Source organism: Streptomyces sp. NPDC052012 (genome assembly GCF_040689265.1).
In the GTDB taxonomy this organism is placed as follows: domain Bacteria; phylum Actinomycetota; class Actinomycetes; order Streptomycetales; family Streptomycetaceae; genus Streptomyces.
Genome location: NZ_JBFAXA010000013.1, coordinates 142,921 through 187,584, shown reverse-complemented (window position 1 = coordinate 187,584; position 44,664 = coordinate 142,921). Strand labels below are relative to the sequence as shown.

Genomic DNA, 44,664 nt, shown 5'->3' with positions numbered 1-44,664 from the left:
CGTGCACGCCGAGACCTCCGGCGTGTGCCACTTCGCCTACGACGACGAGGAGACCTGCCTCCACGAGGTCCGCTACCTCCTCTCCCTCCTCCCGCAGAACAACCGCGAGAACCCCCCGCGGGTGGAGTGCACCGACCCGGTGGACCGCCGCAGCGAGACGCTCCTGGACCTGGTCCCGGCCGACGGCAACCGGCCGTACGACATGGCCAAGGTGATCGAGGAGCTCGTCGACGACGGCGAGTACCTGGAGGTCCACGAGCGCTGGGCGCGCAACATCATCTGCGCGCTGGCCCGGATGGACGGCCAGGTCGTCGGCATCATCGCCAACCAGCCCCAGGTGCTGGCCGGCGTGCTGGACATCGAGGCGTCCGAGAAGGCCGCCCGCTTCGTCCAGATGTGCGACGCCTTCAACATCCCGATCGTCACCTTCCTGGACGTCCCCGGCTTCCTGCCGGGCGTCGACCAGGAGCACGGCGGCATCATCCGCCACGGAGCCAAGCTCCTCTACGCCTACTGCAACGCCACGGTCCCGCGCATCTCCCTCATCCTGCGCAAGGCCTACGGCGGCGCGTACATCGTCATGGACAGCCAGTCCATCGGCGCGGACCTCACCTACGCCTGGCCGACCAACGAGATCGCGGTGATGGGCGCGGAGGGCGCGGCCAACGTGATCTTCCGCCGGCAGATCGCCGAGGCGGAGGACCCGGACGCGATGCGGGCCCGCATGGTCAAGGAGTACAAGGCCGAGCTGATGCACCCGTACTACGCGGCCGAGCGCGGCCTGGTCGACGACGTGATCGACCCGGCGGAGACCCGCGAGGTGCTCATCCGCTCCCTGGCGATGCTCCAGACCAAGCACGCCGACCTGCCGTCCCGCAAGCACGGCAACCCGCCCCAGTAACTGGGAGAACCCACCATGACCACACCTGACATCCGCGTCGAGAAGGGCCACGCCGAGCCCGAGGAGGTCGCCGCCATCACGGCGATCCTCCTGGCCCGCGCAGCCACCCAGCCGACCCCCGCCCCGACCCACCGGGGCCGCGCCCGCGCAGGCTGGCGCCGCCTGGAACGCGAACCGGGTTTCCGCGCACCGCACAGCTGGCGCTGACCTGAGACCACGAAGTGGCCCCTCCTTCTTTCAAAGGAGGGGCCACTTTCACGTACCCAGGGGCGCGGGGAACTGCGCGACCAGCCACGTACTCACCCGCACCCGGCACTGAACAGACACCCGGCAGACGCGCATCCGGCGGGCGTGACGCGACCCGGCCGCAACGGGGTGCCGCCTGCGCTGGGTCGGTTCAAGCGAGGGCAGCGCAAAAGCGCCCCCCAGGCCACGTGGGCCAGAGGGGCGCAGGCGACGCAGTCGGTCAGCGCAGGCGGGCCATCAGGGCGTGCTCCACGAGAGTGATCAGCGTCGACTTGGCGTCAGCCCTGTGCCGCGCGTCCGTCGTGATGATCGGCGTGTCCGGACCGATCTGAAGCGCCTCCCGGACCTCGTCCGGAGAGTACGGCTGCTGCCCGTCGAACCCGTTCAGCGCGATCACGAACGGCAGCCCGCTGTTCTCGAAGTAGTCGACGGCGGGGAAGCAGTCGGCGAGCCGCCTCGTGTCGACAAGAACCACCGCGCCGATGGCGCCGCGCACCAGGTCGTCCCACATGAACCAGAAGCGGTCCTGACCGGGCGTGCCGAACAGGTACAGGATCAGGTCCTGGTCCAGGGTGATACGGCCGAAGTCCATGGCGACCGTCGTGGTCGTCTTGTCTCCGGTGTGGGTGAGGTCGTCGATGCCCGCCGAAGCAGACGTCATGACGGCCTCCGTGCGCAGCGGGTTGATCTCCGAGACGGCGCCGACGAACGTGGTCTTGCCCACGCCGAAGCCGCCCGCCACCACGATCTTCGCGGAGGTGGTGGAGCGGGAAGGACCGCCGCTAGAGCTTGCGAAGTCCACTGAGCACCCTTTCGAGCAGTGTCACGTCTGGCTGGCCGCCGGCGTTCTCGTCGCCGCCGGGCTGATGGATGGCGACCAGTCCCGCCTCCGCCAAGTCGGCGACGAGGATCCTGGCCACGCCGAGGGGGATGGTCAGCAGCGCCGAGACCTCGGCGACCGACTTGATCTCCCGGCAGAGGTTGCAGATCCGCTGATGCTCGGGCAGTTGCCCCTGCATCTGGTGCGGCTGCGCAGTGGTGTGCACCAGTGCCTCGATGGCGAGCTGGTACCGCGGGCGGGTCCGGCCACCGGTCATGGCGTACGGACGCACCAGGGGGTTGTTCGACGCCCCGGCGGGCGCCGGCTCGGGGTTGCGGCGCTGCGGCTGCACAGGCTGGATGCGCGGCGCGTGCGGCTGGTCGTACGGCGACGGGCCGGGGCCCTGCGGCGCGTACGGCTGCCGGTGGTTCGGTGCGGAGGGGTAGCCGTATCCGCTCTGGGCAGCCTCGTTCTGGCCCTGGCCAGGGCCGTACGGCCAGTTGCCCGAAGACGAACCGCCTGGGGGTGTTGCCACTTTCTCCTCCTCCGACTGTGCCGGGCACCCATCATGTGGCGCCGCGTCCCGAAACCTTACGGCCACGGGACGCCAAAACGCACCGTCCGTCTGTTAGTTGAGAAGGCTCCCTTGGAGCTCCGCTCGAAGATCCGGCGTCAGGACCGTGCCGGCACGGTCCACCAGAAGGGCCATCTCGTACCCAATGAGGCCGATGTCCGCCTCGGGATGTGCGAGAACGGCGAGCGACGAACCGTCGGAAATGGACATGATGAAGAGGAATCCCCGCTCCATCTCCACAACCGTCTGGTTCACGCTGCCACCCTCGAAGATCCGGGAGGCGCCTGCCGTCAGAGACGTCAGACCGGAGGCGACGGCCGCGAGCTGGTCGGCGCGGTCGCGGGGAAAGCCTTCGGACATCGCCAGAAGGAGTCCGTCGGCGGAGACCACCACCGTGTGGGACACCCCCGGGGTGTTGTCCACGAAGTTGGTGATCAACCAGTTCAGGTTCTGTGCCGCCTGGCTCATCGGGCTCACACTAACGCTCCTGGTTGTAGGTGCTGTCAGGACCGAAGCCCTGGCCGTTCGTTTCACTGCCTGCGCTGCGGCCTCGCTGGACGCCGCGGCGCAGGTTGCTCAGCCTGCCCCGGACGTCCTCCGGGGCGCGGGAGACCTGTGGGCCTCCCTGGGGAGTGGTTTCGGCGGAACCCTGAACCAGGTTGGCCTTGGGCACCCGCCGCGGCAGGCCGGAGGAGGTCACCCCGCCCGCCTTGGGCTTGCGGAGCTGCGAGGCCTGCTGCCAGCGCTCGTCGTTCGCCGAACGCCAGTTGCTGTCGCCGTTGCTCTCCGCGGTGGAGGCCGGCGGCTCCTGGTTCACGTGCCGCGCGCCGCCCGAGCCGTTCGTGCCGCTCGCGGTGGACCCGCGGCGCGGAAGCCCGGCGTCGGTCAGCTCGTGGACGGCGGAGTGGGCCGGTCCCGGACGGTCGAAGCCTACGCTGTCCCGCTCACCTGCGTCAGCGGCCTGCGCGGATTCCGCGGCCTGGGCATCGGCAGGGTACTGGGCCGGGTAGCCGTTGCGGTAGTCGTCCTGCTGCGGCCAGTCGTCCTGCTGCCGCCGCTCGGCGAAGGCCGGGAAGGACTCCGTGGCGGGGTTCGCGGGGTTCTCCTGGGCCGGCTCGGCGTAGGAGGGGTCCGGGTAGCCGCCGTTCGACGAGAAGGAGTCGTTCTGCGGCAGGTGGCCGTTCTGGGCGTAGTACCCCTCGTCGTACGACTGCTGCTGCGGCTCCTCGTACGACGGCTGCTGCCCGTTGCCGTACGTCTGCCGGTCGTACCCGCCGGACTGCTGCTCCTGGTATCCGCCGTCGTAGCCCTGGCCGCTGTCGTAGCCCTGGCCGTTGTCGTAGCCCTGCTGGGCGTACTCGTCGGCGTAGCCGGCCTGCTCGGCATCGTCCCGGCGGTTCGGTGCGTCCAGCTCGGGCTGGTTCTGCGCCTGGGCCTCCAGGGCCGCCCGGCGCTCCTCGCGCATCAGGGAGCGGCCGACCGGGTCCAGTTCGCGGATGTCGTCCGGGACCTCGGAGTAGCGGCTGTCGTCGAAGCCGAGCTCAGCGGCGGTGCGCAGGGGCTGGTTGAAGTCCTCGCCCTGGAAGTTCTGCTTCGGGATGATCTGCGAGACGGTGAACTCGTCGCGGTCGATCTGCTGCTCGCCGCCACCACCGTGGGTGATCGCGTCCGGCAGCATGACCAGCGAGGTCGTCCCGGCCTGCTCGCCCGAGGGGCGCAGCTGGACCCGGATGCCGTGCCGGTCGGACAGCCGGCCGACCACGAACAGGCCCATGCGCTGGGAGATCGCGGCGTCCACGGTCGGCGGGTTGGCCAGCTTGTGGTTGATGTCCGCGAAGTCCTCGGCCGTCAGGCCGATGCCCTTGTCGTGGATCTCGATCATGATGCGGCCGTCGGGCAGCCGGGTCGCGGTGACACGGACCTTGGTCTGCGGCGACGAGAAGGTCGTCGCGTTCTCCAGCAGCTCCGCGAGCAGGTGCACGAGGTCGGTGACCGCACGGCCGTGGATCTCGGCCTCAGGGACGCCGGACAGCTCGATGCGCTCGTACTGCTCCACCTCGGAGGAGGCGGCGCGCAGCACGTCGACCAGCGGCACCGGCTGGTCCCAGCGGCGGCCGGGCTCCTCGCCGGCGAGGACCAGGAGGTTCTCGCCGTTGCGGCGCATACGGGTCGCCAGGTGGTCCAGCTTGAAGAGGTTCTCCAGCTGGTCCGGGTCGGCCTCGTTGTTCTCCAGGTCGGTGATCAGGGTCAGCTGGCCCTCGATCAGCGACTGGTTGCGGCGCGACAGGTTGGTGAAGATCGCGTTGATGTTGCCCCGCAGCAGCGCCTGTTCGGCGGCGAGCCGCACGGCCTCGCGGTGGACCTGGTCGAAGGCGCGGGCGACCTCGCCGATCTCGTCCGTGGAGGTGATCGGGATGGGAGCGACCCGGGTGTCGACCCGGCCGGGGTCGGTGTGGGAGAGCTGGTCGACCAGCATCGGCAGACGCTGCTCGGCGATGCCGAAGGCGGCGTTGCGCAGCTGGCGCATGGAGCGGCTCATCTGGCGGGCCACCATGCCGGCCAGGATGAACGCGGCGAGCAGGGCGACGACGACGGCGGCACCGGTGATGTAGGCGTCGCGCTGGGCGTCGTCGGCGATCTGGGCGGCCTCGTTCACCGCGGTGTCGGCGAGGTCGGACTCGATCTGGCGGTAGCCGTCGAACTTGAGGGTGTTCACGGCCCACCAGTTGGCGCGGGTGATGCCCTTGGCGGCGAGTTCGGCGCGGGCGGCGGGGTCGGTCGTGTCGAGCCGGGCCACCTCGCCGATCATCGTCTCGACCTTGGCGGGCGGCGGGACGTAGTCCGGGTTCTTCTGCTTGGCCTCGCGGGCCATGGCCGCACCCTTGGCCTCGATGTCCTGTGCCGTCTGCTCCAGCTTGGTCAGGTCGGCCTCGGTGCCACCGCCCCGGTACTCCTCGATGGCGATGCGCTCGAGGTAGGCGTACGAGGAGAGCGCGACCCGCTGGCTGGCGAGCTGGCTGGGGGTGGGACCGGGCTTGGTCAGCATGTGCATTCCGATGGAACGCTCCAGCGACAGGGCCGCCTTGGTCAGCGAGATCGCGTAGACCGTGCGCCCATAGCTGGTGATGTTTCCGGTGCCCAGACCGAGTTCGTTGGCGAACTCCATGAGGGAGTGGCCTACGTCGACGTAGCCCTCCTCGGTCTCCACGCCCTTGAGTTCGGAGGTGAAGGCGGCGGCCCGCAGCTTGGACAGCTGGGGCTCGGCCTTGCGGAACCGCTCCAGGCGGCGCTTCAGGCCCTCCTTGTCCGGCATGTTCTGCGCGGCCTCGTCGAAGGCGTCGGCGGCCTTGTCGGTCGCGGCGCGGGCCTTGACGACGGTCGGGTCGTCCTCGCCCTTGCCCTCCAGGAGCGGGACGGCGGTGATGTCCCGCTCGACGTAGAGGGCGTCGGCGTACGTGAGGGAGGCCTGCACCAGACGCGCGGTGTTCTCCGCGTCCTCGGCCTCCTGCCAGGTGTCGATCGAACTGCTCACCTGGAAGCCGCCCATGACGAGGCCGACCAGCACGGGTATGAGCAGGATCGCGTTCAGCCTGGTCGCCACCCGCCAGTTGCGCGGGGTGAACCGGCCGCCGCTCGGGGCGGGCGCGGCCGTCGGCTCCGGACCGGGCACGGGGGCGGGCGCCGCTGTGCGCGGCGGCGGGGTGAAGTTGCCCCGGGCCGACGGCTCGGGACTGTTCTTGCTTCGCCTCACTCGACCAACAACCTCTCGGCGGTCGGCACCTTCGTTGTGCCGCAGTGTCTCAGAGCCCTGCTCGCCATCGACTTCTTGGTACGTCTTTGACCAATGGGCAGTTCAGGCATTCCAGCATGCCGACCTGCGGTCTTCCAAACAACGGAAACGATCAGTAAGCGCCCCCGTAAGCCCCAGATAAAACGGTCATAAAGAGCGAGCCCCAGCAAAAAGCAGGCCTGATGTGAGCGCAGCGATACCGCGCGACCGCGACGCGTGTCGGCCTCACCGGATTCCTCTGCCGAAACGTTATGAACACCGGGGCCGGCCGTGTCAAAGGACACAGCCGGCCCCGGTGCATCCAGGTCACCTGCGACAACAACTTCCCTGGGCCGCTTCCGATTTGGCTACCTGAGGCGTGCCATCAGCGCATGCTCGACCAGCGTGATCAGCGCACTCTTGGCATCCGCGCGGTGCCGGGCGTCGGTGGTGATGATCGGGGTGTCGGGGCCGATCTGCAGCGCCTCGCGCACCTCTTCCGGCTGGTAGGGCTGCTGCCCGTCGAATCCGTTGAGGGCCACGACGAACGGCAGACCGCTGTTCTCGAAGTAGTCCACCGCGGGGAAGCAGTCGGCCAGCCGGCGGGTGTCCACCAGGACGACCGCGCCGATGGCGCCGCGCACCAGGTCGTCCCACATGAACCAGAAGCGGTCCTGACCGGGCGTGCCGAACAGGTACAGGATCAGGTCCTGGTCCAGGGTGATACGGCCGAAGTCCATGGCGACCGTCGTGGTCGTCTTGTCTCCGGTGTGGGTGAGGTCGTCGATGCCCGCGCTGGCGGAGGTCATCACGGCCTCGGTGCGCAGCGGGTTGATCTCCGAGACGGCGCCGACGAACGTGGTCTTGCCCACGCCGAAGCCGCCCGCCACCACGATCTTCGCGGACGTGGTGGCACGGCTGTCGGAGACCGCCCCGCCGCTAGAGCTTGCGAAGTCCACTGAGCACCCTTTCGAGCAGTGTCACATCCGGGGCGCCGGTCGCCTCGTCGCCGCCCGGCTGGTGGATGGCGACGAGACCCGCCTCCGCGAGATCCGCCACCAGGATCCGGGCGACGCCCAGTGGCATGTTCAGCAGCGCCGACACCTCGGCGACCGACTTCACCTCACGGCACAGATGGCAGATGCGCTGGTGCTCCGGAAGGAGCCCCATGAGTGCTGCCGGGTCGGCCGTCGAGCTGATCAGCGCCTCGATGGCCAGCTGATAGCGCGGCCGGGTCCGACCGCCGGTCATCGCGTACGGACGGACCAGCGGCTGGTCGCCCTCGTCCTCGTACGGCTCCGCGTACGGATCATGAGAGGCGGTGGGCGGGGTCATGAATCCTCAATCCTCCGGGCGGGACAGCAAGTCGGTCAGTCAAGCCGTCTATTGAGGGCCGGTGGGGGGAAATTGTGGCGGCCGGACGGTGATGTGGTGAGACGGGTGGTGCCGGGGCCGATCAGTGGAGCAGACTTCCCTGTAGTTCGGCGCGCAGGTCCGGGGTGAGGACCGCCCCCGCGCGGTCGACCAGGAGCGCCATTTCGTAGCCGACGAGGCCGATGTCGCACTCGGGGTGTGCCAGGACGGCCAGGGACGAGCCGTCCGAGACGGACATGAGAAAGAGGAACCCCCGCTCCATCTCGACGACCGTCTGTGCCACGTCGCCGCCCTCGAAGATCCGCGAGGCGCCGGCCGTGAGGGAGGTCAGTCCCGAGGCCACGGCCGCGAGCTGATCCGCGCGGTCGCGCGGAAAGCCCTCGGACAGCGCCAGCAGAAGGCCGTCGGCGGACACGACGACGGTGTGGGACACCCCTGGGGTGTTGTCCACGAAGTTGGTGATCAACCAGTTGAGGTTCTGTGCCGCCTGGCTCATCGGGCTCAACTAACGCTCCTGCTGGTGAGTGGGCCGCGGGAAGCTCCCGGTCTGGGTGGATCCCGCCTGACGGCCCTGTGCGATTCCCCGACGGAGATTGGTCAGCCGGCCGCGCACGTCATCGGGGGCGCGCGAGACCTGCGGACCGCTCTGGTGGGTCTGCTGCTGAGCCGTGCCCGGGACGAGGTTCGCCCGGGGCACCCGGCGCGGCAGGCCGGAGGTGGTGACACCGCCCGCGGCCGGCTGCCGGACGCGTTCGGCCTGCCGGACCAGCTCGTCGTTGGGCGAGCTGCGCCAGGCAGTGGTGGAAGCGGACCGCTGGGGACCGGTGGGTCCCTGCGGCTGCTGCTGGGACTGCTGTTGGGCCGGAGCCTGGGCGCCGTTCTGCGCCTGCTCCCGGCCGCCCTTGAACCAGTTGGTCTCCAGGGTGTCGTACAGCGGGGTGCGCCCGTCACCGGGGCCGGTGGCCGGCGGCAGCGCCTCGGGCTCGCGCGGCACCGGCCGCGTCTGCGGGGCCGGCGGACGCGCGGCGCCGTTCGGCTGCGGACGCTCGTACTGGCCCGTGGTGGCGTTGTCCTGGGCCGGCACCGGGTACTGGCCGGTGGTGCCGGCCTGGTAGCCCTGCGGGGCGGTGAACTGGCCGGTGTCGGCCGGGTTCTGCGCGCCCTGCCGGCCCGCCGGGGCGCCGTAGACGTCGCCACGGACGAACTGGCCGGTCTGCTGCGGGTCGCCCGCGCCCGGGGCCGCGTGGGCACCGGGGTTCTGACGCTCGTCGTACCGGGGGATCTCGGCCGTGGAACCGGGGCCCTGGCGGTCGTCGTAGCGCGGCATGGCGCCGGTCCTGGAGACATCCGGCTCCTCGTGACCGCGCGGGGTGTCCAGCGAGGCGCGCGGCACCGGCGGCTGGGCGTTCTCGTCGCTCCAGCTGGGCACGCGCTGCTGCTGGTCACCGCCGGGCAGCTCGGCGCGCGGACCACCGCGCGGCGGAAGCTGCGGACGACGGCCGCGCTCGGAGCCGCCGTTGCCCCGCTGCGGAGGCACCGGGCCCCGCCCGCCGGGGGTGCCCTGACCCTGCGTCCCGGCCGGGCCCGCGGCCTGCAGGCCCTGCGGGGCGCCCGGCGTCTGGCCGCCGAAGCCGGCGCCCGCGCCGGCGGGGGAGGGACGGCCCTGCGGCGGACCGGAGGGAGCCGAAGGAGTTGGGGGAGCCGCGGGAGCCCCCTGGTCGAACAGGGAGCCCGTGCCGGACTGACCCTGGGGTCCGCGCGCCCCGCCCGGGGCGCCGCCCGGCCGTCCGGCGCCGTCCCGCCCGGGCAGCGCGGCCCGCGGGCCCTGGCCCGCACCGAGCCGCCCACCGGGCGCACCCGCGCCGAGAGCACCGGCCGAGGACTGACCGCCACCGGCCGCACGCCGTGCGGCAGCCGCACCGGCCGCCGCCTGCGCGGCGGCGGGACCGCCGCCGCCCGCGCCCGGCTGACCGGGCTTGCCCTGGGGCTTCTTGCCGCCCTGGGCGACATCGACGGGCAGCATGACCAGCGCGGTCGTACCACCGGAGTCGGAGGGGCGCAGCTGGATGCGGATGCCGTGCCGCTGCGACAGACGACCGACCACGAACAGACCCATGCGGCGGGACACCGACACGTCCACGGTGGGCGGCGAGGCGAGCCGCTCGTTGATCGCGGCCAGGTCCTCCGGCGACAGACCGATACCGGTGTCGTGGATCTCGATCAGCACGCGCCCGTCGGGCAGCGCGTGACCGGTGACCTTGACCTTGGTCTGCGGGCTGGAGAACGAGGTCGCGTTCTCCAGCAGCTCGGCGAGCAGGTGCACGAGGTCGTTGACGACCCGGCCGGCCACCTCGGTGGTCGGCACGGCGGCCAGCTCGATGCGCTCGTACTGCTCCACCTCGGACGCGGCGGCACGCAGCACGTCGACCAGCGGGACCGGACGGGTCCACCGGCGGCCCGGCTCCTCACCCGCGAGAACCAGCAGGTTCTCACCGTTACGGCGCATACGCGTGGCGAGGTGGTCCAGCTTGAACAGCGAGGACAGCTGGTCCGGGTCGGCCTCGCGGGACTCCAGCTCGGAGATCAGCGACAGCTGGCGCTGGATCAGACCCTGGGAGCGGCGCGAGAGGTTGGTGAACATCGCGTTGACGTTGCCCCGCAGCAGGGCCTGCTCGGCGGCGAGGCGGACCGCCTCGCGGTGCACGTCGTCGAAGGCCGCGGCCACGCGGCCGATCTCGTCCCGGGAGTGCACACCGACCGACTCCACGGACGTGTCGACGTCCTGCGGGTCGGACTCGGACAGCTGCTTGACCAGCTCGGGCAGCCGCTCCTGGGCGACCTTGGTCGCGGTCTCCTCCAGCCGGCGCAGCGAGCGGATCATGGAGCGGGCCACCACGAAGGCGCCGACCAGCGAGACACCCAGCACGAGCAGGATCAGCGCACCGGAGATGATCGCGTCGCGCTCGGTGGCGCTGCGCAGCTCACGGGCCTTCTGTTCCATCTCCTCGAGCAGCGTGTGCTCGATGTTCTTCATCTGCTGGATCTTGGTGGAGCTGTCGTCCAGCCAGTCGCGGTAGGAGCGCTTGCCGGCCGAGGCCAGACCGTCGGCCGAGACCAGGGCGCGGTTGGCGTACTTGTCGGTCGCCCGGATGGTGATGTTGCCGTCCTGGATCGGCAGCAGCAGCTCGGTGGCCTTGTCCTCGCCGTAGATGCTCTTGAAGCTGCGCAGCTCGGACTGCTCGCTGGTGCGCGCACCGTCCGCGTAGAGCCGGTCGTTCTCCGAGAGCTTGCCGGTGGTGGTGTTGCTGGCGGGCAGCGCCGCCGCGATGGCCGCGCGCTGGATCGACGCGTACTCCTTGGCGGAGGAGAACGAGGCCAGGGCGCGCGTGCGCTGGATCATGTCGGGGTTGCTGGTCGCCTCCGCCATGTCCTGCGAGAGGTCGATCAGGTTCTCGATCAGACGGTGGTACGCCTCGACCGTCTGCGTGGAGTTGTTGTCCTGCGTGTAGGCCGCGTTGCGGACCTTCTCGATCTGCTGGAGGTCACCGGCGAGCTGGACCAGCTTGTCGCGGACGCCGCTGAGGTCGCCGTCCTTGTCCGCGTCGTCGATCTCCTCCGTGCTGTCGACGAAGTTCTTCATCGCACGGTCGGTCTTCTCGCGCAGACCCTTGACCGTGAAGTCGGTGGCCTTGCCGTTGTGCGCCAGCGGGCCGGCGGACTGGTCGCGCTCCTCCTGGAGGGCGGCGGCCAGCTCGGTGGCCTGCTTGGTCATGTCCGTCAGCAGCTTCATGTTGTCGAGCTGCTGGATGTCGTTCATCGACTCGTTGATACGCAGGGCGCCCAGCGAGGTGGCCGCGACCACCGGGAGGGCCAGCAGCGACACCAGACGGGTGGAGATCCGCCAGTTGCGCAGGGCTATTCGCGACCCCGGGCCGGTCGGGCCCTTGGGCGGCCTGGGGGCGGCCGGCGCAGGGCTCGGCGCGCCCGTGGGCGCGGAGCCGCCGGGGCGGCCGGAGCGCTCGCCGCCGTCACCGGACGCGGCCGGGCCCTGGCTCTGGGCGTGCTGGGGCGAGGAGCTGACGGCCATCGGGCCTGTCCCGCCGTGCGGCTCCGGCTCCGCCGAAGCGCTGCCATCCCTCTTGAAACGTCCCTGCACTAGCGTCGCAACCTCTGGACCAGGCACCCCTCCGCGTGAACGGCGAGGCACGGTGTCGGCGTCATAGGGGCGCCCTGAATACGCCCCCGTGGTGGTCGTGGGTGACCGGCGCTGGCTCCCCCTTCTCGCCGCCACTCGGCGCGTCTGTGCGCCCCCTGTGCGCCGGCTCGATCCTGCGGCGGTCCGTGGAATTCCAGCACAGTGCAGGATCTCCAACAAGGCCCGTGGGTCAGGCCGTGACATACGTGACACGGCGTGAGGGGTGGGTCACCTGGCGTGGAGCGGGATCCGGGGCAAAGCAGGCAAATGGCCGCAAGTCGCCTTGACGGCAAGGGCTTCCTGTGGGTGTCCCAGTCGCGATGATCAGGAGCGGAATGACAGCTTCAGGACCGCAATGTCCGTTTCGGTGACAGGGTGAGGCCTGACGGAATGACCGTTTTGTCCGGCGATTCGTGAGCAAACTCACACGCGGATCATGGCCTCCCCGTGCCGTCCGCGGGGAATTGCATGTTTAGCCTGACGCTTTACAAGATGGATGCATCTGTAGCCGCGCACAGAACAGGGTCAAGTAAACAGTGAAGACGACGACGATGTTCCACAAGATCGCCAACCCGCGACGCACGACGCTGGCCCACCTCGAGGGCGCCGACGAACTGCAGACGCCGGTCCAGCAGGAGCACCCCGTCGACCTCCCGGCCCAGACAGCCAACCCCAAGCGCACCGTCCTCATGGAGATCCCGGTCACGGCGGGCGCCGTGAACTGACACCCGTCAGTACGCGCACCGGCCGCGGATCGCTCAAGGGGCGCCCCCGACAGCGGGGCGCCCTTCATCATGCCCCGGACAGCAGCGCCCCCGGTAATGGGCGAGGTGGCAGCGCGTCGCCGCGCTAGCCTGGAGCGTCAGACTCCAGCCGCTTCAGTCAAGGGGCCAAGCATCCCGTGCGCATCGCCAGATTCTCCATCGACGGGAACGTCGCCTTCGGCGCGGTCGAAGGCGACCAGCAGGACGAGCTCGTCCTGGACATCATCAAGGGCATCCCGTTCGCGGACTTCGAGCTCTCCGGGACGAAGGTCCCGGTGAGCAAGGTCAGGCTGCTGCCCCCGGTGCTCCCCAACAAGGTGGTGGCCTTCGGCCGCAACTACGCCGAGCACGCCCGCGAGCTGGGCAACGAGGTCCCCGACGCCCCGTTCGCCTTCTTCAAGCCGTCGACCTCGGTGATCGGCCCCGGCGACGAGATCCAGTACCCCTCCTTCTCCGAGGACGTGCACCACGAGGCCGAGCTGGCGGTCGTCATCGGCCGCATGTGCCGCGAGGTCCCGCGCGAGCGCGTCCAGGACGTGATCTTCGGCTACACCTGCGCCAACGACATCACCGCGCGCGACGTCCAGAAGCGCGAGAAGCAGTGGGCCCGGGCCAAGGGCTTCGACACCGCCTGCCCGCTCGGCCCCTGGGTGGAGACCGGCCTGGACCTGGCGGCCGCTTCCGACCTGACCGTCCAGCTCACGGTCAACGGCGAACAGCGCCAGCTCGGCCGCACCAGCGAGATGATCCACTCGATCGAGGATCTGATCGTCAACATCTCCGAGGCCATGACACTGCTCCCCGGCGACGTCATCCTCACGGGCACCCCGGCAGGGGTCGGCCCCCTCCACGTCGGCGACGAGGTCGCCGTCACCATCGAAGGCATCGGCACTCTCACCAACAAGGTTGTCAAGCGTGGCTAGCGCACCCGGCACTCCCGTACGCGTCCGTTTCTGCCCCTCGCCCACCGGTAACCCCCACGTGGGCCTGGTCCGCACCGCCCTGTTCAACTGGGCGTTCGCCAAGCACCACCAGGGCAGCGGTGCTCAATTCGTATTCCGCATCGAGGACACCGACGCGGCCCGCGACTCCGAGGAGTCCTACACCCAGCTGCTCGACGCGATGCGCTGGCTGGGCTTCGACTGGGACGAGGGCCCCGAGGTCGGCGGCCCGCACGCGCCGTACCGCCAGTCGCAGCGCATGGACATCTACCGGGACGTCGCGCAGAAGCTCCTCGACGCCGGTCACGCCTACCACTGCTACTGCTCCCAGGAGGAGCTGGACACCCGCCGGGAGGCCGCCCGCGCCGCCGGCCGGCCCTCCGGCTACGACGGTCACTGCCGCGAGCTGACCGCCGCCCAGGTCGAGGAGTACCAGGCCCAGGGTCGTACGCCGATCGTCCGCTTCCGGATGCCCGACGAGACGATCACCTTCACCGACCTGGTCCGCGGCGAGCTGACCTTCACCCCGGAGAACGTCCCGGACTACGGCATCGTCCGCGCCAACGGCGCCCCGCTGTACACGCTGGTCAACCCGGTCGACGACGCCCTGATGGAGATCACCCACATCCTGCGCGGCGAGGACCTGCTCTCCTCCACCCCGCGCCAGATCGCCCTGTACAAGGCGCTGATCGAGCTGGGCATCGCCAAGGGGATCCCGCAGTTCGGCCACCTGCCGTACGTGATGGGCGAGGGCAACAAGAAGCTCTCCAAGCGCGACCCGCAGTCCTCGCTCAACCTCTACCGCGAGCGCGGCTTCCTCCCCGAGGGCCTGCTCAACTACCTCTCGCTGCTCGGCTGGTCGCTCTCCGCCGACCAGGACATCTTCACCATGGACGAGATGGTCGCGGCCTTCGACGTCACGGACGTCCAGCCCAACCCCGCCCGCTTCGACCTGAAGAAGTGCGAGGCGATCAACGCCGACCACATCCGCATGCTGGAGGTGAAGGACTTCGCCGAGCGCTGCCGCCCGTGGCTCCAGGCCCCCTTCGCCCCCTGGGCCCCGGAGGCCTTCGACGAGACGAAGTGGCAGGCCATCGCGCCGCACGCGCAGACCCGCGTGAAGGTGCTGTCGGAGATCACCGACAACGTCGACTTCCTCTTCCTGCCCGAGCCGGTCTTCGACGAGGCCAGCTGGAACAAGGCGATGAAGGAGGGCAGCGACGCGCTGCTGCGCACGGCCCGCGAGAAGCTCGAGGCGGCCGACTGGAGCTCGCCGGAGTCCCTGAAGGAGGCCGTCCTGACCGCCGGCGAGGCCCACGGCCTCAAGCTCGGCAAGGCCCAGGCCCCGGTCCGCGTCGCCGTCACCGGCCGCACGGTCGGCCTGCCCCTCTTCGAGTCCCTGGAGGTCCTGGGCAAGGAGAAGACCCTGGCCAGGATCGACGCGGCCCTGGCCAAGCTGGCCGCCTGACCGCTGCGCGAGGGCGGCTCCCGTACGTTTCGGGAGCCGCCCTTCGCCGTTCCCCGGTACGGTCGGTCGCATGGGCATCCGAGCCGTTGTGTGGGACGTGGACGACACCCTCTTCGACTACACCTCCGCCGACCGGGAGGGCCTGCGGGCGCATCTGCTGGCCGAGGGGGTGCTCGGCCGGTACGCCACCGTCGAGGAGGCGCTGGTGCGCTGGCGGGAGATCACCGACGCCCAGTGGGCCCGGTTCGCCTCGGGCGAGGTCGACTTCGAGACCCAGCGGCGCGACCGCACCCGCGTCTTCCTGGGGCGGGATCTGACCGACGACGAGGCCGACGACTGGTTCCGGCGCTACCTGGTCCACTACGAGGCCGCCTGGAGCCTGTTCCCGGACGTCCTGCCCGTCCTGGACGCCCTCGCGGCCACCCACCGCCACGCCGTGCTGTCCAACTCCAGCCTGCCCGTACAGGACCGCAAGCTGCGCGTACTCGGCGTCCACGACCGCTTCGAGGCCATCCTGTGCGCCGCCGAGCTCGGCGTCTCCAAGCCGGACCCCGGCGCGTTCCTGGCCGCCTGCGAGGCGCTGTCGCTGCCCCCGCACCAGGTGGCGTACGTCGGCGACCACCCGGAGATCGACGGACGGGGCGCCGCGGAGGCCGGGCTGCTGTCGGTGTGGATCGACCGCGGAGGCGCCTATGCGGCCGTCGACCCGCCCGAGGGACCCCGCCGTATCGCGTCCCTGGCCGAACTCCCCTCGATCCTCGGCGCCGATACTCGTTTTGGAGCCCCGTCCACCTTCGGGTAATGTTCTTCCTGCGCCGCGGGGAGCGGGCCACCAGGCCGGAGCCCTCAGGCGCAGAACTAGAACAAGAACCCCTCAGGGGCTTGCGTTCCAGTGGCCTATGGTGTAATTGGCAGCACGACTGATTCTGGTTCAGTTAGTCTTGGTTCGAGTCCAGGTAGGCCAGCTCGCAGAGCTCATCTGCACCCGCGGATCCCATCCGCAAGCCCCCGTTGTGTAGCGGCCTAGCACGCTGCCCTCTCAAGGCAGTAGCGCCGGTTCGAATCCGGTCGGGGGTACAGATCCTTCCCGCGAGGACGGTCAGGGTAGCTCCCGCTGTTCTCGATGCAGGATCGCTAGGGCCCCCGTTGTGTAGCGGCCTAGCACGCCGCCCTCTCAAGGCGGTAGCGCCGGTTCGAATCCGGTCGGGGGTACTGACTGGTCTAAACCATCATTGGTCTATGGTGTAATTGGCAGCACGACTGATTCTGGTTCAGTTAGTCTTGGTTCGAGTCCAGGTAGACCAGCTCGGACCTGCGGAAACGCAGAGTCCACGCCCCCGTTGTGTAGCGGCCTAGCACGCCGCCCTCTCAAGGCGGTAGCGCCGGTTCGAATCCGGTCGGGGGTACGAGTCCCCAGGGGCCTCCGCTTCGGCGGAGGCCCCTTCGGCGTTCACTCGATCCCGTACCGCCGCGCCGACTCCTCCTCCTGCGCCAGCCGGTGCAGCGCCCGGAGCACCGGCTGGAAGAGCACCGCCGCCGCGACCGCCACCTCGACCTTCTCCGCCTCCGAGGCGAACGTCTCCATGAAGTCCAGGTCGCGTCGCGCCACCTCGTGCATCAACGTCCCGTACGGCGCCATCAGTTCGGCGTTCCAGGGATAGCCCAGCCGCTGCAGCGTCGCGACCGCCACCACCAGCGAGCGGTGCACAGGGGAGAGCGGCGCGAGTTCGCGGGCCGTCTCCCAGCCCAGCATCTCCAGCAGCCGGTCCACCTCCGCCCGCGCGGCGGCCACCGCGGGGTCCTCCTCGTCCGGCTCGGGATCCTGTGGCAGTGCCCACAGAGCGGCGCCCAGGCGGATCGTGCGGCCCAGGGAGTCGTCGTCGACGTGCGCCAGCACCTCCCGTGCGGTCGCCACCGGAACTCCGCCCACCTGGATCAGCGCGCGCACCAGCCGCAGCCGGCGCAGATGCTCCTCGCCGTACTCGGACGTCGTCGCGTTGATCCGGCGGCCCGGCGGCAACAGGCCTTCGCGCAGGTAGTACTTGATCGTCGCCGTGGGCACCCCACTGCGCTCGCTCAACTCGGCCAGCCGCATGTCTTGCACCCTCCATCGGATAGCGGCACTATCCAAGCATGGGAGAGTCCATCACGGGCACGTCCGGCACCGCCGAGCGCACGACCGCGGCAGCCGAGGGGGATGTCGTCGTTCTGCTGATCGGCATGCGGATCAACCACTTCTGGGCGGTGCACCACTGGCTTCCGGTGCTCCTCGCGATGCCGCGCATGCTGCGCGAACTGCGCAGGCAACCCGAGCGCGGCCTGCTCAGCCATGTGCTGCTCACGGCCTCGCCACGCACGTACTACGTCGTCCAGTACTGGGAGTCGAAGGAGAAGCTCTACGCCTACGCGCACGCCGCCGACACGTTCCATCACACCGCGTGGTCGATCATCAACCGCAAGGAGCGCAAGGGGAAGGTACGCGGCCACGTGGGCCTGTGGCACGAGGCCTACATCGTGCCCGAGGGGTCGTACGAGTCGATCTACGCGGACATGCCGGCGTTCGGACTCGCCGCCGCGCACGGGCAGATACCGCTTCAGCGGCGGGGGATGCGGGCCAGGGACCGGTTCGCGCATCGCTCGCGGAAGGAGCGGGCGGAGGTCGCGTCCGATCTGACATGACAGCCGCACGACATCGGGGGCGGGTCCGCCGCGGCGTTGAGGCGGGCCCGCCCCCGTTCGTCGGGGCCAAGGGGACTTCAGGAGCGGCGCAGTGCCTCGGAGAGGCGGGCGGCGGCGTCGATGACGGCCTGGGCGTGCATACGGCCCGGATGGCGCGTCAGGCGCTCGATGGGGCCGGAGACCGACACGGCGGCCACCACGCGGTTGGAAGGGCCGCGTACGGGCGCGGAGACGGACGCGACGCCCGGCTCGCGCTCGCCGATCGACTGGGCCCAGCCCCGGCGGCGCACACCCGACAGGGCCGTCGCCGTGAAGCGGGCGCCCTGCAGACCTCGGTGCAGCCGCTCCGGCTCCTCCCAGGCGAGCAGGATCTGCGCCGAGGAACCGGCCTTCATCGTCAGTGTGGAGCCCACCGGGACCGTGTCCCTGAGGCCCGACAGCCGCTCCGCCGCCGCGACGCAGATGCGCATGTCGCCCTGGCGGCGGTAGAGCTGGGCGCTCTCGCCGGTGACGTCGCGGAGGTGGGTGAGCACCGGGCCCGCCGTGGCGAGCAGACGGTCCTCGCCCGCGGCCGCGGCCAGTTCGGCCAGGCGGGGACCGAGAATGAACCGGCCCTGCATGTCCCGCGCCACCATGCGGTGGTGTTCAAGCGCCACGGCCAGGCGGTGGGCCGTGGGTCGTGCCAGTCCGGTGGCCCCGACCAGACCCGCGAGGGTGGCCGGACCGGACTCCAGAGCGCTCAGGACGAGTGCCGCCTTGTCCAGAACGCCGACGCCGCTACTGTTGTCCATGCAACGATACTCGCGTCTCACTCTGTGAAACGCAAGTTCAATTTTCCGTGGAACACGCCACTCTGGAAGCACGAAGTCACAGCGGCCCGTGGACGTAAGGGCCTGGCGGCGGACGCCCGGGATCAGGGGTGCGGGCGCCGTCTCCTCACAGATCTCTAGTTGGGTCGGCACCACCGTGGCCGACCGGAGGGAAAGCGATGGGTAGGACACTCGCGGAGAAGGTCTGGGACGATCATGTCGTCCGGCGCGCCGAGGGCGAGCCCGACCTCCTCTACATCGATCTGCACCTGCTGCACGAGGTGACCAGCCCGCAGGCGTTCGACGGTCTCCGCAAGAGCGGCCGGCGGGTGCGCCGGCTCGACCTGACCATCGCCACCGAGGATCACAACACCCCGACCCTCGACATCGACAAGCCGATCGCCGACCCGGTCTCCCGCGCCCAGCTGGAGACGCTGCGCAAGAACTGCGCGGAGTTCGGCGTCCGGCTGCACCCGCTGGGCGACGTCGAGCAGGGCGTCGTGCACGTCGTCGGCCCGCAGCTGGGTCTGACCCAGCCCGGCACCACCGTCGTCTGCGGTGACTCGCACACCTCTACGCACGGGGCGTTCGGCGCGCTGGCGTTCGGCATCGGCACCTCCCAGGTCGAGCACGTGCTGGCCACCCAGACGCTGCCGATGGCCCGCCCGAAGACCATGGCGATCACCGTCGACGGCGAGCTGCCCGACGGGGTCACCGCCAAGGACCTGATCCTGGCGATCATCGCGAAGATCGGCACGGGCGGCGGCCAGGGCTACGTCCTTGAGTACCGCGGCTCCGCCATCGAGAAGCTCTCGATGGAGGCCCGGATGACCATCTGCAACATGTCCATCGAGGCCGGCGCCCGCGCGGGCATGATCGCCCCCGACGAGACCACGTTCGCCTACCTCAAGGGCCGCCCGCACGCCCCCGAGGGCGCCGACTGGGACGCCGCGGTCGAGTACTGGAAGACGCTGCGCACCGACGACGACGCCGAGTTCGACGCCGAGGTCGTCATCGACGCCGCCGAACTGTCGCCGTTCGTCACCTGGGGCACCAACCCCGGCCAGGGAGCGCCGCTTTCGGCGTCCGTCCCCGACCCGGCTTCGTACGAGGACGCTTCGGAGCGCCTGGCCGCCGAAAAGGCCCTGGAGTACATGGGGTTGGAGGCCGGTCAGCCGCTGCGCTCCATCAAGGTGGACACCGTCTTCGTAGGCTCCTGCACCAACGGCCGCATCGAGGACCTGCGCAACGCCGCCGAGATCCTGCGCGGCCGCAAAATCGCCGACGGCGTACGCATGCTGGTCGTCCCGGGCTCGGCGCGCGTGGGGCTGCAGGCCGTCTCCGAGGGCCTGGACGTGGTCTTCAAGGAGGCCGGCGCCGAATGGCGGCACGCGGGCTGCTCGATGTGCCTCGGCATGAACCCGGACCAGCTGGCCCCCGGCGAGCGTTCCGCGTCCACCTCCAACCGCAATTTCGAGGGCCGGCAGGGCAAGGGCGGCCGCACCCACCTGGTGTCCCCGCAGGTCGCCGCCGCCACGGCGGTGCTGGGCCACCTGGCCTCTCCCGCCGACCTGTCCGAGACCTCTGTGCCCGCTGGAGTCTGATCAGTCATGGAAGCATTCACCACCCACACCGGCCGGGCCGTGCCGCTGCGCCGCTCCAACGTCGACACCGACCAGATCATCCCCGCCCACTGGCTCAAGAAGGTCACGCGGGACGGGTTCGAGGACGGGCTGTTCGAGGCCTGGCGCAAGGACCCGTCGTTCATCCTCAACCAGCCCGAGCGGCAGGGCGCCACCGTGCTGGTCGCCGGCCCCGACTTCGGCACCGGCTCCTCCCGCGAGCACGCCGTCTGGGCCCTGCAGAACTACGGCTTCAAGACGGTGATCTCCTCCCGCTTCGCCGACATCTTCCGCGGCAACTCGCTGAAGAACGGCCTGCTCACCGTCGTCATCGACCAGAAGATCGTGGACGCGCTGTGGGAGCTCACGGAGAGCGACCCGCAGGCCGAGATCACCGTCGACCTCGAGGCCCGCGAGGTGCGCGCCGAGGGCATCACCGCCTCCTTCGAGCTGGACGAGAACGCCCGCTGGCGACTGCTCAACGGCCTCGACGACATCTCCATCACCCTCCAGAACGAAACCGACATCGCCACCTACGAGGAGAAGCGGCCGTCGTTCAAGCCGCGGACGCTCACGGCCTGACCCGCGCCGCCGAAGTCCCCGATCCGGGTCGACTTTCGGCCACCGCGACACCCCGCCCGTACCCCCGATCGGCCCGATCGGGGGTACGGGCTTTTCCGTACCCGTCCGGACCCGCGCGCCCCCTCGCCGGCCCTCAACTTCCCACGTTATGAAGGTGATTGCCGGGGTACGTGAGTCATGGAACCGCGGCTTGTGTGTGTGCTCGACAGGGCCGTCCGAGGCGGCAGTTGCCCCCTGCGCAGGCGACAACTCGCCCCAGATGGCACAATCTGTGCATGGAACACGACGGCCAACTCGAGCTCTATACGGCGGTCGCGGTCCGGCTCAAGGAAGCGCACTCACGGGTGCGCGCACTGCAAGTCCCGGAGGGCGTACGGATGGCGCTGACCCGGAAGCTGCTGGTCATTACGGCCGCGGCCAAGCACGATCTCGCCGGTGCGGCAAGGCGTCTGGAGCGGTTCAACGCGGACCTGGACGAGGGTCGATTCCCCGAAGAGGAACGCTGAACCAGTCGAGGCAGTCGAGTCCGTTGCGGCACAAGGGTGATTAGCCCGTTTCGTGTTTGATTTGCGGTATATATCTGCCTAACGTGCGAAAAAGCTTGAACACTTTCGTTCTGGCGATGTCTCCGAAGGGGAAGACGTGAACAAGGCGCAGCTCGTAGAAGCGATTGCCGACAAGATGGGCGGCCGCCAGCAGGCCGCCGATGCTGTCGACCATGTCCTGGACGCCATCGTCCGCGCCGTGGTCGCGGGTGAGCGGGTCTCGGTCACCGGCTTCGGTTCGTTCGAGAAGGTCGACCGTCCGGCCCGCTACGCCCGGAACCCCCAGACGGGCGAGCGGGTTCGGGTCAAGAAGACCTCGGTGCCGCGCTTCCGCGCGGGTCAGGGCTTCAAGGACCTGGTGAGCGGCTCGAAGAAGCTGCCGCGCGGCGGTGAGGTCGCGGTCAAGAAGGCGCCCAAGGGCAGCCTGTCCGGCGGTGCCGCCGCGACCGTGAAGAAGGCCGCCGCCAAGAAGACGACCAAGGCCGCGGCGAAGAAGACCACCGCGAAGAAGACGACGGCGAAGAAGGCCACCACCAAGACGGCGGCGGCCAAGAAGACGACGGCGAAGAAGGCGCCCGCCAAGAAGACCACGGGCACCGCCAAGACCACCGCCGCGAAGAAGACGACCGCCAAGAAGGCCCCGGCGAAGAAGGCCACGGCCAAGAAGGCGCCCGCCAAGAAGTCGACCGCGCGCAAGACGACCGCCAAGAAGACCACCGCCCGTAAGAAGTAAGCGGCAGGCACAGGCAAGCGGTACTCACGCGCCGGGCCGGACTCCCTCACGGAGCCCGGCCCGCGGCGTGTTCCGGGTCCCGCGGGCGGACGATCAGAACGTCTGGAGCGTCACCAGCGTGATCCGACGGTGCTCGCCCTCGCCCTCCGTCTCGATCCGCACCCGCTGCCCGGGCCGCAGCAGCCGCAGGCCCCCCGCGTCGAAGGCCGGCGCGTCGAAGGGCACGGGGGTGCCGTCGTCCAGCAGCACCTGGCCGCTTCGGCTCTCGGGGTCGTAGGTGTATGCGGTCGCCTGCATGACCGCAGCCTACTGCTCGGCCATCAGCAACCGCGCGGCGGCCGCGGCCGTGTGCGGGCCCACGCCCAGCGCCAGCGCCGCCCGCAGATCCTCCCCGGTGTCCACGTCCTGCCGTACGGAATCCACCGCGTCCACGAGGAGTTCCACCGCTCCGGACGCACGGTGCCGGGTCCGGGAATCGGGGCCGAAGAGCGGGCGCAATTCCCGGTCCGGGGCCGCGGTCAGCAAGGTCGTGCCCGTGCCCGCGGCATCGGCGAGAAACGCGCGCGGGAATGCGGCGGCGCTTTCCAGGACGCGGGCCAATTCCCGTGGGCGAAGGGCAGGAAGATCGGCGTTGAGGGCGGCCACCGCACCGGCACGGCGGGCGGTCCGTACCTCGGTGGCCGCGTGGGCCAGCGCCGCGTTCAGGCCGCCGCGCGGCTCGTCGGGGATCACCGCGGCGCCCTGTGCGGCCAGCTCACGGGCGGCCAGGGCGTCGTCCGTGACGACCGCCACATCCCGTACCGCCGCGCAGGCCAGCGCGGCTGTCACCGTGTCCTGGGCGAACGCCAGCGCCAGACCGGGGCGCAGCCCGTCGTCCGCGGTGTCCGAGAGCCTGCTCTTGGCCTGAGCCAGCGGCTTCAGGGGTACCACCAAGGTCCACTGCACGAGTGTTACGTCCCTCTCTTGTCGCGGCCATTGTCACCCGGGGCATCCGGCGACCGGGGAGTCGGGGCGTACGGTGTTCTCGACAGACCGGCGGCCCGGGGCGACACTTGTGCGGCCCGCCTGGCCTCCGGGTCCAGGCCCCAACCAGGCCCTAGAGGAAGGTGTCCTTGTGCCGCGCCGCAGAATCGGCTTCTGGTACCGCTTCGCCGCGGTGATCTGCAAACCGCCGCTGGTGGTTCTGCTCAAGCGGGACTGGCGCGGAATGGAGAACATTCCGGCCGACGGTGGATTTATCACCGCGGTGAACCACAATTCGCACATCGATCCCTTCGCGTACGCGCATTTCCAGTACAACACCGGACGCGTTCCGCGATTCCTGGCGAAGAGCGGGCTTTTCAAGAAGGGATTCGTGGGGGCCGCGATGCGGGGCACCGGTCAGATCCCCGTCTACCGTGAGAGCACGGACGCGCTGAGCGCCTTCCGCGCGGCGATCGACGCCGTGGAGCGCGGCGAATGCGTCGCCTTCTACCCCGAGGGCACCCTCACCCGCGACCCGGACGGCTGGCCCATGACCGGCAAGACCGGCGCCGCCCGCGTCGCCCTGCAGACCAAGTGCCCGGTCATCCCGGTCGCCCAGTGGGGCGCCAACGAACTGCTGCCGCCGTACGCCAAGAAGCCTCACCTCTTCCCGCGCAAGACCCACCGGGTGCTGGCCGGGCCCCCGGTGGACCTGGACCGCTTCTACGACCGGGAGATGACCCCGGAGCTCCTCAAGGAGGCCACCGAGGCGATCATGGCGGCCATCACCCGCCAGTTGGAGGAGATCCGCGGCGAGAAGGCCCCCGAGACGCCCTACGACCCGCGCCGCGAGCGGATCGAGCAGCGCCGCAAGACCCGGGCGCAGTCCCGGCGGGACCGGGCGCAGGCCGACCGCGCCACCGCGCAGGAAGAGGGGCTGGGCAAGTGAGCACACCGGTCAAGGCGGCCGTCTTCGGCACCGGATCGTGGGGGACGGCCTTCGGCATGGTCCTCGCCGACGCGGGCTGCGACGTCGTGCTGTGGGGGCGGCGCCCCGAACTCGCCGAGGCGGTCAACTCCACCCGCACCAACCCCGACTACCTCCCCGGCGTCGAACTCCCCGAGAACCTGCGGGCCACGACCAACGCCGCCGAGGCCGCCCGGAACGCCGACTTCACCGTCCTCGCCGTCCCCTCGCAGACCCTGCGCGGCAACCTCGCCGAGTGGGCTCCGCTGCTCGCCCCCGGCACGGTCCTGGTGTCGCTGATGAAGGGCATCGAACTCGGCTCCGCCATGCGGATGAGCGAGGTCGTCGACGACGTCGCCAAGGTCGGCGCCGAACGGATCGCCGTGGTCACCGGACCCAACCTGGCCCGTGAGATCGCCGCCCGCATGCCCGCCGCCGCCGTGGTCGCCTGCACCGACGAGAGCGTCGCCCAGCGGCTCCAGGCCGCCTGCCACACGCCGTACTTCCGCCCGTACACCAACACCGACGTCGTCGGCTGCGAACTGGGCGGCGCCGTGAAGAACGTCATCGGGCTCGCCGTCGGCATCGCGGACGGCATGGGACTCGGCGACAACGCCAAGGGCTCGCTCATCACCCGCGGACTCGCCGAGACCACCCGGCTCGGGGTCGCCCTCGGCGCCGACCCGATGACCTTCTCCGGACTCGCCGGTCTGGGCGACCTGGTGGCCACCTGCTCCTCGCCGCTGTCGCGCAACCACACCTTCGGCACCAACCTCGGCAAGGGCATGACGCTCCAGGAGACCATCGCGGTCACCAAGCAGACCGCCGAGGGCGTCAAGTCCTGTGAGTCGGTGCTGGATCTGGCCCGCCGGCACGGCGTCGACATGCCGATCACCGAGACGGTCGTCGGCATCGTCCACGAGGGCAAGCCGCCGGTGGTCGCCCTCAAGGAGCTGATGTCGCGCAGCGCGAAGCCCGAACGACGGTGAGCGACACCGCCTCCGGGCGCTGTCTTGGCACCCTACGGGCGGGTACGCTCGTCGCGATATGAGCACCGAGAACCTCCCCCAGACTCCCGAGCAGCCGGCGCGCAAACCGCGTGTGGCCGTCGTGTTCGGCGGGCGCAGCTCCGAACACGGGATCTCCGTGGTCACCGCAGGCGCCGTCCTGAAGGCCATCGACCGGACCAAGTACGACGTCCTGCCGATCGGCATCACCCGCGACGGCCGCTGGGCGCTCACCGCCGACGAACCCGAACGCATGGCCATCGTCGACCGGCGGCAGCCCAGCGTCGAGCAGCTCGCCGAGTCGGCCGAGGGCGGCGTGGTGCTCCCCGTGGACCCCGCCGACCGCGAAGTGGTCTACAGCGAGCCCGGTTCGGTGCCCAAGGCGCTCGGCGAGGTCGACGTCGTCTTCCCGGTGCTGCACGGCCCCTACGGCGAGGACGGCACCCTCCAGGGCCTCCTGGAGCTCTCCGGGATCCCCTACGTGGGCTCCGGTGTGCTCGCCTCGGCCGTCGGCCAGGACAAGGAGTACATGAAGCGGGTGTTCACCTCCTTCGGGCTGAAGGTCGGCCCGTACGTGGTGATCCGGCCGCGCGAGTGGGAGCTCGACGAGTCCGCCGCCCGCAAGAAGATCATCGACTTCGCCGGTGAGCACGGCTGGCCGCTGTTCGTGAAGCCGGCCCGCGCGGGCTCCTCCATCGGCATCACCAAGGTCGACGACCTGTCCGGCCTGGACGAGGCGATCGTCACCGCGCAGGCGCACGACCCGAAGATCCTCGTGGAAGCCGCCCTGCGCGGCCGCGAGATCGAGTGCGGCGTGCTGGAGTTCGAGGACGGCCCGCGCGCCTCCGTACCGGCCGAGATCCCGCCGCCGGACGCGCACGCGTACTACGACTTCGAGGCCAAGTACATCGACTCCACGCCCGGCATCGTCCCCGCGCCGCTCACCGACGAGGAGACGGCCGAGGTGCGCAGGCTCGCCGTGGAGGCGTTCGACGCGGCCTCCTGCGAGGGGCTGGTGCGCGCGGACTTCTTCCTCACCGAGGACGGCGAGTTCGTCATCAACGAGATCAACACGATGCCCGGCTTCACACCCATCTCGATGTACCCGCAGATGTGGCAGGCGACCGGCGTGAGCTACCCGGAGCTGGTGGACCGGCTGGTGCAGGCGGCGCTGCGGCGCTCGACCGGCCTGCGCTGAGAGGCGGCAGTGCTCAGGAGGCGATCCCCTCGGGGATCGCCTTCTTGATGCCCGGCGCCAGATCGATCAGCACCCCCGTGCTGTCCCGGCCGTCGGTCACGCTGATCTCGACGTACGCCTCGCGGTTGGCGGTGGTGAAGCGGTACGTGTCGTCGTCCTGCTTCTCCATCAGCCAGTCGACGCCGTTCACGCCGCCCGGCATCGCGTCCGGGTCGTGGCCGTCGGCCACCTTGGGGTCGGCCATCTTCGGCGGTCGCTCGACACCGCAGCGCAGTATGATCGCCTCGCCGCCCCAGCCCGCGGTCAGTGCGGAGGCGGGCTCGGGATCGTCGCGACTCTCACCGTCCACCGTCGCAGGCAGTGCCTTGTCCAGGTTCTGACACAGCTCGGTGACCTTCGCGTCCGGGCTGGGAACCGCCGCGGACGCGTCGTCGTCTGCTGAGGAGCAGCCCGCGACGGTGATCAGCACCGCGAGCGCGGGCAGGACGGCGTGCCGGTGACGGAAGGAGTTCACCGGCACAGGGTAGACGGGGGCTACAGATGGACGACCGGGCAGGTCAGGGTGCGGGTGATGCCGTCCACCTGCTGGACTTTGGCGACCACCATGCGGCCCAGGTCGTCGACGGTGTCGGCCTGGGCGCGCACGATCACGTCGTACGGTCCCGTCACGTCCTCGGCCTGGACGACTCCAGGGATCTTGCCGATCTCATCGGCGACGGTCGACGCCTTGCCGACCTCCGTCTGGATCAGGATGTACGCCTGTACCACGGAACCTCCAGGGCGGCCACGAGGATCATGTGGGGAAAAGGAACGCCACGGTATCGCGTCGCAGCTCGCCGCGGGGAGACCTGCGGGAACCGGGCCTTGCGCGCCGGGGTACAGGCACGAGAGAAGTTGACGGTCACTTCGACCGTAGCGAGGGCGCAGACGCCTCGCGACCGGGCACGGACAGGGACAGAAGGGGAGAAAGGGCAATGAAGGGCACTGTTGGTGAGCTCGGTGAGTTCGGGCTCATCAGGGAGCTCACCTCCCGTCTCACCACCACACCGGCGGTCCGGGTCGGCCCCGGCGACGACGCCGCGGTGGTCGCCGCGCCCGACCGCAGGGTCGTGGCCAGCACCGACATCCTGCTGGAGGGCCGGCACTTCCGCCGCGACTGGTCCACGGCGTACGACGTCGGCCGCAAGGCCGCCGCGCAGAACCTCGCCGACATCGCCGCCATGGGCGCCGTGCCCACCGCGCTGCTGCTCGGCCTTGTCGTCCCGGCGGACCTGCCGGTGACCTGGGCCGCCGAGCTGATGGACGGGCTGCGCGACGAGTGCCAGGTCGCGGGCGCGGCCGTGGTCGGCGGTGACGTCGTACGCGGCGACACCATCACGGTGTCGATCACCGCGCTCGGCGATCTGCGCAACCAGGAGCCCGTCACCCGGGCCGGCGCCCAGCCCGGCGACCTCGTCGCCGTCACCGGCTGGCTCGGCTGGTCCGCGGCCGGGCACGCGGTGCTCTCCCGTGGCTTCCGCTCCCCGCGCGCCTTCGTCGAGGCCCACCGGCGCCCCGAACCGCCGTACCACGCGGGCCCGGCCGCCGCCGGGCTCGGCGCCACCGCGATGTGCGACGTGAGCGACGGGCTGATCGCCGACCTCGGGCACATCGCCGAGGCCAGCAAGGTGCGCATCGACATCCGCTCCGGGGCGATCGACATTCCTTCGCAGATGAACGACATCGGCCAGGCCGTCGGCGTCGACCCCATGCAGTGGGTGCTGACCGGGGGAGAGGATCACGCGATCGTGGCGACCTTCCCGCCGGACGTGAAGCTGCCCGCCCGCTGGAAGGTGATCGGCGAGGTGCTCAACCCCTCGGCGCTGCCCCAGGTGACGGTCGACGGGGCGCCGTGGACCAGCAAGGGCGGCTGGGACCACTTCGGGGACATCGAGTCATGATCCCCAGGGTTCTCACCGTCGCGGGCTCCGACTCCGGCGGCGGCGCGGGCATCCAGGCCGACCTGAAGACGATGCTGGCGCTCGGCGTGCACGGCATGAGCGTGATCACCGCGGTGACCGCGCAGAACTCCCTCGGGGTGCAGGGCGCCTGGGAACTGCCTGCGGAGGCCGTGCGGGCCCAGTACCGCAGCGTCGTCGACGACATCGGCGTCCAGGCGGTCAAGACGGGCATGCTGGCCTCCGCCGAACTCGTCGAGACGGTGGCCGAGTTGATCGCCGGCACGGACGCGCCGGCGGTCGTCGACCCGGTGGGGGTCTCCAAGCACGGGGATCCGCTGCTGGCGGCCTCCGCGCTGGACTCCGTACGCACCAAGCTGCTGCCCGTCGCCACGGTCGCCACCCCGAACCTCGACGAGGTGGCCCAACTGACCGGGGCGCGGGTCGAGTCGCCGGACGAGATGCGCCGGGCGGCCGCGGCCGTGCTGGCGTACGGGCCGCGGTGGGTGGTGATCAAGGGCGGGCATCTGTCCGGTGACGCCGTGGACCTGCTCACCGACGGGTCCGAGGAACACTGGCTGCGGGCGCCGCGCCACGACAACCGGCACACCCACGGCACGGGCTGCACGCTCGCCTCCGCGATCGCCTCACAGCTGGCGAAGGGGCAGCCGGTGCCGGAGGCGGTGGCGGCGGCCAAGGAGTACGTCACCGGGGCGATCGCGGCCGGGTTCGCGCTGGGGGGCGGGATCGGGCCGGTGGATCACGGCTGGCGCATCAGGCACCGGTCCGGCTGATCCGCGAGCCCGGCTCCGCGAGCCCGGCTCCGCGAGCCCGCCTCCGTGAGCCCGGCTCCGCGAGCCCGGCTCCGTGAGTCCGGCTCCGTGAGTCCGGCTCCGTGAGTCCGGCTCCGTGAGTCCGGGTGCGCGGGCACAGTCCCGCGAGCCCGGCTGCGCGGGCACGGATCCGCGGGCACGGCTTTGCGAGTACAGCCTCCGAGCATGGTTCTGCGAGCCCGGCTGCGCGGGCACGGATCCGCGGACACGGCCCCGGAGCACGGCTCTGCGAGCACTGCTTCCCGGACACGGCCCCCCGGACACGGCCCGCTGGCACGGCTCCTTCGAGCACGGCAAAAAGCCGGTCCACCCGGAGGTGGACCGGCTCAGTGCGGCGAAACCGGCTGTGGCCGCGCGCTCAGCGATAGCGTCAGCGCGAGACCTTGCCGGCCTTGATGCACGAGGTGCAGGCGTTCACGCGCTTCGGCGTCCCGCCGACCACGGTACGCACACGCTGGATGTTCGGGTTCCAGCGGCGGGACGTACGGCGGTGCGAGTGCGAGATGTTGTTGCCGAAGCCCGGCCCCTTGCCGCAGACGTCGCAGTTGGCAGCCACGGGTCACTCCAAAGACTTCAGATGCACTTACGGTTGATCCCGGCATGCCGGGACCAGAATCACGGGCTCCGGGGGAGCCCCTGGGGATCCGGGTGGCGTTGCCAGGGGAGACGCCCGATCGGATCGGGCAACCGGAGCAGCATACATCGGCTGCACCCGTAGAACGAAACTACCATGGCAGCTCAGGGGCCCGCCTGCGGCCCTCTTCCGGCGGTGAGGCCCCCACGGTCTACGCTGCGTGCCACGTCCAGCTCAGGGAGGCGCAGGTGGCGCAGGTGCCGCAGACATTCTTCGATGCTCTCGCGGTCCGTGCCTGGTGCGGTCTCGCGCTCGAGGCGCTGGGGCGCTCGCGCGAGGAGATCGACGCGATCAATGTCTACCCCGTGGCGGACGGGGACACCGGGACGAATCTCTTCCTGACCGTCGAGTCGGCCGCGGCGGCGGTGGAGGCGGTGTTCGCGGGCCACGAGGCGGGGGTCGGCGCCGGTGTCGGTGCGGGAGCGGAGCCCGGGGCCGGTCCGACGCTCGCCGACGCCGTGCGGGCGATGGCGCACGGTGCGCTGATCGGTGCGCGTGGGAACTCGGGGACGATTCTGGCGCAACTGCTGCGGGGGATGGCGCAGGTGCTGGCCGCGGACGAGGGCGCCGCCGCAGATGCCGAGGCCGCCGCCGATGCAGCCGCCGACGCCTCCGCTGACGGGGCGCGGCTGCGGCTCGCCCTGCGGCAGGCGGCCGACGCCGCCCGCCATGCCGTGGCCCACCCCGTGGAGGGGACGGTGCTGACCGTCGCCTCGGCCGCCGCCGACGCCGCCGACGCGGCGGAGGGCGACTGCGGCTCGGTGGCCCGCGCCGCCTACGAGGGGGCCCGCGCGGCCCTCGCCGCGACACCCGGCCAACTGCCCGTGCTCCGGCGGGCGGGGGTGGTCGACGCGGGCGGCCGTGGACTGCTGACGGTGCTCGCGGCGTTGGTGGGGACGTTCACCGGGGAGATGCCGAAGGAGGCGGCGGGCGCGCACGCGCGCGTGGAGCCCGCCGGACCGGACGAGGGCGCCGTCGCCGGTGACGACCTCGACCACTGCATGGACGAGGACACCGTCACCGCGCCCGGCGGCCCCGCCTTCGAGGTGATCTACCTCCTGGAGGCCGAGGACGCCTCCGTGGACCGGCTGCGGACACGGCTCGACGCGCTCGGCGACTCGCTCGTCGTGGTCGGCGGAGACGGGCTGTGGAACGTGCATGTCCACGTGGACGACGCGGGCGCCGCGGTGGAGGCGGGCGTCGAGGCCGGACGGCCGTACCGCATCCGGATCACCCACTTCGGCGCCGGTGACGTCCACACCACCCATGCCGAGCGGCCGCCCAGGGAGCGGGCCCAGCGGGCGGTCGTGGCCGTGGTGCCCGGCGAGGGCCTGGCCGTGCTGTACACCGAGGCCGGCGCGACCACCGTGCTCGCGCGCCCCGGGGAGCCGCCGGCGAGCGGCGAGCTGGTCCAGGCGGTACGGCGGGCGCACGCACGCGAGGTGGTGCTGCTGCCCAACGACGCCGAGCTGCGCCACACCGCCGCGGCCGCGGCCGAGCAGGCACGCGCGGAGGGCATCCGCGTGGCCCTCATCCCGACCCGTTCCGCGGTGCAGGGCATCGCGGCGCTCGCCGTGCACCAGCCGGACCGCCGCTTCGACGAGGACGTGGTGTCCATGACCTCCGCGGCGGGCGCGACCCGCTACGGGGAGGTCACCGTCGCCGAACGCGAGTCCTGGACCATGGCCGGCATCTGCCAGGCCGGGGACGTCCTCGGCCTGGTCGACGGCGACGTCGCGGTCATCGGTGAGGACGTCACGGCCATCGCCGCCGACGTCCTCGACCGCATGCTCGCCGCGGGCGGCGAGATGGTCACCCTGGTCCTCGGCGACGAGGCCCCCGAGGCCGTCGCCGCACACCTGGAGGCCCGGGTCCGCGAGCGTTACCTCGCCGTCGACACGGTCGTCTACCGCGGAGGCAGGCAGGGCGCGCTGCTGCTCATCGGCGTCGAGTAGCACCGTCGAATCGGGGTCGAGCGGCACCGTCGAGCAGCAGCGGTCCGCCGCGGTCCCTCAGTCGTTCTCCCGCTGCTCCGCGAGCCGCAGCAGGTGCTCCGCCTCCGCGCGCTGGTTGTGCGCGGCGTCGTCGTCCGCACGCGCGTCCTCGTACACCGCGAGTACGGCACGCGCGCGTGCGGTGGCGGCGGAGGAACGGCCCAGCTCGGTCTCCACCCAGGCCGCCGCCAGCTGTGCGCCGGTGCGCTCGTGCAGGGCGTCAGGTCCGGCGGCGTCGAACTCGGCGATCGCCCGGTCCAGCTCGGACACGGCCTCCTCCAGGGCGGCCTCCCGCGCGTCGCCCTCGGCGGTGTCGCCCGCCCACCGGACCAGCAGGTCCGCGCACTGGCGGTGGGTGTGGCCGAGCTCGGCGGTGAGCTGTAGGCGTGTCTCGTCGCCGGCCGCGTCCCGCGCCGCCGCGCACTCCGTCACCGCCTCGGTCATCAACGCCCGCGCCTGCTCCCGGTCCGCCTCCGTGCGCAGGACGAGCCAGGCACGGGCCCGCAGCGAGCGGACCAGGCCGGGGGCGTCGCCGACCGCGCGCCACAGGTCGCCCGCGCGCGCGAAGGCCCGCTCGGCCTCCTCGGGGAGGCCCGCCATCTCCAGGCTGGACGCGGCCAGATGGGCCAGCGTGGCGTGGTCCTGCTGCTCGGGCCAGTGCCGGGCGATCCCCGCGGCCTGCAACCGTCGCTCGGCCGCCGCGCGATGCTCGCCGAGCTCGCTCAGGCAGTCGCCGAGCCACCACAGCGTCTGGACGACCGCGCCGTCGCCGTGCGTCTCGGCGGTCACGTCGGGCAGCGCCGACTCCAGCACCTCCGCGGCCTCGGCCCACCGCCCCTGCCGCAGCAGAAGACCGCCGAGCTGATGCCGCGCCCAGGCGCCCAGCGCCGGCCCCTCGCCCGCCTCGTCGGCCCAGTGCGCGGCCTCGAGCGCATGGTCCGCGGCCTCCCGCACCCGCCCGAGCCCCGCGGTGACCTCGGCCAGCTGAAGGTGCAGCTGCGCCCGCCCGGCCGGTTCCACATACGGTCCGCCGTGCTCCAGGGCGGCCCGCAGAGCCCGCTCCGCCCCCTCGGCATCGCCGAGATGATGGGCGAGCTGCGCCAGCCGCGCCTCGTACTCCACGGCGAACCACGGCAGCCCCGCCGCCACGAACGCCTCGGCGGCCCGCCCGAACAGGTCGGCGGCCGTCTCCACGTCCCCGGCCCGCCCGGCCAGCTCCCCGAGCATCGCCTCGCCCTCGGCAGCCCGCGCGGCCAGCCGTACGTCCTCACCGGTGTGCCCCTCGACCAGCGCGAGCACGGCACGCACGGCGCCCTCGGCCTCCGCCAGGACGTCATTCAGGGGCGCCGCTCCCGCCGGTCCCTCCTCCGCCGCCGACCTGCCGTGGTGCACGACCTCGGGCAGCTCGTCCTGCTGAGGCGCATCCCCGGCCGCGTCGGCGTCCTCAGGTTCCCCGCCGGCCGGGACGCCCTCCAGGTGGCGCTCCGCGGCCTCCTGCACGCACCGCATCAGAATCCGCGCCCGGGCCATCAGCACCGACGCGGTCTGGCGTATCCCCGTGCCGCCGGCGGCGTAGAGGGCCAGGATCTCCTCGTGCGGGCCGGCGACCGCCGCGAGGGCCTCGTCCACCTCGCCCGCCAGGGCCCGTACGTACGCTCCACGCGCGCGTGCCGCCAGGGCCTCGCCCGGGTCGCCCGCCTCCGCGTACAGCTCCGCGGCCCGCTCGAAGAGGTGCGCGCCCTGCGGGCCGAGGCTCATCGCCTCGTGGTCGGCCACCTCCGCACGGTCCCGGGCGTCCAGTTCGGCGCTCTCGGCCGCCCGTGCCACCGCCGCCCACGCCTCCGCGGCGTGCGGCCGCAGGGTGTCCGAGAGCCGCCGTGCCTCGGCGACCAGCGCCGCCAGGCCGGGCTCGTCGGCGGGCGTGGCCGGCGACTGCGACGGCTCACCGGCAGGCGCCGCCGCCGGACGCGCCACGACCGGACCCGGCGAGCGCACGCCCAGCGGCAGCCGGTCCACCAGCGGAGGCTGGTCCATCCGCGCGCGTGCCCGGTCGCTGACGTACGTCGTGCCGTTGCGCTCGTCGAAGCGGGTCGCCAGGGCGAGCGCCTCCGCGCGCGCGTGCGCGGCGAGTTCCCCCGCGGTCCACGTCCGGCCGGACGGCCCCGGCACCTGCCGTTCCCCGAGACCGAGTTCGACGAGCCGCTCCATGAGGAGGGTCACCACGCTCAGGAAGTCCAGCTTGCTGCGCGGATGCCCCTCGTCCGTGAAGTACGGCGGACGCTCCGCGAGCAGCTCCAGACCGCGCGCCTCGTTGCCGGTCAGCGCGCAGAACTCCACGTGGTCCGCGTAGGCGCTCCGCATGCTCTCCATGGGCCGGACGAGCCGGAAGCCCCGCAGATGGTGGGCGCGCGCCTCGTCGGCGCGGCCCAGCCGCAGCAGCGGCGTCAGGGACGACGCCAGCACCGAGTGCGGCTCGTGGGCGCAGGTGAACTCGCCCTCGAGAACCGGCCGCCACAGCCGCAGCGCCTCCTCGTCCCGGCCGCACACGGTCTGCCACAAGCCCTGCCGGTGCAGCTCGCAGGCGTGGCAGTCGGCCATGGAGTCCCGGTCGGCGGCCAGCCACGCCGCATACGCCCGCTCGGCCCGCGCGAGGTCCCCGATGTGCGCGGCCACGCTGAACTCCACGCTGCGCACAGCGCGTTCGGAGTGACCCGCGAGCCGGTAGCGGTGCTCCATCTCGCCGAGCCACTTCTCGATCGAGGCGAGCGGAATGTGCGGCTGGTGGAGCATTCCGGCCGACACCCACTTGAACACCCAGTGCAGCGAGTGCGTCTCGTACGCGTCGAAGTCCTCGGGGTGTTCGTCCCACATGCGCAGCAGCCGGGCGAAGGGAACGAACATCTTCGCCTTCTCGGAGCTGTAGTTGTAGACCTCCAGCTGGTGCCTGAGCGCCTCGATGACGGCGAGCGGCTCGTTCAGCGCCTCGGCCTGTGCGAGGAGCCGCTCCGCGCGCGCGTTGCGGGCCGGTCCCTCCGGCTGCGCGGAGTTGTCCGCCAGCGCCTGGCGGAGGGCCTCCATGTCCGTGATCTCGCCCATCAGCGGCCCTCCTCCGGGTGCGTGGCCCACTCCAGCAGGCCGATGAAGGCCCGGTTCAGCAGCGCCGAGTCGGCGGGCCGCAGCGGCCGTTGGGCCATCAGCAGCGCCTGCCCGTACAGGGACTCCGTGGCCGTGCCGATCAGCTCCGGATCGCCGAGCGAGCTGATCCGCCGTACCAGCGGATTGAGATGGTTGAGCACCAGCCGGGCGCGGGGGGCGCTGCCGCGCAGGGAGCCGAGGATGCCCGCCCACAGGTCGTCGGCCTCCGCCTCCGCCTCGGCCCGGGCCTGCTCGTGCCGCGCCTCCCGGTCGTCCAGGTGCAGCGCGGGCACCGACAGCGGGTGGAAGGACCGCAGCACGACGTCGCAGCCCAGCGGGTCGAGCCTGGCCCGCGCGGCGGCCAGGAAACCCGACAGGGCCAGTTCCTCAGCCGGGTCGACCGCGTCCAGATGCGCGGTCACGGTGTCCGCGTCCAGCTCGGCGACGACGGTTCCCGGCCGCACCGAGGGCAGCGCCTCGACCAGTTCGCTGTCGTAGGTGTAGCCGCCGTTGATCACGCCGATGCCCTGCGCCGACGCGATCGGCGCGACCTGCCGGTACTCCTCGACCGTGCGCGTGAAGTGCACCACCGGGTGCCGCTGTGCGAACTCCTCCAGGGACAGCCGGCCGTCCGTCGTCTCGAACGGCAGCCACGGCAGCATCGTGCGCAGCATCTCCGCGTCGTGCCGCGCCAGCGACTTCACCCCCAGGTGGTGCACCGACAGGAACGCCGCCAGCCGCTCCGGATCACCGGCGGCAAGTCCCGTCAGCCAGGCCCGGATCCGCTCGCCCAGCGCCTCGCGCACCCCGGCCAGCGTCTCGTCCTCGTACAGCGCCTCACGCGAGGCCGTGGGCCGCAGGCTGTCCGTGTCCAGCACACAGCGCACGAAGAACGCCCAGTCGGGCAGCAGCTGTTCGGCCCGCTCGGTCAGCAGCATGCCCTTCAGATGCACCCGGTGCCCCGCGCGCTGCGCCGGACTGACCGCCGACGGCAGGACGTACGCCACCCCGCGGATCCCGGCCAGCGGCACGTCCAGGTCGATGGTGTCCAGCGGCGTGAAGCCGAACAGCCCGTGGCAGTGCCGCGCCAGCGCCACCCTGCGCGCGGCGGGACTCGGATACGACCGGTCCCACGGCGCCGGCAGATCGGTCACCGCCTCCTCGCCCACGCGCACGTCGTACGGCAGCAGCGAGCCGAAGTCCCGGGCCAGCGACAGCACCCGTTCCTCGGTCAGCCACTCGGCGGCCCCGGCCCGCGCCACCAGGTGCACGGTGGTGCCCGGTTCGGGCCGGGCGTCGTCGGGCAGCGTGCGCACGGTGTACGAACCGTCGTCGCACGCCGTCCACTCCACCGGCCGCGCGTCGGGCGTACGGGCGCTGCGGCTGACCACCCGGATCCGCTCGGCCACCACGAAGCACGCCAGCAGACCAATGCCGAACTGCCCGAGGAAGTCCGAACGGGCCTCCTGCAGCCCCTCGGCACGCTTGGAGCTGCGCCCGATGGTCGCGAGCAGACTGTGCACGTCCGCCTCGGTGAGCCCCACCCCGGTGTCCTCGACCCGCAGCGAGCCGCCGTCGGCGGACAGCCGCACGTGCGCCGGGGCGTCCGGCTGCTCGGCCCGCCTGGCCGTGATGGCGTCCACGGCGTTCTGCAGCAGCTCGCGCAGATAGACCCTGGGGCTGGAGTAGAGGTGATGGGAGAGCAGGTCCACCAGGCCGCGCAGATCGACCTGGAACGTATGAGGTGGCTGGGGTGATCGGGGTGAGTGAGCTGCCTGGGATGACTGAGAGATCTGGGAGTCCATCGTCACGGCGCCGGTGGGGGGCTCGCTGCGGCGCGGGGTCGGGCGGCCCCGGTGGGGCGGTGACCGCGAAGGGATGACCGGAGCGCGCCATCCTAGGGCCCCGCAGAGCCGTCTGACCAGCGATTTCCCCGGAACTTTGGCAAAACCGGAGGTCCGGTGTTCCCGCATTGTCAGTGCCGTGGTGTGCAATGGATCTCGTGCCCGCACTGGAAGAACCACTGAGGAAAGTGCTCGGCCCCGCCACCGCGAAGGTGATGGCCGAGCATCTCGGCCTGCACACCGTCGGCGACCTCCTCCACCACTACCCGCGCAGATACGAGGAGCGCGGACAGCTCACGCACCTCGCCGACCTCCCCATGGACGAGCACGTCACGGTGGTCGCCCAGGTCGCCGACGCCCGCCTGCACACCTTCGCCTCGGCCAGGGCCCCGCGCGGCAAGGGCCAGCGCCTGGAGGTCACGATCACCGACGGCAGCGGCCGTCTCCAGCTGGTCTTCTTCGGCAAGGGCGTCCACAAACCCCACAAGGAACTCCTGCCGGGCACCCGCGCGATGTTCGCCGGCAAGGTCTCCGTCTTCAACCGCCGCCTCCAACTCGCCCACCCCGCCTACGAGTTGCTGCGCTCAGACGCGGAGGAGACGGTCGAGACCTGGGCCGGCGCGCTCATCCCGATCTACCCCGCCACCGCCAAGCTGGAGTCCTGGAAGATCGGCAAGGCCCTCCAGACCGTCCTGCCCAGCGCCCAGGAGGCCGTCGACCCGCTCCCCGACTCCCTGCGCGAGGGACGCGGACTGGTCCCGCTGCCCGAGGCCCTGCTGAAGATCCACCGCCCGCACACCAAGGCGGACATCGAGGACGCCCGCGCCCGCCTCAAGTGGGACGAGGCCTTCGTCCTCCAGGTCGCCCTCGCCCGCCGCCGCCACGCCGACGCCCAACTCCCGGCGGTGGCCCGCAGGCCGACCCCCGACGGTCTCCTCGCCGCCTTCGACGACCGCCTCCCGTTCACGCTCACCGAGGGCCAGCAGAAGGTCTCCAAGGAGATCTTCGACGACCTGGCGACCGAACACCCGATGCACCGGCTGCTCCAGGGCGAGGTCGGCAGCGGAAAGACGATGGTGGCCCTGCGCGCCATGCTCGCCGTCGTCGACGCCGGGGGACAGGCTGCGATGCTCGCGCCCACCGAGGTGCTCGCGCAGCAGCATCACCGGTCGGTCACCGAGATGATGGGTGAGCTCGCCGAGGGCGGCATGCTGGGCGGCGCGGACAACGCCACCAAGGTCGTGCTGCTCACCGGCTCCATGGGCGCGGCGGCCCGCCGCCAGGCCCTCCTCGACCTGGCCACGGGCGAGGCCGGCATCGTCATCGGCACGCACGCGCTGATCGAGGACAAGGTCCAGTTCCACGACCTGGGCCTGGTCGTCGTGGACGAACAGCACCGCTTCGGCGTCGAACAGCGCGACGCCCTGCGCGGCAAGGGCAAGCAGCCCCCGCATCTGCTCGTCATGACCGCCACCCCCATCCCGCGCACGGTCGCCATGACCGTCTTCGGCGACCTGGAGACCTCCGTCCTCGACCAGCTCCCGGCCGGCCGCTCACCCATCGCCAGCCATGTCGTCCCGGCCGCCGACAAGCCCCACTTCCTGGCCCGCGCCTGGGAACGCGTCCGCGAGGAGGTCGCCAAGGGCCACCAGGCCTACGTGGTCTGCCCGCGCATCGGCGACGAGGCCGAGGAAGCGAAGGCGCGGAAGTCCCCCGAGGACGAGGCCGAGAAGCGGCCGCCGCTCGCCGTCCTGGACGTCGCCGACCAGCTCGGCAAGGGGCCGCTCGACGGGCTCAGGGTCGAGGTGCTGCACGGCCGTATGCCGCCCGACGACAAGGACGCCGTCATGCGCCGCTTCGCCGCGGGGGAGACGGACGTCCTGGTCGCCACCACCGTCATCGAGGTCGGCGTCAACGTCCCCAACGCCACCGCCATGGTGATCATGGACGCCGACCGCTTCGGCGTCTCCCAGCTGCACCAGCTGCGCGGCCGCGTCGGCCGGGGCTCGGCCCCCGGCCTGTGCCTGCTGGTCACCGAGATGCCCGAGGCGAGCGCGGCCCGCCGGCGCCTGGACGCGGTCGCGTCGACGCTGGACGGCTTCGAACTCTCCCGCCTCGACCTCGAACAACGCCGCGAGGGCGACGTCCTCGGCCAGGCCCAGTCCGGCACCCGCTCCAGCCTGCGCATGCTCGCGGTCATCGAGGACGAGGAGATCATCGCGGAGGCGAGACAGGAGGCGGCGGCAGTGGTGGCGGCGGACCCGGAGCTGGAGCGCCTGCCAGGCTTGCGCACGGCCCTGCAGGCCCTCTTGGACGAGGAGAGGGAGCAGTTCCTGGAAAAGGGGTGAACCGGACTGACCTCAGGGGCGCGGGGCTGTGTTCGATATGCGGCAACCGCCGCGGGCACGAGCGACTACGACGGACCGACTGCCACACTGGATCCGTAATCACCCACGACCAAGGACCCAAGATGACCCGCGTGATCGCCGGCACAGCCGGCGGACGTCGACTCGCCGTACCCCCTGGCACCGGAACCCGCCCCACCTCCGACCGCGCACGCGAAGGTCTCTTCTCCACCTGGCAGTCCCTCCTCGGCGGCCCCCTGGACGGCGAACGCGTCCTGGACCTGTACGCCGGCTCCGGAGCCGTCGGTCTGGAGGCCCTCTCCCGCGGCGCCGGCCACGTCCTCCTCGTCGAGTCCGACGCACGAGCGGCCCGCACCGTCCGCGAGAACGTGAAGAGTCTCGGACTCCCCGGCGCCGAAGTGAGAGCGGGCAAAGCGGAACAGATCATCCGCACGGCACCCCCGCAGGCCCCGTACCACATCGTCTTCCTCGACCCCCCATATGCGGTCACGGACGACGATCTTCGCGAGATTCTGCTCACACTCCGCTCGGAAGGCTGGCTCGATAAGCAAGCGCTCGTCACCGTGGAGCGCAGCACCAGAGGCGGGGAATTCAGGTGGCCGCCCGGCTTCGACGCCATCCGCTCCCGCCGCTACGGCGAGGGAACGTTTTGGTACGGTCGCGCCGCCTCTACGTGCGAAGACGCACGATGACCGGACCGGAGAGCGAGGGAACACAAGTGCGCCGCGCCGTATGTCCCGGGTCGTTCGACCCGATCACCAACGGACACCTCGACATCATCTCCCGCGCCTCCAGGCTGTACGACGAGGTCTACGTCGCGGTGATGATCAACCAGTCGAAGAAGGGCCTGTTCGAGATCGACGAGCGGATCGATCTGATCCGCCAGGTCACCTCCGAGTACGCCAACGTCCGCGTCGAGGCCTTCCACGGCCTCCTCGTCGACTTCTGCAAGGAGCGGGACATCCCCGCCATCGTCAAGGGCCTGCGCGCCGTCAGCGACTTCGACTACGAGCTGCAGATGGCCCAGATGAACAACGGCCTCACCGGCGTCGAGACCCTCTTCGTGCCCACCAACCCCACCTACAGCTTCCTGTCCTCCTCCCTGGTCAAGGAGGTGGCGGCCTGGGGCGGCGACGTCTCCCACCTGGTGCCGCCGATCGTCCTCGAGGCACTCGGCAAGCGCCTGCGCAAGGACTGACGGGGCCACCCGGGGCTACAGTCGTCCCGTCCGTCTCCAACACAGCTGTAGAGAGTGGCGAGCACAGGTGGACGTGCAGAAGAAGCTCGACGAGATCGTCGCCGCGGTCTCCGGCGCCCGGTCGATGCCCATGTCGGCCTCGTGCGTGGTCAACCGCGCCGAACTGCTCTCGATGCTGGACGAGGTGCGCGCGGCCCTGCCCGACTCCCTCGCCCAGGCACGGGAGGTCATCGGCGACCGCGAGCAGATGGTCGAGCAGGCCCGCCAGGAGGCCGAGCGGATCATCCAGTCCGCGCACGCCGAGCGCAACTCCCTGATCTCCGACACCGAGATCGCCCGCCGCTCCCAGGCCGAGGCCGACCGGATCCTCGCCGAGGCCCGCAAGGAGGCCGAGGAGATCCGCGCCGAGGCCGACGACTACGTCGACTCCAAGCTCGCCAACTTCGAGGTCGTCCTCACCAAGACCCTCGGCTCGGTCGGCCGCGGCCGCGAGAAACTGCTCGGCACCGGTCCCGGCCTCGACGAGCAGGGCTACGAGGACGAGGACGCCCCCGAGCGCAGCCACGACCCGGAGACCCTGCGGCGCACCGCCGACGAGTACGTGGACGTCAAGCTGGGCGCCTTCGAGGCGGTGCTGGCCAAGACGCTGGAGGCGGTCGGCCGCGGCCGCCAGAAGCTGCACGGCCGGATCGCCTCCGACGACCTGGGCGCCCTCGCCGACGACACCAGCACCCGCCAGCACTCCAGCGACGCCGACTACCTCGCCGATCTGGCCGCCGTCGCGGACCAGGAGACCCCGTCCGCGGCCCGGTCCGTACCGCAGCAGCGGCAGGAGTACGCCCAGCCCCAGCACCAGGCTCAGCAGCACCAGCCCCAGCACCAGCCCCAGCCGGAGCCCGCTGCCTACGGCTACCAGCAGCAGGACCCGTACGCCGGCTACCAGCAGCAGACGTACGGCGGGCCGGACGCGTACGGCTACCCGCAGGCCGACCCGTACGCGGCGTACCAGGGCTACGACGCCCAGCAGCAGACGTACGACCCGAACCAGGTGCAGCAGCCCCAGCAGGCGCAGCAGCAGGGCTACGCCCTCGACGAGACCAGCCTCTTCGACACCAGCATGATCACGCCCGAACAGCTGCGTGCGTACGAGCGCGAGCGGGGCCTGTAGGGGCCGGTCGGGCCGGCGCAGGGCCCGATTGGGCCGAGAGCGAAAGGTCCAGTATCCTGGCTCTTCGGTCGCGCGTATGCCCGCGATCAACGCTGCCCTGGAACACCGCGCGGCAGCGCTCCTCTGAGTTCGAAGACCGAAAGCAGGAATGGCCCTGAACGCCCGCCTCGACCACCGCAACCCCCTCGTGTTCGACACGCACGAGCTGGGTCGGCGGCCTGGTGCGCTGCAGCGCCTGACCCGCACGGTCGACGCTCCCAAGGACCTCGGTATCGCGGGAGTCATCGGAGTGCCGGAAGGCGCCCCGGTGGAGCTGGAGCTCCGCCTCGAGTCGGTCATGGAAGGTGTGCTCGTCACAGGCACCGCCCGTGCGACGGCCGAGGGGGAGTGCGTAAGGTGTCTGGAGCCGCTCGAGCTGGACCTCGATGCGGACTTCCAGGAGATGTTCTCGTACCCTGACGCCGACGACCGGGGCCGCGTGATCGCGGAACCGGCCGGCGACGCCGAGGACGACGAGGACAGGCTCTTTGTCGAGGACGGTCTGATCGACCTCGAGACCGTGCTGCGCGATGCGGTGGTGCTCGCACTGCCGATGCAGCCGGTGTGCCGGGAGGACTGTGCGGGTCTGTGTTCCGAGTGCGGAACCAACCTGAACGACAACCCGGACCACCACCACGACGCCGTCGACATCCGTTGGGCGGCATTGCAGGGACTCGCCGACACCATGAAGGACGGCGAGAAGGACGAGATGAGCGGCGCCGAACCGGGCGTCGACGAGAAGCAGGAGAAGTAGCCGTGGCTGTTCCGAAGCGGAAGATGTCGCGCAGCAACACGCGCCACCGCCGGTCGCAGTGGAAGGCTGCGGTCCCCACCCTGGTTGCGTGCGAGCGCTGCCACGAGCCCAAGCAGCAGCACATCGCGTGCCCGTCTTGCGGCACCTACAACAAGCGCCAGGTCCTCGAGGTCTGAGCGGCTGGTGAGAGGCACTGTGTCCACGCCGAAAAAGAACTCTGCGGACAACCAGGCCTCGTCCCACACGCTTCTGGAAGGGCGGCTCGGCTACCAGGTCGAGTCCGCCCTTCTGGTGCGTGCGCTGACCCACCGTTCCTACGCGTACGAGAACGGCGGTCTGCCGACGAACGAGCGGCTGGAGTTCCTAGGTGACTCCGTCCTCGGCCTCGTCGTCACGGACACGCTGTACCGCACCCACCCCGACCTGCCCGAGGGCCAGCTGGCCAAGCTGCGGGCCGCGGTGGTCAACTCGCGTGCGCTGGCGGACGTGGGGCGCAGCCTCGACCTGGGTTCCTTCATCCGGCTCGGCCGCGGTGAAGAGGGCACGGGCGGCCGGGACAAGGCCTCCATCCTCGCCGACACCCTCGAAGCGGTGATCGGCGCGGTCTACCTCGACCAGGGGCTGGAGTCGGCGGCGGAGCTGGTGCACCGTCTGTTCGACCCGCTGATCGAGAAGTCCTCCAACCTCGGCGCCGGCCTGGACTGGAAGACATCGCTCCAGGAGCTCACCGCGACCGAAGGGCTCGGCGTGCCCGAGTACCTGGTCACGGAGACCGGCCCCGATCACGAGAAGACCTTCACTGCTGCCGCCCGCGTCGGAGGCGTCTCGTACGGCACCGGCACCGGCCGCAGCAAGAAGGAGGCGGAGCAGCAGGCCGCCGAGTCCGCCTGGCGGTCCATCCGCGCCGCGGCGGACGAGCGCGCCAAGGCGGCGGCCGAGGCCGAGGAGGTCGTGAAGACCGCCGAGGCCCGAGCCGCCCAGCAGAACGCCGACGCCCCGTCGGCCTCCGCCTGACAGGACAGAGAAGCAGTCACACCCGAGCGCCCGCCCCTCGACGGGGCGGGCGCTCGGGGCGTACACCGGTCCTCGCGGAGGGGACCGTACGGGACCGGAGGGGACACCATGCCCGAGCTGCCCGAGGTGGAGGTCGTACGGCGCGGACTCGAACGGTGGGTCGCCCACCGGACCGTCGCCGAGGCCGAGGTGCTGCATCCGCGCGCCGTGCGCCGCCACCTCGCGGGCGCCGACGACTTCGCGCACCGCCTCAAGGGCCACCGCATCGGCACCCCCAGCCGCCGCGGCAAGTACCTGTGGCTGCCGCTGGAGGACACGGACCAGTCGATCCTGGCCCACCTCGGCATGAGCGGCCAGCTGCTGGTCCAGCCGCACACCGCCCCGGACGAGAAGCACCTGCGCATCCGCGTCCGCTTCACCGACGCCCTGGACACCGAACTCCGGTTCGTCGACCAGCGCACCTTCGGCGGTCTGTCGTTGCACGACAACACCCCCGAGGGCCTGCCCGACGTCATCGCGCACATCGCCCGCGACCCGCTCGACCCGCTCTTCGACGACGAGGCCTTCCACCAGGCACTGCGCCGCAAGCGCACCACGATCAAGCGGGCGCTGCTCGACCAGTCGCTGATCAGCGGCGTCGGCAACATCTACGCCGACGAGGCGCTGTGGCGCGCCCGCATCCACTACGAGCGCCCCACGGCCGGCTTCACCCGCCCGCGCACCACACTCCTCCTGGGCCACGTCCGGGACGTCATGAACGCCGCCCTGGCCGTCGGCGGCACCAGCTTCGACAGCCTCTACGTCAACGTCAACGGTGAGTCCGGCTACTTCGACCGCTCGCTGGACGCCTACGGCCGCGAGGGCCTGCCCTGCCGCCGCTGCGGCACCCCCATGCGCCGCCGGCCCTGGATGAACCGCTCCAGCTACTTCTGCCCGCGGTGCCAGCGACCGCCGCGCTCGGCGCCGTAGCCCTCCCGCCGTGTACGGCAGCCCGTCGGCGGGGCGGCTCGGTCAGGCCCGCGTGGCGCTGTCAGTGGCCCGTACTACCGTGCGTGCATCGCCCGTCGATCTTCGTCGCCCCGAGGAGCCGTGATGCCCGCACAGATACCCGAGCCGCCCATGAAGGATCTGATACCGGGGCACGCGGACCTCGCCCGGGAGACCACCCTGCTCAACCCGGAGCCCGGCGACCCCGGTGTCCGGGACAGCTCGCTGGGGGGCGCGCTGCTGTGGCCGGCGGACGAGCCGTGGCCGTACTGCGCGCAGGAGGACCACTGGACGTCCGGGTCCGACTGGCGCGACCCCACCGAGATCGTCCCCGGCGCGGTGCCGATGGTGCCGGTCCTCCAGCTGTTCGCCCGCGACGTGCCGGGGCTGGAGTTCCCGGAGGGGAAGGATCTCCTGCAGCTGGTGTGGTGCGCGCTGATCCACGAGCAGGATCCCGGGCCCGTGATGCCGCGGCTGTACTGGCGCAACGAGGCGGAGGTCACGGCCGGCGGGCTGCTGACCGAGATCCCGGGGGTGAGCGAAGGGGAGTACGACGAGGACCACATGCCGGAACCGTCCACGCTGTCCCCGACGACCGCTGCGG

Annotated in this window: 43 protein-coding genes and 5 tRNA genes (1 of these 48 only partly in view); 31 read left to right on the top strand and 17 right to left on the bottom strand. The window is 71.2% G+C overall.

Annotated features, from left to right (window positions below):
• On the top strand, positions 1 to 901 hold a 901-nt coding region (locus tag AB0412_RS21865), incomplete at its 5' end, for a carboxyl transferase domain-containing protein (protein ID WP_366404247.1).
• A 15-nt stretch (positions 902 to 916) separates the two neighbouring features.
• The gene (locus AB0412_RS21860; protein ID WP_366404246.1) at positions 917 to 1,108 is read left to right on the top strand and encodes an acyl-CoA carboxylase subunit epsilon; all 192 of its coding nucleotides are present in this window, start codon (positions 917 to 919) and stop codon (positions 1,106 to 1,108) included.
• A 259-nt stretch (positions 1,109 to 1,367) separates the two neighbouring features.
• Here the strand turns inward: AB0412_RS21860 and AB0412_RS21855 are convergent, their stop codons facing one another.
• From AB0412_RS21855 to AB0412_RS21820, 8 genes are all read right to left on the bottom strand, one after another.
• Entirely contained in the window at positions 1,368 to 1,949 is a 582-nt protein-coding gene (locus AB0412_RS21855) for an ATP/GTP-binding protein (protein ID WP_044384251.1), read from the bottom strand.
• Positions 1,930 to 2,502 (bottom strand): DUF742 domain-containing protein, encoded by a 573-nt coding sequence (locus AB0412_RS21850; protein ID WP_366404245.1) that lies wholly within the window; start codon positions 2,500 to 2,502, stop codon positions 1,930 to 1,932. Before AB0412_RS21850 ends, AB0412_RS21855 begins: the two co-directional genes overlap by 20 nt.
• A gap of 93 nt (positions 2,503 to 2,595) precedes the next feature.
• The gene (locus tag AB0412_RS21845; RefSeq protein WP_004983065.1) at positions 2,596 to 3,009 is read right to left on the bottom strand and encodes a roadblock/LC7 domain-containing protein; all 414 of its coding nucleotides are present in this window, start codon (positions 3,007 to 3,009) and stop codon (positions 2,596 to 2,598) included.
• A gap of 10 nt (positions 3,010 to 3,019) precedes the next feature.
• A complete protein-coding gene (locus tag AB0412_RS21840; RefSeq protein WP_366404244.1) occupies positions 3,020 to 6,292 on the bottom strand; it encodes a nitrate- and nitrite sensing domain-containing protein in 3,273 nt (1,090 codons plus the stop codon).
• 386 nt (positions 6,293 to 6,678) lie between these two features.
• Entirely contained in the window at positions 6,679 to 7,269 is a 591-nt protein-coding gene (locus tag AB0412_RS21835) for an ATP/GTP-binding protein (protein WP_366404243.1), read from the bottom strand.
• Positions 7,250 to 7,645 (bottom strand): DUF742 domain-containing protein, encoded by a 396-nt coding sequence (locus AB0412_RS21830; RefSeq protein WP_167996560.1) that lies wholly within the window; start codon positions 7,643 to 7,645, stop codon positions 7,250 to 7,252. Before AB0412_RS21830 ends, AB0412_RS21835 begins: the two co-directional genes overlap by 20 nt.
• Positions 7,646 to 7,766: 121 nt before the next feature.
• Positions 7,767 to 8,180, bottom strand: coding sequence for a roadblock/LC7 domain-containing protein (locus tag AB0412_RS21825; RefSeq protein WP_030231800.1), 414 nt, complete (start codon positions 8,178 to 8,180; stop codon positions 7,767 to 7,769).
• A gap of 9 nt (positions 8,181 to 8,189) precedes the next feature.
• Positions 8,190 to 11,840, bottom strand: a complete 3,651-nt coding sequence (locus AB0412_RS21820; protein WP_366404242.1) for a nitrate- and nitrite sensing domain-containing protein — start codon at positions 11,838 to 11,840, stop codon at positions 8,190 to 8,192.
• Between the two features lie 575 nt (positions 11,841 to 12,415).
• Here AB0412_RS21820 and AB0412_RS21815 point away from each other — a divergent pair.
• From AB0412_RS21815 to AB0412_RS21775, 9 genes are all read left to right on the top strand, one after another.
• Positions 12,416 to 12,604, top strand: a complete 189-nt coding sequence (locus AB0412_RS21815) for a hypothetical protein (protein ID WP_366404241.1) — start codon at positions 12,416 to 12,418, stop codon at positions 12,602 to 12,604.
• Between the two features lie 176 nt (positions 12,605 to 12,780).
• Positions 12,781 to 13,566, top strand: a complete 786-nt coding sequence (locus tag AB0412_RS21810) for a fumarylacetoacetate hydrolase family protein (RefSeq protein ID WP_366404240.1) — start codon at positions 12,781 to 12,783, stop codon at positions 13,564 to 13,566.
• Positions 13,559 to 15,052, top strand: coding sequence for a glutamate--tRNA ligase (gene gltX / locus AB0412_RS21805; protein ID WP_366404239.1), 1,494 nt, complete (start codon positions 13,559 to 13,561; stop codon positions 15,050 to 15,052). Before AB0412_RS21810 ends, gltX begins: the two co-directional genes overlap by 8 nt.
• A 70-nt stretch (positions 15,053 to 15,122) precedes the next feature.
• Entirely contained in the window at positions 15,123 to 15,854 is a 732-nt protein-coding gene (locus tag AB0412_RS21800) for an HAD family hydrolase (RefSeq protein ID WP_366404238.1), read from the top strand.
• 91 nt (positions 15,855 to 15,945) lie between these two features.
• Positions 15,946 to 16,017: transfer RNA gene (locus AB0412_RS21795), tRNA-Gln, on the top strand.
• A gap of 39 nt (positions 16,018 to 16,056) precedes the next feature.
• Positions 16,057 to 16,129, top strand: a tRNA-Glu gene (locus tag AB0412_RS21790).
• 62 nt (positions 16,130 to 16,191) lie between these two features.
• Positions 16,192 to 16,264: transfer RNA gene (locus AB0412_RS21785), tRNA-Glu, on the top strand.
• 21 nt (positions 16,265 to 16,285) lie between these two features.
• Positions 16,286 to 16,357: transfer RNA gene (locus AB0412_RS21780), tRNA-Gln, on the top strand.
• A 28-nt stretch (positions 16,358 to 16,385) separates the two neighbouring features.
• Positions 16,386 to 16,458 (top strand) — tRNA-Glu (locus AB0412_RS21775).
• Between the two features lie 44 nt (positions 16,459 to 16,502).
• Here the strand turns inward: AB0412_RS21775 and AB0412_RS21770 are convergent.
• Positions 16,503 to 17,147, bottom strand: coding sequence for a MerR family transcriptional regulator (locus AB0412_RS21770; RefSeq protein ID WP_366404237.1), 645 nt, complete (start codon positions 17,145 to 17,147; stop codon positions 16,503 to 16,505).
• Positions 17,148 to 17,185: 38 nt separating this feature from the next.
• On the opposite strand from AB0412_RS21770, the gene AB0412_RS21765 reads away from it, so the two are divergent.
• Positions 17,186 to 17,731 carry a DUF4188 domain-containing protein gene (locus AB0412_RS21765; RefSeq protein ID WP_366404236.1) on the top strand — a complete coding sequence of 182 codons (546 nt, stop codon included), beginning with the start codon at positions 17,186 to 17,188 and terminating at the stop codon, positions 17,729 to 17,731.
• A 77-nt stretch (positions 17,732 to 17,808) separates the two neighbouring features.
• Here AB0412_RS21765 and ndgR read toward each other — a convergent pair whose 3' ends face one another.
• Positions 17,809 to 18,522 (bottom strand): IclR family transcriptional regulator NdgR, encoded by a 714-nt coding sequence (gene ndgR / locus AB0412_RS21760; RefSeq protein ID WP_260827564.1) that lies wholly within the window; start codon positions 18,520 to 18,522, stop codon positions 17,809 to 17,811.
• A gap of 197 nt (positions 18,523 to 18,719) precedes the next feature.
• Between ndgR and leuC the strand changes: the two genes are divergently transcribed.
• The 4 genes from leuC to AB0412_RS21740 all read left to right on the top strand — a co-directional run bounded on the left by leuC (position 18,720) and on the right by AB0412_RS21740 (position 22,022).
• Positions 18,720 to 20,144 (top strand): 3-isopropylmalate dehydratase large subunit, encoded by a 1,425-nt coding sequence (gene leuC, locus AB0412_RS21755; RefSeq protein ID WP_366404235.1) that lies wholly within the window; start codon positions 18,720 to 18,722, stop codon positions 20,142 to 20,144.
• 6 nt (positions 20,145 to 20,150) lie between these two features.
• On the top strand, positions 20,151 to 20,744 hold the full coding sequence (gene leuD, locus AB0412_RS21750; RefSeq protein WP_366404234.1) for a 3-isopropylmalate dehydratase small subunit: 594 nt from the start codon (positions 20,151 to 20,153) through the stop codon (positions 20,742 to 20,744).
• Positions 20,745 to 21,019: 275 nt separating this feature from the next.
• A complete protein-coding gene (locus tag AB0412_RS21745; RefSeq protein WP_260827567.1) occupies positions 21,020 to 21,250 on the top strand; it encodes a hypothetical protein in 231 nt (76 codons plus the stop codon).
• A 136-nt stretch (positions 21,251 to 21,386) separates the two neighbouring features.
• The gene (locus tag AB0412_RS21740) at positions 21,387 to 22,022 is read left to right on the top strand and encodes an HU family DNA-binding protein (protein WP_366404233.1); all 636 of its coding nucleotides are present in this window, start codon (positions 21,387 to 21,389) and stop codon (positions 22,020 to 22,022) included.
• A 93-nt stretch (positions 22,023 to 22,115) separates the two neighbouring features.
• On the opposite strand, the gene AB0412_RS21735 is transcribed toward AB0412_RS21740, so the two are convergent.
• Together AB0412_RS21735 and cofC are read right to left on the bottom strand one after the other, a co-directional pair.
• Complete coding sequence (locus AB0412_RS21735; RefSeq protein ID WP_366404232.1) at positions 22,116 to 22,319, bottom strand: hypothetical protein; 204 nt, start codon at positions 22,317 to 22,319, stop codon at positions 22,116 to 22,118.
• Between the two features lie 9 nt (positions 22,320 to 22,328).
• A complete protein-coding gene (cofC, locus tag AB0412_RS21730) occupies positions 22,329 to 22,967 on the bottom strand; it encodes a 2-phospho-L-lactate guanylyltransferase (protein WP_366404231.1) in 639 nt (212 codons plus the stop codon).
• Between the two features lie 169 nt (positions 22,968 to 23,136).
• Between cofC and AB0412_RS21725 the strand changes: the two genes are divergently transcribed.
• The 3 genes from AB0412_RS21725 to AB0412_RS21715 are packed head-to-tail and all read left to right on the top strand — an operon-like array spanning position 23,137 to position 26,157.
• Positions 23,137 to 23,934 carry a lysophospholipid acyltransferase family protein gene (locus AB0412_RS21725; protein WP_366404230.1) on the top strand — a complete coding sequence of 266 codons (798 nt, stop codon included), beginning with the start codon at positions 23,137 to 23,139 and terminating at the stop codon, positions 23,932 to 23,934.
• Positions 23,931 to 24,941, top strand: a complete 1,011-nt coding sequence (locus tag AB0412_RS21720) for an NAD(P)H-dependent glycerol-3-phosphate dehydrogenase (protein ID WP_366404229.1) — start codon at positions 23,931 to 23,933, stop codon at positions 24,939 to 24,941. The genes AB0412_RS21725 and AB0412_RS21720 overlap by 4 nt, the downstream gene beginning before the upstream one ends.
• Positions 24,942 to 24,999: 58 nt before the next feature.
• Positions 25,000 to 26,157 carry a D-alanine--D-alanine ligase family protein gene (locus AB0412_RS21715; RefSeq protein ID WP_366404228.1) on the top strand — a complete coding sequence of 386 codons (1,158 nt, stop codon included), beginning with the start codon at positions 25,000 to 25,002 and terminating at the stop codon, positions 26,155 to 26,157.
• 13 nt (positions 26,158 to 26,170) lie between these two features.
• On the opposite strand, the gene AB0412_RS21710 is transcribed toward AB0412_RS21715, so the two are convergent.
• Positions 26,171 to 26,671, bottom strand: a complete 501-nt coding sequence (locus AB0412_RS21710; RefSeq protein ID WP_366404227.1) for a DUF3515 domain-containing protein — start codon at positions 26,669 to 26,671, stop codon at positions 26,171 to 26,173.
• 20 nt (positions 26,672 to 26,691) lie between these two features.
• Positions 26,692 to 26,925: an Lrp/AsnC ligand binding domain-containing protein gene (locus tag AB0412_RS21705; RefSeq protein ID WP_260827575.1), complete on the bottom strand. Its 234-nt coding sequence runs from the start codon at positions 26,923 to 26,925 to the stop codon at positions 26,692 to 26,694.
• A 206-nt stretch (positions 26,926 to 27,131) separates the two neighbouring features.
• Between AB0412_RS21705 and AB0412_RS21700 the strand changes: the two genes are divergently transcribed.
• Together AB0412_RS21700 and thiD are read left to right on the top strand one after the other, a co-directional pair.
• The gene (locus tag AB0412_RS21700) at positions 27,132 to 28,097 is read left to right on the top strand and encodes a thiamine-phosphate kinase (protein ID WP_260827576.1); all 966 of its coding nucleotides are present in this window, start codon (positions 27,132 to 27,134) and stop codon (positions 28,095 to 28,097) included.
• Positions 28,094 to 28,888 (top strand): bifunctional hydroxymethylpyrimidine kinase/phosphomethylpyrimidine kinase, encoded by a 795-nt coding sequence (thiD, locus tag AB0412_RS21695; protein WP_366404226.1) that lies wholly within the window; start codon positions 28,094 to 28,096, stop codon positions 28,886 to 28,888. Before AB0412_RS21700 ends, thiD begins: the two co-directional genes overlap by 4 nt.
• A 409-nt stretch (positions 28,889 to 29,297) precedes the next feature.
• On the opposite strand, the gene rpmB is transcribed toward thiD, so the two are convergent.
• A complete protein-coding gene (gene rpmB / locus AB0412_RS21690) occupies positions 29,298 to 29,483 on the bottom strand; it encodes a 50S ribosomal protein L28 (protein WP_003993230.1) in 186 nt (61 codons plus the stop codon).
• Between the two features lie 266 nt (positions 29,484 to 29,749).
• Here rpmB and AB0412_RS21685 point away from each other — a divergent pair, with 266 nt between their 5' ends.
• Positions 29,750 to 31,516, top strand: coding sequence for a DAK2 domain-containing protein (locus AB0412_RS21685; protein WP_366404225.1), 1,767 nt, complete (start codon positions 29,750 to 29,752; stop codon positions 31,514 to 31,516).
• 57 nt (positions 31,517 to 31,573) lie between these two features.
• Here AB0412_RS21685 and AB0412_RS21680 read toward each other — a convergent pair whose 3' ends face one another.
• Together AB0412_RS21680 and AB0412_RS21675 are read right to left on the bottom strand one after the other, a co-directional pair.
• Positions 31,574 to 34,651 (bottom strand): tetratricopeptide repeat protein, encoded by a 3,078-nt coding sequence (locus AB0412_RS21680; protein ID WP_366404224.1) that lies wholly within the window; start codon positions 34,649 to 34,651, stop codon positions 31,574 to 31,576.
• Entirely contained in the window at positions 34,651 to 36,495 is a 1,845-nt protein-coding gene (locus AB0412_RS21675; protein ID WP_366404254.1) for an HSP90 family protein, read from the bottom strand. The genes AB0412_RS21680 and AB0412_RS21675 overlap by 1 nt, the downstream gene beginning before the upstream one ends.
• A gap of 188 nt (positions 36,496 to 36,683) precedes the next feature.
• On the opposite strand from AB0412_RS21675, the gene recG reads away from it, so the two are divergent.
• The 9 genes from recG to AB0412_RS21630 all read left to right on the top strand — a co-directional run.
• Positions 36,684 to 38,882 (top strand): ATP-dependent DNA helicase RecG, encoded by a 2,199-nt coding sequence (gene recG, locus AB0412_RS21670; protein WP_366404223.1) that lies wholly within the window; start codon positions 36,684 to 36,686, stop codon positions 38,880 to 38,882.
• 122 nt (positions 38,883 to 39,004) lie between these two features.
• Complete coding sequence (gene rsmD / locus AB0412_RS21665; protein ID WP_366404222.1) at positions 39,005 to 39,592, top strand: 16S rRNA (guanine(966)-N(2))-methyltransferase RsmD; 588 nt, start codon at positions 39,005 to 39,007, stop codon at positions 39,590 to 39,592.
• A gap of 26 nt (positions 39,593 to 39,618) precedes the next feature.
• Positions 39,619 to 40,098 (top strand): pantetheine-phosphate adenylyltransferase, encoded by a 480-nt coding sequence (gene coaD, locus AB0412_RS21660; RefSeq protein ID WP_366404221.1) that lies wholly within the window; start codon positions 39,619 to 39,621, stop codon positions 40,096 to 40,098.
• A 67-nt stretch (positions 40,099 to 40,165) separates the two neighbouring features.
• Entirely contained in the window at positions 40,166 to 41,266 is a 1,101-nt protein-coding gene (locus AB0412_RS21655) for an ATP synthase F0 subunit B (protein ID WP_366404220.1), read from the top strand.
• A gap of 148 nt (positions 41,267 to 41,414) precedes the next feature.
• Positions 41,415 to 42,059 carry a YceD family protein gene (locus AB0412_RS21650; RefSeq protein ID WP_366404219.1) on the top strand — a complete coding sequence of 215 codons (645 nt, stop codon included), beginning with the start codon at positions 41,415 to 41,417 and terminating at the stop codon, positions 42,057 to 42,059.
• A 2-nt stretch (positions 42,060 to 42,061) separates the two neighbouring features.
• A complete protein-coding gene (gene rpmF, locus AB0412_RS21645; RefSeq protein ID WP_003951102.1) occupies positions 42,062 to 42,235 on the top strand; it encodes a 50S ribosomal protein L32 in 174 nt (57 codons plus the stop codon).
• A 19-nt stretch (positions 42,236 to 42,254) separates the two neighbouring features.
• A complete protein-coding gene (gene rnc / locus AB0412_RS21640; RefSeq protein WP_366404218.1) occupies positions 42,255 to 43,073 on the top strand; it encodes a ribonuclease III in 819 nt (272 codons plus the stop codon).
• Positions 43,074 to 43,181: 108 nt separating this feature from the next.
• Positions 43,182 to 44,042 carry a bifunctional DNA-formamidopyrimidine glycosylase/DNA-(apurinic or apyrimidinic site) lyase gene (mutM, locus tag AB0412_RS21635; RefSeq protein WP_366404217.1) on the top strand — a complete coding sequence of 287 codons (861 nt, stop codon included), beginning with the start codon at positions 43,182 to 43,184 and terminating at the stop codon, positions 44,040 to 44,042.
• Positions 44,043 to 44,165: 123 nt separating this feature from the next.
• Positions 44,166 to 44,664, top strand: the 5' portion of a protein-coding gene (locus tag AB0412_RS21630) for a hypothetical protein (RefSeq protein WP_366404216.1). It continues 260 nt past the right edge of the window; only the first 499 of its 759 coding nucleotides appear in the window; the start codon lies at positions 44,166 to 44,168; its stop codon lies beyond the right edge, outside the window.

Coding starts and splice junctions, on each gene's coding strand:
- AB0412_RS21860 (WP_366404246.1), top strand. CDS start 917: ATGACCACACCTGACATCCGCGTCGAGAAGGGCCACGCCGAGCCCGAG.
- AB0412_RS21845 (WP_004983065.1), bottom strand. CDS start 3,009: ATGAGCCAGGCGGCACAGAACCTGAACTGGTTGATCACCAACTTCGTG.
- AB0412_RS21830 (WP_167996560.1), bottom strand. CDS start 7,645: ATGACCCCGCCCACCGCCTCTCATGATCCGTACGCGGAGCCGTACGAG.
- AB0412_RS21825 (WP_030231800.1), bottom strand. CDS start 8,180: ATGAGCCAGGCGGCACAGAACCTCAACTGGTTGATCACCAACTTCGTG.
- AB0412_RS21800 (WP_366404238.1), top strand. CDS start 15,123: ATGGGCATCCGAGCCGTTGTGTGGGACGTGGACGACACCCTCTTCGAC.
- AB0412_RS21770 (WP_366404237.1), bottom strand. CDS start 17,147: ATGCGGCTGGCCGAGTTGAGCGAGCGCAGTGGGGTGCCCACGGCGACG.
- AB0412_RS21765 (WP_366404236.1), top strand. CDS start 17,186: ATGGGAGAGTCCATCACGGGCACGTCCGGCACCGCCGAGCGCACGACC.
- ndgR (WP_260827564.1), bottom strand. CDS start 18,522: ATGGACAACAGTAGCGGCGTCGGCGTTCTGGACAAGGCGGCACTCGTC.
- leuC (WP_366404235.1), top strand. CDS start 18,720: ATGGGTAGGACACTCGCGGAGAAGGTCTGGGACGATCATGTCGTCCGG.
- leuD (WP_366404234.1), top strand. CDS start 20,151: ATGGAAGCATTCACCACCCACACCGGCCGGGCCGTGCCGCTGCGCCGC.
- AB0412_RS21745 (WP_260827567.1), top strand. CDS start 21,020: ATGGAACACGACGGCCAACTCGAGCTCTATACGGCGGTCGCGGTCCGG.
- AB0412_RS21735 (WP_366404232.1), bottom strand. CDS start 22,319: ATGCAGGCGACCGCATACACCTACGACCCCGAGAGCCGAAGCGGCCAG.
- AB0412_RS21715 (WP_366404228.1), top strand. CDS start 25,000: ATGAGCACCGAGAACCTCCCCCAGACTCCCGAGCAGCCGGCGCGCAAA.
- AB0412_RS21700 (WP_260827576.1), top strand. CDS start 27,132: ATGAAGGGCACTGTTGGTGAGCTCGGTGAGTTCGGGCTCATCAGGGAG.
- thiD (WP_366404226.1), top strand. CDS start 28,094: ATGATCCCCAGGGTTCTCACCGTCGCGGGCTCCGACTCCGGCGGCGGC.
- AB0412_RS21680 (WP_366404224.1), bottom strand. CDS start 34,651: ATGGGCGAGATCACGGACATGGAGGCCCTCCGCCAGGCGCTGGCGGAC.
- AB0412_RS21675 (WP_366404254.1), bottom strand. CDS start 36,495: ATGGACTCCCAGATCTCTCAGTCATCCCAGGCAGCTCACTCACCCCGA.
- recG (WP_366404223.1), top strand. CDS start 36,684: ATGGATCTCGTGCCCGCACTGGAAGAACCACTGAGGAAAGTGCTCGGC.
- rsmD (WP_366404222.1), top strand. CDS start 39,005: ATGACCCGCGTGATCGCCGGCACAGCCGGCGGACGTCGACTCGCCGTA.
- AB0412_RS21650 (WP_366404219.1), top strand. CDS start 41,415: ATGGCCCTGAACGCCCGCCTCGACCACCGCAACCCCCTCGTGTTCGAC.
- mutM (WP_366404217.1), top strand. CDS start 43,182: ATGCCCGAGCTGCCCGAGGTGGAGGTCGTACGGCGCGGACTCGAACGG.